This window comes from Candidatus Villigracilis proximus (assembly GCF_016717045.1).
In the GTDB taxonomy this organism is placed as follows: domain Bacteria; phylum Chloroflexota; class Anaerolineae; order Anaerolineales; family Villigracilaceae; genus Villigracilis; species Villigracilis proximus.
This window is the reverse complement of record NZ_JADJUO010000004.1, coordinates 286145-341457: the sequence shown is the minus strand read 5'-3', so window position 1 is coordinate 341457 and position 55313 is coordinate 286145. Positions and strand designations below refer to the sequence as shown.

Sequence of the window (55313 nt, the reverse complement as noted above, 5' to 3'; positions counted from 1 at the left end):
GCCCGAGAAGGGTGAATTTACGTGTCTATCTTCAGGTTTTTCACTCCACATCAATCGACTCCAGTGCAAACTCTTCGCCTTGGATAATCTTTGCGCCAACGCCGTGACACTTTGGACAAACCAGTTCCTTATCGGTGGGATGATATTTTTCAAAACAGGTCATGCATTGCAGCTCGGCAGGTACACGACGAAAATGCAGAGTTGCTTTTTCAGCGATTGTATCTTTGGCGATGATCTCCCAATAGAACTGGATCGAGTCATCCACCATGCTGGCGAGTTCGCCCATGACAATATGTAAATCAGTGATGCGTTTGGCATTTCCTTTTTTGGCATGATCGAGGGCGATCTTTAATAAAGACTCAGTGATGGGTAATTCATGCATGGCGATTACCCGATCAATCCCCATTCACGCAAAACCCGCTCAGCTCGTTCTAAAATTTGCGGGATGACAGCCTCGATTTCCGGACTCATACCGTAGCCGATGTTCATATCCACGGGCTGTGCGCCGACGAGGTGCAAGTGTTCAGGAAATTTGTTTCGGAATTTTGCCAGTCCCAGCACTTCTTGAAAGGTAATTTGATGATCTGACATTTTGATATTGCTATAGAGTGGAATTTCGTCTTTTTTCAGTTCCATTACCTGACCAGGCAGGGAAAAGCGCGAGACGACTGAGTCGAGCACCAGCAGATGCGAGGCTTCCTCGACCCACGGCAGCAGATTCAACCCCAGCGCGCCACCGTCAATAAATTCCACATCGGGAGCGAGAGCAGCAAGTTTTTTCTCCAGGATTTCAAGTGCATGAACCCCAAGCCCTTCATCTTTGTTGAGAGTATTGCCCAGTCCCATTACAATTTTTCGTCCTGTGGTTTCAAGTTCCATGTCTGTCTCCGTTAAATAATAAATACGTTTTAATTTAATTCAGAACTTAAATCATATCAGCGTTTTGCGGGTGCATGTGGCACAAAGATGCTTCCGCGCCAGACGCCGATCAAGGTATTTGCAGCAACGACCAACCAGAGGATTAAGAGAAAGGTCAGCGCGGATAGTCCGATCCACTGAAAAAATGCCAGTGGAATCGCCTGAAAAAGTACACCGGTTGAGACAACAAAAGCACCGACAGGAAACACAAATGCCCACCAGCTAAGGGCAAAAGGAATGGATGATTTTTGGTGAACGCCCAATGTGACAATCAACGCCAGCAAAAGCCAGAACAGTGCAAATCCCCACAACATAACGGCGAGAGGCTTTGAAAGAAAATTTAGTGTTTGTTCAATTTCAGGAGCAGCTTGAAAAAATAGCGCCAGCGGTTCGGCAAACTTTAGCACAACAATGGTCAAGATGGAGGTTGGCGCGATTCCAACCCACATGGTCGGCGCGAGATGCGCGGGTGGTATGGGATGAAAAATGTAGCGGATAAAAACCAGCGACATGACAAAGATAAATAGCAAACTGCCGAACCCCGTGAAGATAAGGCTGGTAATGAGATTTACTGCGCCCCAGGTTGTTCCTTGAAAATGTATCGAGAGGCTAATTCCCAAAACGGGAACCAGCAAAGTCGAAACAGGCGGAATTAGCCAGCCAAGCGTGGAAGTTTCCCACTGTACTTCTGACTTGTGAAAAAACGTATTGAGAATGGTCAGCGCAAAAATTAATATTCCAGCCGAGCCAATAACCCAGAGGATTTGCAGAATGGTCCAAAGCAGATCTTCCGGGAGGAAGCCAGCGCCGACCTTTTCAAGCGCAATCCCAACAATCAGCATGGAGATCGGCATGGTCGGAAAGAACGCCGCCGATACAGGATGATTCAGGTCATGGCGGACATCGGCTGGATACATGAACCAGCGCAATGTCCACGGAACAATGAGAACTAAAAATAGAAAAATGGAAGCAAACAGGAAGAATGTACCCAGCGCTTTTGCAAATGGGAATACGCTTTGAAATACAAAGAGTGCAACGACGATCACGGCGGTGCCCATAACAGAAGCGAACCAGCCTGGAGCAAATGTTTTTACAATTGAAGTTTTTGGAGGGATTGAAGTTGAGTTCATGATTATGTTACCAATAGAGTTGCCGATATGTTTTGACCAATAAAATTGAGAAGGTGACCTCCGATGTTTGAAATCGGAGGTCACTGTTTAAATTGTTTTTTAGCTTATGCAAACATTCATGCCGGTTGCAGTTTCGCCAAGGTCATTGCCGTCTGCATCCACCATGTGGATGGCACAAGCCATACATGGGTCAAACGAGTGGATGGTGCGCAAAATTTCCAGCGGCCATTCAGGCTTGGCAAGCGGTGTGCCAACGAGTGACATTTCGTATGGTCCAGCCTGTTCCTTGTGATCTCGCGGAGATGCGTTCCAGGTGGTCGGGACAACCATCTGGTAGTTCTCGATCTTGCCGTTGTCAATCACGACCCAATGACCGAGTGCGCCGCGTGGGGCTTCCATGAAACCAAAGCCTTCAGCGTGAGAGGGCCAGGTAGTGGGCTCCCATTTGTCGCCATTGAAGGTTCTGGTGTCACCTGCCTTGATCGTGTCAATCAGTTCGTTGTAATTCTTAAGCATTTCATCTGCAAAGACAACGGTTTCGATACCGCGTGCGGCGGTGCGTCCGAGTGTTGAGAAGACGGCTTCAAGCGGAGCATCTAACTGCTTGAGGACGAAATTGGTCAAGTCCTGAGTCTGCTTGTGACCACTGGCATACATGGCGAGCACACGCCCCAGCGGACCAACTTCCATGGGAGTATCTGCCCAACGCGGGGATTTGAGCCAGGAGTATTTCTGTTCGACTTCCAATTGCTCATAGGGCGGTTTGGGTCCTGTGAAGTTGAATTCAGTTTCGCCTTTGAAGGGATGCAAACCTTCCTTGTCGCCAACACTTTGTTTGTACCAAGAGTGAGCAACAAACTCTTTCATCATATCAAAGTCATTTGGATTCGGCTCTTCGATATGAGTCAGGTCACGGTTCATAATGACCGCGCGCGGCACAACAAATTTCGAAGTGTCTTTGATGTCTGTGCCGGGCAGTTCGCCCCAGGTCAGGAAATTGCCAACACCTTCGCCGAGTCCTGCATATTCCAAATAGTAGGGAGCGATCGCCAGCAGATCAGGAATGTAAACCTGGTTGACGAATTGGATCATGCGGTCAATGCTGTCTTTGATGATGGAAAGACGTTCGGCGTTGAGCGCGGTGTCACTATTGAGGTCAATCGGCATGGGTACGCCGCCAACCACAAAGTTCGGGTGCGGATTTTTGCCGCCGAAAATAGTATGAATCTTGGTGAAGGTCTTCTGTGCTTCAAGGGCTTCAAGGTAATGCGCCACTGCCAATAGATTAACTTCAGGCGGCAGTTTGTAGGCGGGATGTCCCCAATAGGCATTTGCAAAAATGGAGAGTTGTCCGCTTTCGACGATGCCCTTCACTTTGTTCTGCACATCTTTGAAGTACGCGGGGAAGAATTCGCCCACGGGGAGATGCTCTGCTGAATGGCAGAGGTCGCTGTCGGGTCGGCTTGAAGCGCATTTACAACATCCACCCAATCCAACGCGTGCAGGTGATAAAAATGCATCACATGATCGTGGACGTACTGCTGGGTAATCATCAAATTGCGGATGAGATTGGCAGCCTTTGGAATGGGGATGTTCAACGCATCTTCCACCGAGCGGATTGATGCAAAAGAGTGGACGGTGGTGCAGACGCCGCAAGTGCGCTGAGCAAATGCCCAGGCATCGCGCGGGTCGCGTCCCTTCAAAATGATTTCGATACCGCGCACCATCGTACCTGCGGAATACGCCTTGCTGATTTTGTTCTCGGCATCAAGTTCGGCTTCGATGCGAAGATGTCCTTCGATGCGGGTAATGGGGTCAACAACAATTCTTTGTGCCATGTTTTATCTCCTACTCTTCCAACGCGTCTGCGACCATCTGAGATAGTCCAGCGACTTTCCAGTCCAACTTGAAGTGGTCAACGCTGTCTGTGAACTGCAAGCGGCAGTTGGAACAAGTCATTGCGACTGTCTTGGCGCTGACTGTGTTCACCTGATCGATCTTCAACTCAAACGAAGCATAGCGGACAGGGTCAGCAGCTTTGACTGCAATCACACCGCCACCGCCGCCGCAACAAACAGACTCTTCGCGGTTGGGTGTCATTTCGATAAAGGCATCGGGAGCCAGCACTTTGAGAATATCACGCGGTTCCTGAATATGTCCGCCTTTGCGTTGAATCTTGCAGGCATCGTGGAAGGTGATCTTGCCGCCGTCATTAAAGAAACCAGGCTTGATCTTGATTCGTCCACTGCCGATCAATTCACCTAAAACGCCAGTGATATGAATGACTTCAAAGTTGCTTGCTTCGGGAATCCAGTTGGCGGCATGCCAACGCAGGGCATCATACGCATGTCCGCACTCGGTTACCACGATACGCTTGACATTCAAATCTTTTGCGCCATCGAGTACGCGGTTGAGGAATAATTTAGTGTGCTCTTCGCTGCCTTCATAGAAACCAAAGTTGACGATTTCACGCGCCTTGCTGCTGACTGTCCATTTTTCGCCAGCCTTGTTGAGAATTTTCGCAATCGCGGCAACGTTAGCTGGGAACTTCATTACTTCGATGGAGGAGAAAACGACCATCGTGGTCGCGTCTTTCACATCGCGTGGGATTTCAACTTCCCATTCGTCAGCAACCCATTCGAGGCGTTGATCCCAAACGGTGTCGGTCATGCCAAGCGGACTTCCTTCATTAACTTGCTTGGTCACTGCAGCTGCCAGATCAGCAGGGACATCTCCCGCCGCAGCGAGACCTGCGCGCATTCCGTGCAACAGTGTGCCGATGTCAATTCCCATTGGGCAGACCATCGAGCATTTGTTACAGACGGTGCAGGCTTCATAGTTAAGATCGCTCCAGTGAGCGAGTTCTTCATCGGTGATGGGCTTATCCAAACCTAAAGAAAGTTTGATTCCGCCGACCAGAGTGAAGCGTTGTTCGTACGCGCGGCGCAAGAGTTCCATTTTCCAAACAGGCGCGTATTCAGGGTTGCCAGTCGCCTGATAAAAATGACAGGCTTCAGCGCACATGCCGCAGCGGGTGCAGGCTTCCAGTTGAGCAGCCACCCAGCCGCCAGTTTCATGTACGAAGGCTTCCATTGCTTTTTCAGTTGTAGACATTATTCACCTCCTACACAGCCACACCGCGCTTGCCAAATTCCTGACCGTGAATGGCGCGCGAGAAGAAGTAAAACACGAAATGCGAAATGCGGCTCAATGGAATCCAGATCATCAGCACATCCACTGTAATCATGTGACGGGCATACAGCGCTTCGTACGAACCGCCGATATGATGGGTCATCATGTAGCCTGTGATCATCGGCAGGAAAACAAACAGCCACGCAAAAAATTCAGCAGGACCAGAGATCAGTTTGAGGACGGGATGGATCCGGCGATTAATCAGCAAAATTACCATCGCAATGATTCCCACTGCTGCCATCCAATCTACGACGGGCAGGGGCAGAGTGGGCCAACCCAAGCCGATCAAGCTCTTCCAAACCAGCATGTGCGGCGCGCCCAAAATAATCACCACGAACAGGCTGAGATGGAACAAACCACCGCCGATGTAGATCAACGGGTTGCGGTTGAAAGTATTTTTACCCAGGGGATGAAGGGCCAGATGAGGAACGCCTTCAAAAAGGTGATGACGACGCCTTTGGATTTGCTTCCCATCGGGACGACTCGGTCCTTACTCCACCCGAGGCTGATCACACTAAACAGGCGATACGCCAGCCCGAACAGCATGAACAACAGTGCGAAGTAGAAGAATGGACCACGCGCAAATTCGAGAACAGCTTGTGAGCTCATTATGATTCTCCTTTTTTGGCTTTCTTCTTGGATTGATTGACCAGCGCCGTACCAATTCCCAGCGCAGCGCCAGCGCCAATTGCCGCGCCAACCGCAGCAATGGTCGGGCGATCCAACGGAGCAGACTGCCCCTCGTAGAATCCGCCGCCATCCCAGAAGTTGGGTTCAGAGCAACCAAGGCACGGGTGACCCGATTGAATTGGGAAGGAAAGACCCTGATCCCATTTAATGGTCGCGCAGGCGTTATAAGTTGTTGGGCCTTTGCAACCGAGTTTGTATAGACAGTAACCTTCTCGCGCGCCTTCATCATCGAAGGAAAGCGCAAACTTGCCAGCTTCGTAGAACGGGCGGCGCAGGCAGCGATCATGAACGGTCTTGCCGTAGAAAGTTAAAGGACGATTGAGTTTGTCAAGTTTAGGGAGAGTTCCAAAGACAGCAAAGTGAGCAATTACACCAGTAGTGGCTTCGGGAATAGCAGGGCAGCCAGAGATATTTACAACTGCCTTGTCGGTGATGAGTTCCCAAACGCCTTTGGCGCCCGTTGGATTTGGTTTGGCTTTCGGAAGTCCGCCATATGCAGCGCAATTTCCAACAGCAATGATCGCCGCTGCGCCAGCTGCTGCTTCTTTCAAAATGTCCACAGCCGACCTGCCGCCAATGACGCAGTATGAGCCATCATTATCGGTTGGAATACTGCCTTCAACCACAAGAACATATTGCCCCGCATATTTTTCCATGGCGTCTTTCTTGGCTTGTTCTACTTGAAAGCCAGCCGCCGCAGAAAGTGTTTCGTGATATTCAATGGTGAGTGTGTTAAGAACCAAATTTCCCAGGCTGGGCGAAACACTGCGCGAGACAGCTTCGGTACATCCTGTGCAGTCCTGAAATTCAAGCCAGATGACAGGCAGGCGTTGTTTGGTTTCAATCGCATGTAGGATCGCCTGTTCCTGATAGCCGCTTGCTGGAGCGTTGAGAGAAACGGGCAGGCCACTCGCTTCCACGGGTGCGGCTTGCAACCCCATGGCTGCTGCCAGCAATCCGCTTAGTTTCAAGAAATCACGTCTTGAAACGCCCTGTTTCGCAAGACTTTGTTTAATCGTTTCGTCGGGCATGTTCTCCTCCAAATTTTTTAGGCTACGCTATAAACGTAACCTGCTATGATTATGAACAGGAAATATTATCGGCTTCCAATTTGGCTTGATAGGCGGCGATGCCGTCAGCGCCAGTGGCGAGGGAACCTTTATCGGCATCCCAATTGGCGGGCTTGATCTCTGCGATCCAGCCTTCGCCGTAGGGATCGCGTGTAACGAAATTCGGATCGGCGGCTAAGTTTTCATTGCCACGGAGTAAGACACATGTCACAAGGGCGGTGGCTGGTCCAACAAATTTGCTGCTTTCTACAGTGGCAACACTTTTGCCTTGTGCAATTTCCTGACCTATATTCTTGGCTTTGACGGTGACACCTGCCAGATTGGATCCTGCCAATTTAGCGGCAACAGCTGTCATTCCGACGCGAAGCGTTCCGTCTTCCATCGGTTTGGCCCAGACGTGTTTATCGATCAGGTAGTACAAATCTTCAGGGAGGTTGCAACCTCTTACTTCAGTCATGGTTAGCTCCTTAGAAAGTCATCGTGGTTTTGGCGTCTTCAGCCAATTGCCACATGAACGCACCGCCGACCATTTTTATGCCATCGATCAAGTCTTCGGGTTTGATATCATGCAATTCGGTGGAGGCGGTGCAAGCTGTGAATTTCACGCCCGCGTCCAGTGCATCCTGAATGAAGCCGCTGACAGGTTTGCCGCCGGCTTTGGGGAAGACAGTTTCAGCCATGCCTTTTTTGAGCAAAAGTGTGCCATCAATCGTGAAGAACATGGTCACTTCATATTCCATTGCCGCAGCCAGTGTGGCAAAAAAGAAAGGTGTGGCACAGCGGCGCGGAGTATCCGGTCCGCTGGTCATTACAATGAGAATTTTTTCGTCAGCCATTTTGAAGTTCTCCTATTTAATTTTTTAGAATGTCAGTGCAATTGCATCATCAGCGGCGAATTCAATGAAGGCTGCCGCGCCGGCAACTTCAACACCGTCAATCAATTCTTCTTTTTTGATGCCCATCACATCCATGCTCATCTGGCAGGCAATGATACGCACACCGCTTTCGACGGCTATTTCAAGCAATTCGCTAAGCTTGGCAACATTGGCTTTTTTCATCCAGCCATTCATCATGCCAGTGGCTACAGCAGTCATGCCGGGCAACATGCCGATAATATTGGGGACAGAAATGCCGGGGATCGGTTGAGGCATGGCGGGATTCGCAATCGGTGAGACTTGCAATTTATCAGCATTGCCTTTTTTGATGATTTCCAATCCGTAGAAAGTGAAGAAAATTGCCACTTCCATATCCATTGCCACTGCGGCGGTGGCAAGGATCAAGGGAGGGTAAGCGGCATCCAGGCTGCCGTGAGTTGAGATAATTGCCATTCGTTTTGCCATTTTGCTCTCCTAATAAACCAGTACGTTGGTCGCTTCAGCACATTCCTTTACAAATGTCGCTGCATTTACAATAACTGCACCCTTAATAAACTCTTTTTCCGGGTCAATCTGGCGGGATTTGACGCAAGGTCCGCATACCAGCAATTTGCCGCCGCTCTCAAGATAGATGTCTAGTAATTCTTTAAGTGGAGGAAAACCGGCCGCAAATACATGCTGGGCAATGCCTTCGCGGATTAACATCACGCCATTTGCCTGGAAACCAAGCACCACTTCCACATCAGAGGCCTGGGCGGCGGTTGCCATCACAAACGGGATCGTGGCGCGCTCTGGATCTTCCGGCCCATGTGTACACATCAAAATTAACTTTTCAGTTTTCTCTGTCATGTTTACTCCTTTTTGCGAAAAAGACAAATCACATCGAAATCAGGTGGATTACAGTGCAATAAAAAAAGCCCGCTGTTCAGCAGGCTTTTTTTATTTGGTTCGTTTGATGAAAAAGGTGAATTTTCCGGCGTCCTCTTCATGTCCAACCAGTTCATGGCCAGTTTTGGATGTCCATGCTTGAATATCGGGCAATGATCCTGGGTCAGTCGCGATCATTTTGAGTACCTGCCCAAGTTGAAGGGCGTCCACTGCTTTTTTGGTTTTCAAAATTGGCATTGGGCAGGCCAGGCCACTACAATCGAGTTCTTGATCAAAGTTGAAAGACATTATTTTTTTCTCCTTAAGATTATTTATTCAATGATGCTCATTTCGGCGATCTGCCGTAAACGGCCCATGAGATTAACACGTTCAGAGCTAATTTGTTCAAACGTACTTGCAACACGTTCCAACCACCCACTGATCTGCGGAATCTTACGATCTCCCAGCACGGATATTTGTTTTGAGGCTTGCATCAACAGATCCTGGCTGATGTGATACTTGCGAGCCAACGCTTCAATACGCAGATTCTCTTCTTCTGTTTCCGGTTTCTGTATGTAAAATTGCCCGGCGATCAAAATGGCGATTAATTCCGACCGAACTTCTATGCGAGCACGCGCATACTGCAAGCCCGCATGACATGTTGTAAATTCCGGAGCAGCATCTTCCTGAGCGACCAACCTGCCCCAAGACTCCAAGCAAGCCACACGGCCTTCATCACTGCCCATGATCAATTTGCAAAAATCACAGGAATTACTAATACGAGTCAGAGCATTTCCGTTTTTATCGGCAGTCACTGCACCAACCTGTGCAATCTCTGCAAAGACATCCTGCACGGGCTGCATACAATGCAGAGGCAGAATACCCCCAGACAAAGGGACTTCCGTTTCATTCAAACGGACAGTACCCTCAAGAACGTCATTTACATCACGCGCAGAAAAACGCCAATGTTGACCCACCTTTACACCAGTCAAGCGCCTGTCTTTGAGCATTCGATAGATTGTGGTGCGGTCTACATTTAGTAACTCTTGAACTTGCTTTGCAGTAAGAAGGTTTTCCATAATTTGCAATATATTGCTATTGTTTGCCACTGTCTGCTATAGTGTATTCCTGCAGTCCGACCTAGCCTAGTACATTTTGTCAAATTTCAATGTGATAAATGTAACAAACGCTCATCTCGAATCAGTAAACGAAAAGAGATCCCTCCATTTTTACTGCGTTTTCTATTTGCCCAGTCATTATTAATTTTTACTCAAGTCGCTACCTTCATTTTTTGAGTCGCTTTTAGTCGGGATTCTTAACGCAAAGTCGCAACACCTGCCCTCCACTCGTTTCAGTTCGGGGGCCGTAGTGGCGGGCGGTGCCAGGGAGACGCTAAGATTCTATTGTTTTTTCCTTTGCGACTCTGCGCCTTGGCGTTAAAACTTGTGCAAATTCTACAAGGCCGCAACTTGGATTAATTTTACTTTTTGTATGAACTATACATAATTTACACAAAAAAACAGTAAATATATAACATAAAAATTACATCTTGTACTATAATATTGGTATAAGCTTAATGTATCAAAAGGCTATTTCATGGCAGATAAAACCCATTATCTAAAAAACAACCAACCTGCACAAGCAAATAAAAGAGCGAGAGTGGAAGATCCAGGCAGCACGCCCAAACCAGATGATGCAATTAGTGTAGGTCAACGATTGCGGAAGATTCGCGGTCAACGTGGGCTGTCTATGCGCATCCTGGCCGAGATGAGTGGACTAAACATCAACACCTTGAGTTTGATCGAAAACGAGCGCACATCTCCCAGTGTAAGCACTTTGCAGCAATTGGCGCAAAGCCTGCATGTCTCCATCACTGAATTCTTCCAAACAAATCATGAGAGCAAGGAATTGGTTTACCAAAAACAGGGGCACCGTCCGCTTGTTTTGTTTGAACACAGCACAATGGAAGACCTAGCAGCCGGAATGCCGCATTTTGGGGCTGAACCCTTAATCGTTACATTAAACCCCGGCGCTGACAGCGGCAAGAGCCCCATCGTCCATACTGGACGAGAGTTTGTATACTGCATTGAAGGACATGTGAACTACACAGTAAACAATCAGGGGTATTTATTAGGGACGGGAGACAGCCTTGTATTTGAAGCCTACCTTCCCCACCAATGGAAAAACCCTGACCGTACTTCCTCGCGTATTTTGCTGATGCTCTGCCCGATGGACGTTCGCGATAATGCAACAGAGCGCCATTTCTTAATACAAGCGTATCCAACGCCATAATCAAGGAGATGTGACATGCAAACAAAGATTTTGTTGTCATGGTTGTTCGTTATTTCGCCAGCTTTATTAACTTTACTTGTGATCATTTCCAGCCGGCAAATGAGAGTAGACATCAAGTGGCTGCCATTTGTGGAATTTGTAACACCAGCACTTATACTCGGCTGGGCATTGACAATTTACTTTTTTCACAAAACACAAACTGCCTGATTAGCCGCACAACATTCAATACAACCAGCCATCCTCCATGCACGGGAAGCCCCGAGCAAAAAAAGATGGCTAGCAAAGAAAAGGAATTCAATAATGAATAGAGCAATCTTTAATAAGCGCATTTACACCCTGCCAAATTTCACATCTGACGTAAAAAGTATCTTTGACCACATGGACTCTTTGCGCAGCGCGGCACGCGGCGGACGGATCAGCCATGCCTTCGCAGAAAAAATTATGATGGTCGTTACCAGCGTTAACGGGTGCCGCTATTGTTCCTACGGACATGCACGAGCGGCGCTGGCAGCTGGAATTCCAGATAGTGAACTGCAAAAGATCATGGCGCTTGAACTGGGGAATTTTCCAGAAAGCGAAGCGGTAGCTCTGACCTTCGCCCAACATTATGCCGAGTCGTGCTGCAAGCCCGACCCTGCCGCCTGGCAACGTGTCACTTCATATTACGGTGAAGAAACCGCCAACGATATTATGACGTATTTGCGTATGATCACATTTGGAAATTTACTTGGCAATACTTTTGATGCCTTGCTCAGCCGCTTCACCGGCAAATCCACTTCAGGCAGCAGTTTATGGACTGAAATAGGCGTGCTCTTGGGCGCTCTATGGATGCCCCCAACCAGATTGTTTCTCCAGCTATTCAAATCAAAAACGTTTTAGCCGGATTGCAAAATAGATTCAAATCAAGGAGATTTTTCAATGAAAATTGCTGTAATTACCGATGATGGAAAAACCATCAGTCAACATTTTGGACGCGCACAACACTACCTGGTCGCAACCGTGGAAAATGGTCAGATCGTGAATCGTGAAATGCGCGACAAGCTGGGGCATAATCATTTTTCAAGCCAGCCGCATGAAGAGGAAAAGCCCGGTCAACCACATGGGACAGATGCTGCTTCTCATAACAAACATTTACAAATGTCTGAAGCCATCACCGATTGCGAAGCATTGTTATGCCGGGGGATGGGAACAGGCGCTTACGAAAGCATAAAAGCGCGTAATATTCGCCCAATGATTACAGATATTGCCGATGTTGACGAAGCCGTAATGGCATACGCAAACGGAAAGATCATTGACCACGTGGAAAAACTGCACTAACTTGACCGTATCTTTAAAGCAGGATGTCAATAAGCATGGATTTTTTTCGCAGAATTGACATCCTGTAAAAATTTCGCAGATAAAAAATGAAATATATCTTCCGCCCCGTCCCCTCTCGTCGTTTGGGTCAATCGCTGGGAATAGACACCATTCCGCTCAAAACCTGCAACTGGAATTGTGTCTATTGTCAGCTGGGGCGTTCCCTGCCGGTGACGAATCAGCGAAGCGAATATGTTCCAGCGAATGACCTGCTCCTCGAAGCCGAACAGGTTCTCGGTTCATATCGAAACGGTGAAATTGACTGGGTAACTTTCGTTGGCTCAGGCGAACCAACTTTACATAGCCGTCTCGGTGAAATCATCCGCTCTATAAAAAAGATCACACCACTTCCAGTGGCGGTCATCACCAATGGTTCCTTGTTATATCTACCTGAAGTCCGGCAGGAATTAAGCATTGCGGATGCAGTGCTGCCAACGCTCGATGCAGGCACAGCGGAACTATATCGCAAGATCAACCGCCCGCACCCTGAGATTACATTTCAACGGCTTGTAGATGGCTTGATTGCATTTCGCAAAGAGTATCAAGGCAAGCTCTGGGTGGAGGTCATGTTGGTGCGCGGGCTAAACGACTCAACGCAGGCGCTTGAAAAAATTTCTGAAATTTTACAAAAGGTAAAACCTGATGCTGTACACATCAACCTGCCAACGCGTCCGCCCGTTGAAACGTGGGTGCAGGCAGCAAACGAGGAAGGCTTAATGCGGGCAATATCCATTTTTGGAAATATTGCCGAGGTGGTACATCCAGCCGAAGGAAGTTTTGATTTGAGCGGATATAAAAATATAGCCGAAGCCATCATAGGAATTATCACACGCCATCCAATGCGACAGGACGAACTCGAAAGAACCCTCGCGCGTTGGCTGCCATATCAAGTAAAAGATGCATTGAGAAAATTAGAAACAAGCGGACTGGTACAGATTGTGGAACGAAACGGCTTTCAATTTTGGAGCACACCGCCCGCATACTACCCGAATGAAAAACAAAGCCAGCGAACCAATCCAAAAAATAACAATTAAGATCATCGCACACAATCCGGATAACACATCAGTCAACATGCAGCAAGGAGTAAAAAGTGAAACGGTATCACATCATAACTTCCATTATTTTTCTTATTAGTCTATTCATCGCTCCCATTACGCACGCACAAGCACAGCAAAACCTGCCGGTGGTGCGCGCCATACTTTTTTATTCCCCCACCTGCCCGCATTGCCAACAAGTCATTAACGAAACCCTGCTGCCCATGATGGAACAATACGGACAACAGCTTCAAATCATTGGACTTGATGTTACCCAGCAAAATGGTCAGACACTATTTTTATCTGCATTGCAAAAAATTTAACTTACAACAAGGCGGCGTTCCCTTCCTGGTCGTTGACAATACATATCTGATCGGATCATTGGACATCCCTGAAAAATTCCCCGGTCTGGTCGAATCTTATCTAACACAGGGCGGCGTAGACTGGCCTGATATTCCCGGACTAAGCGAAGCCATCGCGCAAACTACACAAGCGGATGCCGCAACTGCAGCCGCTTCTACGCAAACAGAAACGCTTCAAACGACCCCTGAGCCTGCCCCTGCTTCCTCAACAGTTACCGCCCCGATAGCCACTCCGGGACTCACCGCCCACGATGTCCAAACTTCCAATTGGCAGGAAAATTTTTCCCGCGACCCCATCGGCAATACAATCGCCGTTATTGTTCTCGTGCTCATGATTGCATCCATTGTATCGACTATTTTCCTTTTCCAAAAAACATATAACCTGTCTCTAAAAAGTAACTGGGCATGGATCATTCCCGGGTTATGCGTCATAGGCTTCGGCGTGGCTGGCTACCTTGCTTACGTGGAAACATCTCAAGTTACCGCCGTCTGTGGCCCCGTGGGAGACTGCAACACTGTACAACAAAGCGAATACGCGCGTCTCTTTGGCATTCTACCCATCGGCGTGCTGGGACTGCTGGGATATGTAGCGATCAGCATCAGTTGGATACTCGCCCGATACACCAGAGGCTGGCACGCAGATATGGCGTCCATATCTCTGTTTGCCATAATTGTTTTTGGCACGCTATTTTCAGCCTACCTGACCTTTCTTGAACCCTTTGTCATTGGCGCAACCTGCGCCTGGTGTCTAACGTCCGCCATATTAATGACCGTCCTGATGCTGCTCTCTGCCGGCCCCGCAAAAACATCCCTCTCCAAACTCACACATCCCAGATCTCTGCACCGTAAAGACGGGCGGACAGAAATAGACGATGATTAAAAATCACAGTCTCCACATTTTCTCCAGAGATGGGAGTCTGCCAATTGAGCTAAATATCATTCATCATCTTTTTAAGATGATTATTCAACGTCGATAATGGATAAGGTTTTTTACCACTGAGGCATTGAGACCGCTGGGCAACACCTTTCAAAAAACTCTATGAACTCGTGCCTCAGCGGTTAGAAATGGCCGTGGAAATTCCAGTGATCATTACACTTATTTCTCTTCAACCAACAAATGGAATTATTGCAAAATCTATGACATTTGTCATTGACAAGTGGATTTGCGGGAGTATATACTAAATTTACATAAACCAGACTTAAATTGCTCGTCAAAAGGGATGGCAACCCATATGGAGGCGATTAGCAAAATTTTTGCAAATCTCAACACACTCCTCGACAAATACCTGTTTTGGACGGTAGTAGTTGCGCTTTTAATTGCCAATGTATTCATGGCAATTAAATGGATACAGAAGAATACAACTCAACAAATAAAACAAAGAGGGGGAAACAGCACATCAATATGGGCACGTTCACTAGGCCACTCCCTGTATTTTTTCTTATTATCACTCTCGATCCAAGCCACTCTGCTTGCTGTTTTTTACTTTTCTCATTCTGTAATTCTTCGATGGGTTGAGTTTTTTGTTGTTACGTGCGGAATAACCTATCTGGCTACCAACAGAATCAGCGGAAGGCGCGGTTTATACATTTCTGCAGGGCATTTGGGGATACTACTAATTGGCTGGGTCTACGGTAGCTGGCTTGGATTATTCCTGATATCCACTCCATTATTCGCATTGCTTTACTACTGGGCGTATTGTCTTGCGCAGGTGGTCATCCCTGCTTCCAACCCTGACGATTCTAAAGAATCTTTGCAAAGATTCAAGATGCGGGTTTGGTATCTATGGGGAGTTCAATTTCCAATCTGGGTTATAAACAAAGAAACTGACCGCACTGCCGAAGAGCGAATTAACGGGGATTTTTTCAAAACGTTTGGCTCGCCGGGCATGATTTGGGCGCAATCACATCAAGCAGTTGGAATAACATCCGGAACCCGGTTTTCTCGTGTTGACGGTCCTGGCGTAATTTACACACAACCCTTTGAACGCCCCCATGAAATTATAGATCTTAGACCCCAGATCCGCACCTCACTGATCGAATCAATTTCCCAGGATGGAATTCCATATCAAGCCAGATTATTGGCGGTATTTTCTATAGACAATGCTGTTTGGACAAATGAGGAGTACAGCGCTTTACGCCTTAAGAACAGTCTCTTGCGAGGCGCTCAAAAACCAGATCGCAAGAGTGGGAATTATCAATACTCCCGCAGTCGTGTTACCGCAGCCCTAAGTATCGAAAGCGTGAAATATTCCATTCACGAAACAAAAAGTCATCCTATTATATATTGGGATCAATGGGCACTGGCAGTTGCAGAGGAAGCAGCTCGAAAAGAACTTTCCATATATCCGCTAAATGAATTATGGAGACCAATAAAGACAAGCAGGATTTAAACTCCTGGACATCATTGCACTAAATATAAAAAACAATACATCCCAACAATTAAAAATTCATGGAATTAGCCTGATCGCGGCCAGGATTATTAATTTCCAATTTGACAGCGATGAATCCAAAGTTATTTTACAGCAGCAAATTGACAACTGGCGATCTTACATAGAGCAGGATATTTCGCAAACAAAGTCTCATGCTGATGCGCAGTTGGTAAATATCAAAGAAAGCGCCGCCGCCTATGCGCGCTCAAACCTGCTGGCATCCATTGCAGATGGACTGGAAAAAATCAGCAATGCGCATCCGAATCTTCCCAAAAAATATGTTGTAGCCATGCAGCTTATTACCGCTCTCGAAAACTCACTGCATCAACAATTGCAAACGGAAGATAAAAGTGAAGAAACCAATAAACTAGAATCGCTTCGATCACTACTTGGCAACAAACCCCCGCCGCCACAGAGATAAAAACATGGACACAAACCCCGATAACTGGCAAAATTTTTACACGGCTGAGCAAGCCCAATGGAATGACGCACGCAGATCGTTCCTGATCATTTTTAATATTTTGGCGGGGATATCCTTGTCGATAGTATTTTTTATTTTATTCACCCCCGGCTTTATGCTCAACAGTTTAGCCTACGTACATTTAAACCCATTAATAATTATTTTTATTACATTAATAATTCCATTACTGATTGCGGGGGCGGGGATTTTATACATCTTTAATCTTGTTGTGATCTTTTTTGATACTTTATACAAGCCGCCTGAAGGCACGAATTCAAAAAAACTCATCCGCAGGCGTTTATTTGGAATTCCACCTACTCCCCCGCCGCTCAACTCGATTGTGCATTATATTATTTGTCAAATTGACGATCCGCATCAACATATTCCTTCCAAAGATCTGGTGCCCGTTTCAGTAAGAGACGATGGAACAATCGCAGGAGAGAACACACCCATGTATCCTTGTCCATCTCTAAGTGTGCGTAAAGCGGTTGAATGGACCAAGGTTAAGAGAGCAGTAAACACAAGCGATCAATCTGAAGAGTTATATCAATCCAAGTGGCTGGAGGGTGCCTGGGGAAAGGTACAAGGGAAGCTGGCTAATTACATATCAAAACGACACCTCGAAGACCTGTTTGTTTCCGCAAACCAGGGTATTGCCGGAAAAATTCTCTCCATGCAGGAGCGCGAAAAATTAAGAAGTGAACTGGACCAAGAGTTAATAATGAATGCTGGAGTTTCCTCATCGACATGCAAATAGAGAAATTTATGATCGAGTCTCCTGTGAACGAAAAACGAATTGAAAAATGGATGGCTGAATGGAAAGCAAAAGCCGATATCCGCGGAGGAACAGCCGGGGCAGAGGGGAAGAAGTCTATTGAGAGTGCGAAAGCGGAAGCACAGCACAGTTTATTGCTGCAAATTGCAGATGAACTAAGCAAGGCTAATCCAGATACCTTGCACGATTCTGCGCTACTGGCTTTATCGAGAATATTAGAACAAAACCAGGGAGATCCCTATGCATCGGCTTACTTAAATGATGCGATTGAAAACATCAAAGAAATTCTTAAAAACTAAACTGGTGAAAAAATGAATCTGTACTTTATGAATGCAATCGAAAGGCTTGAGTATAAAAGTGACGGAATTACCGGGCTTCAAATAAAAGCCTGTGCGCTAAGAACCATGTCAGATGCAGAATTGCTTCTCAAGGAATTAAATCAACACGTTGAGATTAGCTCAAAAAACCGCAGCAAAGATGAACTGCCTTTTTATTACCTGCTAAACGCTTATTGCCATCTGTTTATTGACGAGTTTGAAGAGGCAAATAAATATAGCGTTATGGCAATTGAAAATTTCAGAGTTTGCGGCATGACCTGGAACGAAGCGGTTGGACATTGGGTGCTGGGACTTATTTTTCGTACAGAAAAAAAAGGCTATTTGTATCTGGCTGAATTGGACAAAGCGCTGGCAATCGTCAGCCCGATTACTGCAGATTACCTTGCTCAAGGGGGACTACGAATCTGCTATGAGATGCGATCAGGTCAAAAAGGAGCTTGAGGAACAAAGAACTCTCGCCTTAAAATTAGGGACGGGCCCTCTTGGTTCAACAGGCGGGAAACGCGAAGAAAAACCGACGGATAAAAACAGAGACTATCTTATGCTCCCGTGGATTCCAGTATATCAATCAGTGCGGGGAGGAACCAAAGGAGTCGTATGGGCAGATCCTCCCGCTGAAAAAATGGTGGCAGTAAGCGAAGTTGAAATTGAAAACGTTCCTCACGTGCTACACACCATCAAGAAAACCGCCAGAATCGACCATCAGATCATGCTCAGATCCGGGATGAAATATGGATGGGCAAAAGTGGAAGGTCACAGCATGGGCGGCGCACATCCCGTTCCAATCTGTAACGGGGATTACGTGCTCTTTTATGAAAACCACCAACCTCAGGACAATGATATTGTTATCGCATCTCATCTGACATCTTCTGGTGACTTTGCCTATATGGTTAAGAGATATAACCTGTCTGAAAATCAACTGGTTTCAGAACCTAATTCTACAGACACAGGATACTATTTTTCAATCAACATAAGCCAGGACCACCAATTTCTCGGAGTGGTAATTGCCATTGCGAAAAATCAGATTTAAGCCCGCCGCTTCTGACCTTTTGCCTATCGTCCCCTTTCAACTTCAACATCTCCCCTAAGTGGCGGAGACAAACACTCCCCAGCTGATGGATGCAGCCGGGGAGTGTTTGTTATACGATGAGTTCACGGTTGATATTCTGCCCTGGATTAATTCGGCTACCAGAATCTAGGATTTCGCTGAAATTCCCTGCCCATTTTTAGATGAAATTAAGAATCCAGCCAGGCATAATTTTTCAATCCAAGGAGATTATATGAAATCACTGTTTCTAAAATTTTTTCCGTTAGTGCTGATTGCAAGTCTATTTCTTGCTTCCTGCTCTCCATCGCTTCCAGCAGCCCCGATTGTGGTGCTTGTGCCAAGTACCACGCCTGAACCGGACGCAGCAAGTATTGCGTCACAGAGTGACGATGTCTGGGATCGTATTGTGGCGAACAATAAAATCGTCGTAGGTACATCCTGGCATTATCCGCCTTTTAGTACCATTGATCCTAATTTTCAAGTGGTGGGTTTTGATATTGCTTTGATCGAAGAAATCGGACGCCGCCTGCAAATTCCAGTTGAAATCCAAAACTATGCTTTTGAAGGACTTCCCGGCGCATTACAGATCAATCAGATCGATCTGGCAGTTGCGGCCATCTCCGTTACACCTGAACGCGCCAGTCAAATGTCGTTCTCACCGATTTACTATGTCAACGAAACCGCGATTCTTGCAAGAAATGACGCACTCGTAACAACCATCACCGATTTCAATCAACTGGCTAAATTTCGCGTGGGTGTACAACGCGGCACTACGTATGAAAGCATGGCGCAAAATCTACTGGTTGATACCGGATTAATGAACGCAGATAAATTATTTCGTTACATGCAGACCGATGAAGCCGTGCGAGATCTGATCGAAAACCGGATTGATGTAGTAATCGTTGGACAGGCAACAGCCAGTTACTACGGCTCCCGTCAGGACCTGCGTGTGGCCGGCAAAGGATTTGAACAGCAAAATCTGGCGATTGCAATGCGCGCAGAGACGCCGCGCTTGAAGGCAGAGATCGACCGAGTCATGGATGAAATGCTCATTGACGGGACGATACTGGGATTTATTCAACAATATATTCAGAGTGACCTTACCGGGATTTTATCCACGCCGCTTGCGCCGAATCCATCTATTTCCACCCCCGTATCCCCTGTCCCGACGGTTGATCCGCCTGTTTGTGTGGATGGGATGAAATTTATTGCAGATGTCACCTACGGCGACAACAATATGAAAAATCCGCCCTACGTCTCACCTGAAGAAGGGTTTGTAAAAATCTGGCGTGTCCAAAACACCGGAACCTGCACCTGGACGCCCGATTATCAATTCTTATATGCTTATGGAAATGTGACTGCTGCACAAATGAGCGGACAGCCATTAAATATTCCCACAAACGTCGCTCCCGGACAAACCATTGCTTTAAGCGTAACCCTGATCGCGCCAAAAGATCCATTAACCTATCAGGGATTCTGGCAGATTGAAAATGCCGAAGGGCAGCGTTTTGGTCAGACGATTTGGGTGGCCGTCACCACACTCGCGGATCAAGATAATCCGGTTGCCACCGGACAACCCTCAGGCAATTATTGCACAGTGACGGTTGCCGCACCAAAAAATTCAGTTAAGGCTCTCAGCAATTTCAGCACAGTCTGGGAAGTCAGAAATCTCAGTGGATATGATTGGCGTACAGATTCAGTGGATTACCAATTTATCAGCGGCACAAAGATGCATAAACAAGCTGGTTATGATCTCACTCAAACCATCAAAGACGGGGAAAGTGGACAAATCATCGTGGAGATGGTTGCCCCCGGCGAACCCGGTTTATATGGCAGCACCTGGACAATCGTCTCCGGCAGCAGAACTCTTTGTGTTCTGTATGTAACGATAACTGTGACTGCAAAATAATTTTAGATACAAACTTAATCATCCGGTGCTCCTCAAAATATTCCTGGAGTACTGGATGATTGCAAAGCCTGTCTCAAAAATTAAATCCGTCTATTACAAATGACAATCTAAAAAATGACGAAGGGCCAAACAGTGAACAGAAAAAAAGATTAAAACGGTGTCGCATGGATTTTAAGGATTATTACGAAATATTGGGCGTAGCACCAACTGCCGACAAGAAAATAATTCAACAAACCTTTCGGAAGCTAGCGCGCAAGCATCACCCTGATGTAAACCCGGGCAATAAAGACGCGGAAGAAAAATTCAAAACGATCAATGAGGCGTACCAGGTTTTATCAGATGTAAAACAGCGCAAGAAATATGATGAGTTGCGCGCACAATATCAGCAATGGCAAAAGACGGGCGGACAACAGCAACAGGATTTCGACTGGCAAAACTGGTCAGCGCAGCCCAATAAAGGCGTACACACTCAACACACCAACGCCGAAGACCTTGAAGACCTTTTTGGAAACACATCGCCATATTCAGATTTCTTCTCCAGTATTTTTGGCAGCAAAGCCAGTAATGGACGAAGTGCCCCGCCTCGTCCGCGCCGTGGGCGGGATGCTGAATACGAAGTGGACCTGACGCTGGAAGAGGCTTTCCGTGGCGCACAGCGTTCACTGGAAATGGTCGACATCAAATTCAGGCGGTGATCCCACCTGGAGTCCGCACTGGAACGCGAGTCCGTCTGTCTGGTAGAGGCGAATCGGGAAAAAACAACGGTGCAGCTGGAGATTTGTACTTAATCATCAAAGTTTTACCCAATGAACTATTTGAGCGCGATGGTGACGATTTGCACCTCGACACAGCAGTGGATATCTTCACAGCAATTGCAGGCGGAGAAATCCGCATTCCAGCTCTGGAACGCCCGCTGACTCTGACGATTCCTCCGCGCACCAATGCCAACCAGACTTTCCGTATACGCGGCAAGGGCATGCCTAATTTACATGACCTGAATAAGCGCGGCGATATGTTTGCCCGTGTCAAACTGGTTCTACCTAATGCCTTAACCGATCAGGAAATAGACAGCATCACAGCATTGGCTTCAGCCCGCCAAAAACAAGCTGTACCAGGTGAGGTCAAATTATGACTCCCGAAAACACATCCTCAAAAAAATATTGGTACCGTCCATACGAAGACTATAGGTCGCGCAGTCAACGCCGACTTCAAGCAGACTTAGGTGTTGATCCAGCCGCCGTTGAAGTGATCTTGCACCTGCGCCGTCAGGTTGTTGAATTGCAGTTACATATCCGTCAACTGGAAATTGAACTAACAGCACACCACGACAGCCAACAGGTACGTCTGACCCGTTATCGAAAAGTCTATTACGAAGCTATATGGATCGAATTGGAATTTCAGAATAAAGGAGAACGATCAATGGAAAAAACTGCAAAAATAAACCGCATGGCAATAATTAGTTTTGTAAGCGGGTTTATCGTAATAGCCCTGCTTGATTTCGGCATGGTTCGGGAATCATTTCCAGCATCACTAACATACGCCAACACCATCCGCGCCATTATGCGTTTATCAGTTTCTGTGGAATATTTCTATGGAGCTGTGGCGCTATTAACCGGTATTCTTGCGCTAAAACAAATACAGAAAAAATGGGGAAGAGAAAGGCAAAACCTTTGCCTGGATTGGCATTGTTCTTGGCGCGGACTATATCCTCTTTGGATTGCTTGTCTTTATTATATTTTCGGCTCAACTCCTAACTTAAGTCTTTATCAGAAATGATAGAAAGAACACCCAGACACTCCCTGGCACTGCCCGCCAGGGCAAGTGTGCGCCGCGCACCAGTGCGGTGAGGTTTTGAATGACGGATATTTTTTTGATCAGGACAACCTTCGAAACGGTTACGCCTGAGATAGCACGGAGGATTTTACGAATCGTGAAAAACACAACAAAAATCGCAGAGGGCTTTACTCACCGATGACGCACGCCGCTCAAAAGGGCGATCCAGCGTGAGTTGCAGGATCCACTTGCAGTTAAGATTCTAAGCGGTGACTTCCACCAAGGTGAGACCATCCACATAGAAAGTAGAAATGGGAAGTTGGAGTTCACTTCACACGTGGCGACAAATTAGCGGTTCTGTAACAATGGACACACAATTCAGACTGACAGAAAAGGAAAATTGATTATGAATACCTCAACACAGACCTTACCAGCCGGATATATCCAATCCGGTCAGATTGACCTAAAAAAAGACAAACGCCTAGCCATCCTGTTGAATATTGGCGCGTTTATTGTCTTCATCCCTATGTTTTACTTGTTGTCTGGTTTCACAGCGTGGGTTCGCCCGGATATCACAAACTTTTCGGTGACCATAACAATCGTAAAGGTGTTCAGCGCGATTGGATTGGTAGTGCTTGTCTTAATCATTCATGAAATCATCCACGGACTATTCTTCTGGATTTTTTCTCGCGGCATGCCTGTGTTTGCTTTGCGTCCGCTATATGCGTATGCTGGCGCGCCCACCTGGTTTTTTCCCAGGCGCCAATACGCCATCACCGCGCTTGGCCCGCTGGTCATCATCGGCGCTGTGGGGCTGCTGCTCTTGCTGCTGGCACCGATAAGCTGGATTCAATGATCGCGCTTTTGGTGGCTTTGAATACGGGCGGGGCAATCGGAGATGTTTTCGTTTTCTTCCGCCTTTTAAAGTGTTCGCCAACAAGTTTTGCGAATGACACCGGGGAAGTCGTGACTTTCTTCGAACGCCCATGATCGGAAGGAGTGTTTACAATGAAATTACTTCAAAGACTTGGCTTCACCAAAGCCGACGAAACGGACATCCAGATCGCCTTATTTGCAGTTCGATCTAGCTGGCTTGTGACCATGATTGCTCTCTTGATCTGGTCTACTTACGATGTCATAACGAAACAGACAATTACAATGCCGTTGAACATCTTGCTATTCGGCGGAATTGTCTATTTCTTCACCTATCTGTATATGCGGAGGAATCTAAAAGGAGAAACCCATGTCCAATGAGCAGAAAGACCCTCAACCAAAGAAACCCCAAGATCAAATCGGCCTGTGGCTCGTCATCGGCGCCGGCATCGGAGTTACGTTTGGCATCATATTCGATAATCTCCCGATCGGCATCTCAATAGGAGCAGCCCTCGGTCTGATTTTTGGCGCTGCGCTTTCGCTAAAGAACAAAAAGTAAGGGGTTCTTTTTACGCCATCAAATTTACCTGATCCTACAAGATCGATTCGTATTCAAAATAAGTATAGAGGAAAAAACATGTCCAATGAACAGAAAGATCCCCAATCAAAGAAAACAACCAACCAACTCGGCTTATGGCTCTCCATTGGTGTCGCCATCGGCACGTCACTTGGCGTTGCCTTCGATAATATTCCCATTGGGGTCGCTCTCGGGATTATGCTCGGTACAGCTATTGGCACTTCGTTATCGCAAAAAACAAAAGGATTGAGCTATCAATGCAACAAACTTATTTGCACAGCACGAACGCAATACATCCTATCCCACTCAGCACATATTTACTGCTGACCTTTGGTAGTGCCTGGCTTGTCTGGTCACCGCTTTTGCTTGCTGAGTATCTGCATCTCACGCTGCCAGTACCATCTCTCGTTTTCATCACGCTGGGAACCTTTGCTCCATCCATCACTGCCCTATTCCTAACCTGGAGATACGCTGGCGGGACTGAACTACGTCGTCTGCTGGGACGGGCAGTAATCTGGCGCGTTTCCTCCGTTTGGTATCTGATCGCTATCGCTGGCCCGGCGCTGATCATGTTGCTTGCCATGGGCGTACATGTTCTACTGGGCGGCACAATACCCGATTACGTCCCATTCGGTGTTCGCTGGTTAATTGTGGTGGTCAATTTTATTTTAATTTTGCTGATCGGCGGACCGCTGGGCGAGGAATTCGGCTGGCGCGGACTTGCTCTTCCGTCACTTGAGGCACGTTTTAGCCCGTTATGGGCAAGCCTTATCCTGGGCGTTATATGGGCTGTATGGCATTTGCCGCTCTTCTTCATTTCAGGCTCGGCTCAAAGCAGCCTGCCTTTTGGGTTGTATGCCCTGCTGACAATCCCTCTGACCATCTTGATCACATGGGTCTATCATGGTTCAGGCAACAGCCTGTTGCTAGCCATGCTCTTCCATGCCGCAGTCAACACCTGGTCTGGCCCCTTGATGATCAGCCCTGAAGCGGCAGGCAGTACCAGACCGCTTGTTTTAGGTGTGATATTAACCTGGCTCACAGCACTTCTGGTCGTGGTAGGACGAAGAAGGGCTCGCTTCCAAAAAGAGAAACTTGAAAACGAGTAATCAACTGCCTATACGCAGTTGATTACCGATAAATCCAAATCTCTTCACGCCTTATCAACCAGCAGACTTCAGTAAATCTAAGATTTTTGCAAGAGGTCTACATTCATATTTGTATTGTCTACTCGGTTGCAAATCTCTGTTCTTCCTGTTGCCCGAGCGGAACAACACGCACAAATGTATTCTTCCAGTCTACTAAAAGATTAAGTATTTTCAAAGACTCTTCAGCTTGATGATGTTGTCTTAACTCTTCGGCATAGATTGTTAAAAGTTCACGCAGGTTTTTCAGGTCATCCTCACCCACTTCCTGCACAGATACTTTCGCACCCTTCCCCAAACGGCGCTGAATGGCGGCCTGATCAAAATTAAGATGCGGCTGCAAGCGGAGATATAACACGCCGCCGGTCATGCCTGCGCACATCCACGGGCCGGGATCACCCAAAACAAGCACACGGCCGGAGGTCATATATTCGCACAGGAAACCTTTGACATTGGAACGTGCACCAATAAAGCCGAGGCTGTCATTCAACGGCTTGAGGATTTCACCGCCAATAATCACATCCGCCCCAGAGAGACGGATACATGCGCGCGAATCTGCGTTGCCCTGCACGATCACAACGCCGCCCGTGCCGCCATAGGCGAGGCTCTTCCCAACCGAGCCGTCGATCAACTTGCCGTCGTGGTTGTAGCCTTTCATGATGACAACCCGTCCGCCAGAGATACCTTTTGCAACTCCATCCTGTGCGCGACCTTCGACGAGGATGTGAACGGGGTGGGCATTGTATGCGCCGAGTCCATTGCCAGGAACGGAACTGCTGACAAAATGGAGAGATGTGATCGGCACTGAGTTGCTGTCAATGCTTTCCACGGGCCGCATCCATGTTTCGCGATGACCACCAAGTCCGCCATGCCCGGGCGACCAATTCCAATTGTTGCGGAAGCGTGTGAGAGCGCCAGTCAGGTGCGTGCCAAGAGCACGATCCACCGGGGTTACTTTATCGTCTTCAAAAAGAATCGCAGATTGTCGATGTGTGGTGAAACTCTCCATCACCAAATTGGAGATGACCGTGGTCAGATGATTGCGTGGACGATGTAAAGGGCCGCGATCAATCGTGATCATTTCATTTACAGGCAATGAGATCGCGATCGGTTTCGTCATCAAATAATCACCGATCGGAATCAACATTTCTTCAAGGTCAATCTTTTCGTGATGTGAAATTTGCACGAGCAGATCAGAGCGCCCGACAATGTCCTGTGAATTTTCAAAACCAAGTTTGGATACGATCTCTTTCACACCTTCACCCAAACCCGTAAACACATTGACCAATGCCAGCGTGGACTGTTCCAAATCACGCGGGACAAAATGTTTGACGCCAAGACCCGCCGCTTCTTCCGCCGTTTCAAGCTGGGTGGTGATCCCTGTGTGACATGTGCCACTCTGACAGTCTCTACAGATCGTGCAACCAATGGCAACCATTGGCAAAGTGCCGAAGCCAATTCGATTCGCGCCAAGGCACATCAACTTGACCGCATCCGATGCGGAGCGGACTCCACCGTCAGCCCAGATCTCTACTTTGGAACGCAACCCTGATTCAGTTAAGGCGCGATGCGCTTCCACGATTCCAATTTCCGCAGGCAAACCCACATAGCGCAAAGAATGTTGACGCGCCGCCCCTGTTCCTCCATCAAATCCGGTGAGATAAATAATATCTGCTTCGGCTTTGGCAACACCAACTGCGATAATCCCAATGCCGGGCACTACAGGAATTTTGACAGCAACACGCGCTTTTGGATTAATGGTTTTGAGTTCTTCAATAAATTGCGCAAGGTCTTCGATGGAATAAATATCGTGATTGTTGGATGGCGAGATAAGGTCAACACCTTTTTGCGAATGACGCGCCGCCGCAACTTTTGCAGTGACTTTGCGCGCGGGCAAATGCCCGCCTTCGCCAGGCTTCGCACCCTGCCCTACTTTTATCTCCAAAAGATTCGTGGCATTGATCGTTTCTGCCGTGATCCCAAAACGTCCCGACGCAATTTGAATGCCGCGATTGAATGGATACTTGCCAAGCAGGTCTGGAATTTCTCCGCCCTCGCCATTAAGCGCAATCATGTTCAAACGGAACGCGGCTTCGGCGTACGCGCGATAGGCCGTTTCACCCTGCGAACCAAACGACATGGACGCGATCAAAAATGGGAAATTATGCGACGTGATTCCCAAATTAACATTGCCTGATTCAATATTGGAAGGTTGTTCTGGATAACGAAAATCAAGAATGTGACGAAGCGTAACAGGATTGGATTTTGCCGTGTTCTGTGTGTGCGCTTCATACTCGCTCCAGCCTGATTCAGCTTTCCCAAGCTTGCCAGCCGCCTTCCAGATTTTCGGATAAAAATGATTTACGCGTGAAAGTTCGCCGCGCCCTGCGCTGTGATACGCCTGTGCGCGCAAATGAACACTCGCATCAATATCATTCCACTTCAAACCGCCCAGATCCGAACCTGCATAATTTTTTACACCAAGCGCAAAGGCCACCGTGTTGCTCAATCCGATACTCGAAAACAATCGACCGTATCCGCGCGCTTCATGAATACCCATTGTGCTGATACATTTTTCAATTCCTGAGCGAAGCGCCTTGAATGTTTTCTTCAATCTATCTGCTTCATCGATTTCAGTTTTTTCCTTGAGCGCAGATTCAAAGATCAAATAAGGCGAGATCGCATCTGCACCCATGCCGACGCACATAATGACATCATGCAGATTGCGAATGGCGCCGCTGCGCAGGATCAAGCCCGCCTGGCGGCGCATGTTCAGCGATGTTTGAGAAGCCATGAGACCGAGGTCAATTTTTCCGCTATCATTTAATGGGATCGGCGTGGACAATGAATCTGAAAGAGAGGAATCAAAGAATGTTTTGCGGAGCGCCAGCTCCACGACACCGAGCGCAAGCACAGGATCAACCCATCCATTTTGATCCTGGAAAGCAGTTGAATCATCCAGAAGAATAATCCTTGCACCATTGCGAACAGAATCGAATGGCAGATTGTGCGAGGCGCTCCAATGCCTGAGCAGTGGTCTCTTCAAACAAAGTGACAATTTGCAAATGTCCGATCTGCTGATCTGGAAAAGCGCTGGTTAATTGTTCCAGAGTCGGATACCCCGTCTTTTCTCCATCTTTTAACGAATCCAAGAGGATCGGTGTTTCGAGGAGAAGGTAACAGCCTGTCCCATTTCATTTGGCATAAGCGGCGGACGCGAACCGACGATCGTTTGCGTGGAAAAATGTTCCACTTCACGCTCACGGTCAATGGCTGGGTTTGTAACAACCGCAACCGCCTCCTTGAAATAATCAGCAATATTCTGGCGTTCGGTGGAAAGCGAAGCAAGTGGACCGTCAAAGCCGAGCGAGCTGATCGGATCAATACCATTTTTGGCAAGTTCCTGCACCCACTCACGGTCTTCACGCCCCCAGCCAAAAGCAGAGAGACGATTGTCCAAGTCCACTTCGGGCTGGGCTGGATTCGTATCACTTCCTGAAACTTCCGCCGGCGATAATGGACGAGCCAGACGCGTATTCATCGTTTCGAGCGAACCAAATCTGCGCATGGTCAGGTTGAGCATACGCTGTTGAATAGCCGGATAATCAAAGACTTCCACATTGCGCTCACGGTGAATTCGCAAACGCATTTTTTCGCCAGGCGAAAGCGGAATCGGATCAACGCGCATATCATCCAGACGGTAGACGCCTTTTTCCGAAGAGAAGAAATATTCCTTTTCTGTGTCACCGAACCAGAGCGGACGAAGTCCGAGCGCATCCACGCTAAAGACACATTCATCGCCAAAGCGTGAGATGATGCCCACCGGGCCTTGAGAATACGGGCCAAAAGCCTGACGATAATACTTATAGATGGTTTGCAATTCAGGCGAGAGTTTTTCCACTTCGCTCAAGATGGGCGGAAAAGCCAACTCCATTGCTTCGGTCAACGAGAAACGATAATGATGGATCAGGGTGGACAAGAGACGATCCAAATCCTGAGAGTCGCTGCCGCTTTCCACCAAATTCACGCCCAGCATTTCAGCCTGTTCACGCAAACGGGCGATCGTATTGATCTCGCCATTATGTCCGATCAGGCTAAACGGTTGAACGCGCTCGAAGCTCGTGGCAGTATTGGTGGAATAACGCGCATGACCGATCGTGATAGCAGTGGTGAAATCAGGATTGCGCAATTCTGGAAAATATTGGTAAAGAGTTTCTATTGAGCCACGCACTTTATAAACAACCACGTTACTGGAAAGTGAAGCAATGGCAACATTCGTAAATTTTTCGATCTGAAGCGCGAGGTCAAAGAGCGTCCGCTCCACATTTTCCAGCGGACCGTTATGCACCATGCCTGAGATCTGCCACAAATGTGGAACCTGCTGACGCGCCATTTTCCCAAGTGCCTGCAAACGGGTCGGAGTTGGGCGCTCCAGCAAAAGGTCAATGCCACTTTCCTTAAGCATATTAATAATTTTGGATTTGACATTTTGAACATCGGTTTCGGTATTGGGAATCATCAAATGTCCAACAAAGAAGCGGCGATCTTCCGCGAGCCAACCCGGTTTGCCCGCCTGTTCAAGCGCCTGTGACCACAACACGCGCGGAATATCAGTCATCACGCCGATGCCATCCCCTTCTCCATTGACTTCACCAGAGCGATGCCCCATGATGCTCAATGCTGCCAGCGCGCGTTTTAAGTTTCCATGCGTCGCCTCGCCATTCTTACGCACAGAAGCAACCAACGCACACGCGTCGCGCTCGTCAAGCCAGGTCTTTGTATGCGCAGAGGTCAACCAGTTAAATGCGCTGGAAGAAGTACCGTCAACGTTTTGAGATTCAGATTTATTTTTCATGGCTTCACCTTATGTTTGCATGGATAAAAGATAATTCCATCCATCATAGGTCAATAAAAAAATAATACCATTCCCCATACGGGTACTCATCCAAAAGTAACAAGTACTCAAATGGGTCATATAAATTCATTGACACATGTTATGCATCAAGTAAAATGATTTCAATGTTTACATATTCTGCTTTCTGTTTCGAGACCAAATCCAAGCGCAAGCCCATGTCTACAACTTCGGTTGTCGGATCTGGGCAGGTTTCGGTTAAACAGGAAACAGGCAAACGCCTGCCGTAATTTATTTTATTTACCTGTTTATTCAAAACGCTCTCCGATAACGGAGGGCGTTTTTTTTGTTTTGAGAAAAGGAAACCCATGCTTGAAATTTTAGACACAACTTTAAGAGAAGGAGAACAAACTCCTTACGTCAACTTTACCGTTGATGAAAAAGTGAAGATCGCACACATGCTCGACTCTGTCGGCGTGGATATGATCGAAGCAGGCGATCCATCCGTCTCGCCCAATGTTGCCAGGGCGATTAAGAACATCGCTTCTCTCGGACTTCGAGCTGAAGTGGTCGCCCATTCAGTTGCTTCACGCCTCAGCATTGACCGTGCCAAAGCTTGCGGAGCAAACCGTGTTGCCATCTTTTACGCCACCTCGAAAATCCATCTTGATGCGAAACTGCACAAAACGCAGGCACAGGCAATTGAGATCATTCAGGAACATATAGCATACGCCCGCAGCCTGGGAATGAAAGTCCGCTATACACCTGAAGATGCCACCCGCACAAACTTTGAGTTTTTGATTCAAGTTTGCAATGCAGCCATCAAAGCAGGCGCGGACCGTATCAGCTTTGCAGACACACTCGGCATTATGCAGCCACATATCATGTTTGATAAAGTGCGCGCTTTGCGAAAACATTTACTACCCTGCAAAATAGACCTGCACTGCCATAATGATTACGGCCTTGCTCTGGCAAACGCCATGGCCGGGATTCGCGCAGGCGCAGACTGCATCCACACCACAGTGAATGGACTCGGCGAACGAACGGGCATTCCCGATCTGGCAGAGACAGTCGTGTCGTTTCGTAATTTGGAGGGAAGCGAAAAATACAACATTCAGCCGTTGATGGATGTTTCCGGCTACCTTGAAAAAGTTTCTGGATTTTTCCTCGCGCCGAATAAACCGATCACTGGACAAAATGCATTCAGCCACAAGAGCGGAGTGCATACCAACGGTATTCTCAAGGACCCGCGCACCTACGAACCGTTCGACCCGTCCATTTTAGGGAGAGAGCGCAAGATCATCATTGATAAATACACAGGCAAGAGCGCGGTTGCTTCCCGTTTGGATGAATACGGAATCGAAGTCAGCCCGGCAGAGTTGGAAGTGATCGTGACCAGAATCAAGAATATCGGCGATGAGCGGAAACAACTCTTCGACGCGGATATTCTTGAGATCGCCGAGCAGGTAACAGGGAGAGAGATCGATGTCATCCCGCACGACATCAGCGCGATGTTAATGATCGAAGTCGAGTCGCATGTATACACATCCGCAGTGGTGCGTCGTATGCGCGGATTTACGAACGTCTCCAGCGTGTACGAAGTCACCGGCGAGTATGACATCAGCGCCTTCGTGAATGTGGAAAACGTAATGGCATTAAATAATTTGATCGAGGAAATTCGCACCGTGCAAGGCATCAAACGAACGGAAACACGATTGGTGCTGAAAAAATATAACGGGAAAGAAAAGTAGCCAAGTAAACACGTAAGCGAACAGGTTAGTGTACCTGTTTCCCCTGTTTACCTATCTACCAACATAAAGGAGAATTCATGGGCACACTAATCGAAGAAATTTTTGCACGCAAGGCAGGCAGACCCGTTACGGCAGGCGAGATCCTGCTGCTGGATGTGGACTACATTATGAGTCACGACAACACGACCCCACTGGCGATAAAAGCATTCCGCGAGATCGGCAAGCCAATTCTGGATAAAAATAAAATCGTGCTTCACCTTGACCACGCCTATCCAGCGCCGAATATATTGGCGGCTGAAAATCACAAAAAAATTATTGAGTTTGTGAAAGAACAGGAATTACCTTATCTATTACATCAAGGTGTCTGTCATCAAGTAATGATCGAAGAAGGATTTATCACGCCTGGCGCAATCGTCATCGGCGCAGACTCGCACTCGAATACGTATGGCGCAATGGGCGCATTCGGCGCGGGGCTTGGCTCGACAGAAATTGGCGTGGCATGGGTCACAGGCAAATGCTGGTTCAAAGTTCCAGAAACAATTCGCATTGAACTGACAGGACAGGCGCAAACTGGCGTGTACGCAAAGGATGTAATGATCCACATCGCAGGTCTGCTCGGCATGGACGGCGGCACATACCGCTCCGTGGAGTTTGGCGGTGACTATATCCGCAGGCTGCCCATGCACGAGCGCATCATCTTCCCGAACATGTCGACCGAGATCGGTGCAAAATGCGGGCTGATCGCCGCAGATGAAGTGACGATTAATTATCTCGAAAATGACACGCCCGCCAAAAGCAGAGTCCGGAGCGCGTCGAAGGAGCCGTTTGAAATGTTTGGGCCAGTGAATCCACATTACGAGCGAGTCGTTGAAATTGATGTCTCCACATTATCACCGCAAGTGGCTTGTCATCCTGATGTGGATCATGTCAAACCGCTCGAGCAAGTTGAAGGACTGGAAATAAACGAAGTGTATATCGGCACCTGCACGAATGCGCGTTACGAAGATATCGAAATCGTAGCGAACATGCTCAAAGGAAAAAAAGTAAATCAGTTTACGCGCGTGATCGTCACACCAGCCAGCGAGCGTATTTATAAAAAAGCCATGCAAAATGGATTAATCGAAATTTTATTGGATGCAGGCTGCACGGTCACAGGCAGCGGCTGCGGCGCATGTATCGGGCGTCATGGCGGAATCCTCGCAGCGGGCGAACGTGCCTTGACCACCATGAACCGCAACTTTATCGGACGCATGGGAAGTCCACTTTCAGAAATCTATCTTGCCAGTCCCGCCACTGCGGCGGCTACTGCGCTGACTGGGCGAATTACAGACCCGCGTGGATATTTATAAGGAATTAGGGACTAGGGATCAGGCAACTAGGAAAAACTAATTCCTAATTCCTAATTTCTAGTCCCTAATCACTAATGCCTAATCACTTACAAAAGGAGACTCTCATGGCAAAAGCCTGGACATTTGGAGAAAACATGAATACGGACGAGATCATTCCCGGCCGTTACAACATTACGATTGACCCGCTTGAACTTGCAAAGAATGTTTTTTGCGAGGTCAAACCAGAGTATGCAAAAACTGTTCAACCCCGCGACATCATCGTTGGCGGGCAAAATTTCGGCTGTGGCTCGTCACGCGAGCATGCGCCCATCGCCATCAAAGGCTCACAAGCCAAGTGCATCATTGCCCCATCGTTTGCGCGAATCTTTTTTCGCAACTGCATCAACATCGGACTGCCGATTCTGGAATGTCCCGCCGCTGCTGCCGACATCACGGAAGGCGATGATATTGATGTTGACCTCGCGAGCGGCAAAATTTTCAACCGCACCAACGGGAATCAATATCAAGCCAACGCCCTGCCCGATTTTGTTTTGAAGATCGCAGACACGGGCGGCATTGTCAACTTTTTGAAAACACACGATATTCAAGAGCTAATGATGAATGCGGAAGGATGAATGATGAATTATAAAATCTGTCTTCTTCCCGGTGACGGCATTGGCCCCGAAGTGATCGCATCTGCAAAGGATGTATTGACCGCGCTGCCAATTCAATGGGACTTCATCGAATGCGGCATCGGATTCGGAGAATATCAACGTTCAGACTCCCCGCTGCCTGATTCAACCATCAGACAAATTCGCCACGCTGACGCCACGTTGTTCGGCGCAGTCACCACTCCCCCCAACATCCCGAATTACTTTTCTCCCGTCGTGCGAATGCGCCAATCGTTGGAGTTGTTTTCCAATCTACGTCCATGCCGCTCCATTCCACATCCCTCCTCCCGCTCAGGCATTGACCTGATCATCGTCCGCGAGAACACCGAAGGATTGTACTCCGGCATCGAACGTCTTGAAGATGACGGCAACCGCGCCATCACCGAACGTGTCATCACCCGCAAAGGCTCGGAGCGAATCATCCGCAAAGCATTCGATACCGCCCGCCAAACGGGACGCAAATCCGTTCACGTGGTTCACAAAGCCAATGTGTTGCGTCAAACCTGTGGATTATTTCGCGCAATAGCCTTTGAGATTGCGAAAGAATATCCAGAGATCACCACGCACGAAATGCTCGTAGATACCTGTGCAATGGAACTTGTCCGCGCGCCGGAGCAATTTGAAGTGATCGTCACCACCAATCTATTTGGCGACATTCTCAGTGATGAAGCCTGCATGTTCGTCGGCGGACTTGGCGTGGCAGCCTCCGCAAATATTGGTGCAGATGCAGCGGTCTTTGAACCTGTCCACGGCAGTGCGCCGCCCTTGGTGGGTACAAGCAAAGCCAATCCCATTGCCACCTACCTCGCCGCAGCCATGCTATTGGATTATATAAATGAAAAAGAATCCGCTGAACGCTTGCGAAACGCAGTGGAAGCCTGTATAGCAAATAAAGAGTCCACGCCTGATCTGGACGGAAACTTGACAACAAGTCAGGTGACCGAAAGAGTGATTGAAAAATTGTAGGCAAGTAAACAGGCAGGCACGATGATCAAAACACGATACTTGTTTACTTATCTACCTGTATACATGTTTACATTCAAAAGGAGAAATCATGACCAAAGTTGGATTCTTATACACCCGCTTACGTGTTGAAGAAAAACATTTACTAGATGAACTGGAAAAACGCAAAGACGTGGAAGTTATCCGCATTAATGATGGGGATTTATTCTTCGACATTAATCAGATCCCTGAACAAATAGATGTACTCTTCGAACGCTCCATCTCTTATTCACGCGGATTGTACATCTCGCGCATTTTTGAGGCGCACGGCATCCCAGTTGTCAATTCGTCTGTTGTAGCCGAACGCTGCGGCGACAAATACATCACGAGTCAAATTCTCGCGCAGAACGGAATCCCAACTCCCAGAGTGTATATGGCGTTCGACGAAGAATCAGCACTCAGTGCGATCGAAGCGATGGGCTACCCCTGCGTACTAAAACCCGTTGTCGGGTCATGGGGACGCCTGCTTGCCAAGGTGGAGAATCGTCACATGGCTGAGTCATTGATCGAGCACAAAGCTACCCTGGGAGTCAATCATCAGGTTTTTTATATTCAGGAATATATTAACAAACCAGGGCGCGACATCCGCGCTTTTGTGATCGGCGATGAATGCATCTGCGCCATTTACCGCTCCTCAGAAAATTGGATCACCAACACCGCGCGTGGAGGCGTCGCCACAAATTGCCCCATCACCGACGAGATCGCAGAATTATGTCAACGTGCGGCGCGGGCGGTCGGCGGCGGATTGCTGGCACTTGATCTTTTTGAAACTGAAAACGGTATGACGATCAACGAGATCAATCACACCATGGAATTCCGCAATAGCATCACCACCACAGGCGTAAATATCCCCAAAAAAATGGCGGACTATGCCCTGATGAATATTCCCGCTTAAATAAACGCACCGCCTTCGGGTAAGGCGGTGCAAAACAAAACTGTCGGGGTGAGAGGATTTGAACCTCCGACCTCACGGACCCGAACCGTGCGCTCTACCGGTCTGAGCCACACCCCGGACGGAGTGCATTATACCATTGCAAGTTTTTTTAGCAAGTCTTGCTATGGGTTTAGTAAAATATCGAGGGTGTAAACATATATATGTTTCAGTAGATCAGGGTCTGTTACGCTTAGTAATGGATTTTCTTGATGAATGGTTAGGCGTACTCTTGTCGGTTCTGTGATTTTATAAGGCAGGGTGGTTTCAAATGCTTCGGGGTCAATGCCTTTGAAATCCAGTACACGCGAGGAGAGCGGTTTCCCATTGGGGAGAAGCAGATCTACAAATACAGGCTGGTCATTGAATGGCCAGAAAAGTCCTTTGAGATTTACTACACCACCAGAGATTTCATCGCCGTCTTCCAATCCTTCGAGCATGGTTCGTTCATAAATTGTGTTGCCCGGCGGATTGATTTGATTTGAACCAACGGAATACAAGAGTACGGGCATGGTGTTGAGCGCTTGAATACGACCAAACTCATCTTTTGTACTAACGCGAATATATCCAGCTTCGGATACGGCGCGAATCTCAAAGGAAAGATCGAAGTTTCGATATTTCCCGCTCAGATTACGTTCCACCCGTTCCAGAACTCGCTGTAGAATACGCCCGTCTTCGCCCAACAAATCTACTTGTACGATGTCACTTTCCCCTGAAATCAGTAGAACTTGTAAATTGAAGGAGGAAATAAGGCTGGACATGGGGCCGGGTGAGATAAACCGGATCTGTGCAAAATCATTAAAGCCCGGTTCTATTGTGGGCGTTGCGGTCGGATAGATAATGGATGGAAGCGGTGTTTCTGTTGGCAGAGCTGTTTCCACTGGCGCGGCCTGGCCGGTTAATGCGACCACTGTCGGAAGGTAATCGGGCGGGAAAGGCGTGAGCGCTGACTCTGCCGATTGTGAGCAGGCAGATAACAGTCCAAGAAAAGATGCGAGGAGTATGATTTTATATTTCATGGTTGATGAGAATCAACATCCCGCAGTCTGAGACGAGTCTCATGTCTCAATCTGCGGGATGTTTTATTTGTTATAACAAAACTACAATCCGTAGATGTCGCTGTATTTTTTTGTCAGGTAGCGCACATAAGCAGCAGAGTCGATTTTTGATCCGGTAACTTTTTCAATAAGATCCTGCGGATCATATTTGTGACCAAAGATATGCACTTTCTCACGCAGCCAGCCAAGCAATGAGTCGAATTTGCCTTTGCGAATTTGATCGTCGAGGTCGGTAATGTCGGCGTTGATCTTCTCCCACAACTGGGCAGAGACGAGGTTGCCGAGCGCGTAGGTTGAAAAGTAACCCATTAATCCGCTTGACCAATGGACGTCCTGCAAAACACCTTGCGCATCATTTGGAGGTACGATGCCAAGATAATCCTGCATTTTGGCATTCCAAATTTCAGGCAGGTCTTTTATTGCAAATTTTCCTTCGACCATGCCAATTTCAAGTTCAAGGCGCAGCATGACATGCAGGTTGTAAGTGGATTCATCTGCATTGACACGAATCATGGATGGCTCAACTTTATTTATGGCTTTATAAAATGACTTTGCGCTGACACCATCCAGTTGAGACGGGAATGTCTTTTTTAATTCGGGGAAAAAATATTCCCAAAATGGAAGTGAGCGGCCAACCAGGTTTTCCCACATGCGGGATTGGGATTCATGTACTGCAAGGGATGTTCCACCTGCAAGCGGCGTGCGCTCATAAATGGGATTACTGCCCTGCTCATACATGGCGTGACCAGCTTCATGCATGGCGCTAAATAAAGTGGAAAGCGGATTTTCGGATTCAAAGCGGTTTGTAATACGGGTGTCGTTGACACTAAAGGTTGTCTGGAAAGGATGCGGCGCCTTATCCTGCCGGCCGCGATTAAAGTCATAACCAAATTTTGAAATGACTGCTTCGCTAAAATCCCATACTTTCTTTTCGTTATATTTTTTGTGCAGGAAATCATCCTTGACCTGTCTGGCTGACTTAATGGATTTAATAAGTTCCACTTGTTTTGGGCGCAGGTTGTTGAAGATTTCCTTTACTTCAGAAGTTTTCATCCCGGGTTCGTAGTCATCCAGCAGAATATCATAAGGATGATCGGCGGGCGGGAAAAATGAAATATATTCCTGTACAAGCTCTACAACTTTTTCAAGGTGCGGACGAAAAATGGAGAAATCAGATTTACCCTTGGCTTCCACCCAGGCTTCAAAGGCTTTGGTGGTCACAATGGCTTGTTTGGATACAAACTGGGAAGGCACGCGTGTGGCTTTATCATAATTCCGGGCAGATACGCGTACCAGGGCGGCATCATCTGATTCAGCGTCTGTAAATTCGTACTTGAGGTCTTGCAACAATTTACCGACTTCATCTGAAGTTGATTTTTCATGAGCAATCTTGCTCAGTGTGCCCAACTGCTGACCGCGTGCATCACTGCCGCCGGGCGGCATGTTTACCTGTTGATCCCATTCCAATACACTGGCCGCGTGATAGACATCCGAAACTTCACCGAGAATTTCCTTTAGTTGATCCAATTTTCCAGACATGACAACCTCCTGAATTATGTTGACACATACGAAATGGCCTGATCAACTTCATCGAGGCCATCTGTAGTGGTGTCCATTAATGTTTCATGGATTGATTTTATCGTAAGTAGGCATGATTTGACATCCCACTTGGGAAGGGGTTCACGGGCAGTGCCTATGGTCACCCAACCCATCTACTATAATTTCTTCATCAGACCCTTCACGGATATCCACTTGAAGAACTTCCATTGGATCACCCGGGACGTCAATATCGTAGACCGTATAGGTGCCGGGATAAAGCCAAATTTCATTTTCAGGATACCCGAGATATGAGTTTAGATATATTTCACCAGGCAAAACATACATACGGTGATATGTACAATTCCGCAGGTATGCAGGCACGGGCCATTCTGTGGTGGTAAATTCAGGAACAGAGGCTAAATCACCCTCCACTTGTGAGTATTTCGTTTGAATGGATGCCCAGCCGGTTTTGTCAGAGTTTGGAATTTTGATCTGCACCCACTTGGAGAGCAGATCGCGCGCAATGACTTCGGCGCTGGTATCTTTATAAAGCACACTAATGGGATTAAAAGCCATATCGGGTCCGCGACGAATAAACAGATTCCCATTCACGGCATTAATCTTAACTTTGGGTGAAGAGACAACCGTTGGGGGAAGTTCTGTTTCAGTTGAGACAGGGGTTTCAACGGTTAGAGTCTGCGTTGGGAGCGGAGTAACAGTTTCATCTTGTGTTGTAAACGGTTCAATATCACGCGCGGTAGGCAGCGCAGAAGGCGTATCCAATTTAACCAACGCGCATGATTGAATCAACAAAACAAATAACAGGGCAATGGAGAGCGTTCTATATTTCTTTAACTGCTTGATGATTACCATGTCTACTCGTATCGCAAAGCTTCCACTGGCTCAAGACTCGCTGCCCGGCTGGCAGGGTAAATACCAAAGAAAAGACCAATCACAGCCGAGAAACCTGTTGAAAGCAATATTGCATCTGTTCCCACAACAGGAACAAAATTATTGCCTGTTGCAGCAGCCACCTGCCCCACAACAAACGCAATCAGCCAGCCAAATAAAATGCCGATAATGCCGCCAAACAAACTAAGCAATGAAGACTCGGTTAAGAATTGAAGCAGGATATCCTTCTTGCGTGCGCCAAGTGCCTTACGCAAACCAATTTCACGGGTACGTTCTGTAACGGAAACCAGCATGATATTCATAATCCCGATTCCGCCTACCAACAGGGAGATTCCTGCAATGCCGCCAAGAAAAATCGTTAAGACACCTGTGATCGTTTCAAATGTTTGGAGAAAATCCTGTTGGGTAAAAACAGTAAAATCATCATCACCAATGGGCGTGCGGTGACGTTGACGTAAAATATTCGAGATATCATCAGCCGCCTGCGGTACCGATTCTGCTGTGGTGGCTTGCACAAAGATCACATCCACTTCATCACGCAAGTCGCGTTTGATCAGGCGCGCCTGTGCAGTTGTAAACGGAATATAGGCATTGTTATCTTCACTGCCAAATGCTCCGCCGCCTTTTGCAACCAAAACTCCGATCACACGGAATGGCTGACCTTCAATACGAATGGTCTCACCAACCACTCCATCGGGATGCCCAAAAATCGCAGTGGCGGTTTCAGGCCCAAGGATAACAACAGACATGCGCCCCAGCATGTGTTCTTCATTAATGAACTCACCTTCGGCCAATTCCAGATTACGGACTACCAAATAATCAGGAGTTACGCCAGAAATGGTCGTAGTGGATTTTTCACCACCAAAGGCCAGCGTTCCATTTCCTTGAATGGCGGGAGCAACCGAAGCCACGGAAGGCGCTGCAAAAGGATCTGCTATTGCCTCGGCGTCAGCCAGTGTGAGCGGACGGTCATTGTTACCGCTTCCACTGTTACCGCCAGTTCCGGGAGGACCACCGCCTGTATCACTGCCTCTGAACACAAATAATAAATTTGTGCCGATGCTGCTAATGGAACCTGTAATGGAAGCCTGCGCGCCATTTCCCACAGCAAGCATGGCGATCACCGCCGCCACACCGATCACAATACCAAGCACTGTGAGCCCTGAGCGCATTTTATTACCATTCAAACTTTCAATGGCTTCGAGAAGAGCTTGTGTGAATGTCATTTCTTCCTCGCTGCTGCTTCTTCTTCACCAGATGATTCAAGTTCGCCATCGCGTAAGCGAATCACCCGCTGGGTTTGTTCTGCGATTGCGGCATCGTGCGTAACAATAATCAAGGTTGTACCGCGATCCTTGTTCAAGTTAAGCAAAAGGGTCATGATCTCTTTACCCACTTTCGAGTCCAAATTTCCTGTGGGTTCATCAGCCATAATAATGGCGGGATTGTTTACCAAAGAACGGGCAACTGCCACGCGCTGTTGTTGTCCGCCAGAAAGTTCGTAGGGACGATGTGTCATACGATCCTTTAGGCCAACGGCTTCAAGAGCAGCCTGCGCACGCTCACGGCGTCCTTCTGCCATGCCTGCATAACGTAAAGGCAGCTCAACATTTCCCAGAGCGGTCAAACGGGAAAGCAGATTGAAACTTTGAAAGACGAATCCGACCTTGCGATTACGCACACTTGCAAGTTGATCGTCATCCATTTCGCCAACTGATTCACCGTCCAAAATATATTCACCAGAGGTCGGCCTGTCTAAACAGCCAAGCGTATTCATCATCGTAGACTTTCCCGAACCGGAGGGGCCCATAATGGAAACCACTTCGCCGCGTCTGATCTTAAATGAAACGCCGCGCAGCGCCTGCACATCAAACTCGCCCATCCTATATGTTTTTACCAGATCACGAGCTTCGATCACCCAATCCATATTAGCCTCCGAACGGCCCGCCGTTAGTAGAAGGTGGATTCAAAATGATCGGATCGCCTTCCTTAATATCACCTTGCACAAGCACGCTATCTGCACCGGATGTGGAACCGAGTAATACCTTGACCATAACTGGCTGCCCGTCAACAAGCAGATACACCACCCGTTCAGAATCCACCAAACGTACTGCCCGATTAGGAATCAATATCACATCATTTACTTCTTCGACGATGATATTCACTGCGGCGGTCATGCCAGGCTTGACCAGTTCGTCTGCGTCCGTCAGTTCAACTGTTACTGTAAAACTGACCACACCTTGTACAGTAACACCCGCCTGATTAACTTGCACCACAGTGCCTTTATACGGCTCAGCTCTGCCGAGAACTGCATCAAATGTTAAGGATGCGTTCTGCCCGACTGCAACTGTGTTGATATCCACTTCTGAAACCTGAACATCAACCAATAGATGTGAAAGATCATCCACGCGGAAAGCAACTGTGCCGGCGGTGATTTGATCGCCAATTGCGGGGTCAGCCTGTGTGACTGTGCCGTCAAACGGCGCAACAATATAAGTTGTGTTTAATGTCGCTTGTGCGGCGGCGACACGCGCTTCTGCGGCGGCGATCTCAACAGGATCTGTGCCGTTTTTTAGACGTTCATAGTTGCGGCGCGCATCATCTAATTGGGCTTCGGCCAGGGCGAGTTTTTCATCAGCATCGGCAATGGTTTCTGCATCGGCATACCCTTTGGTATAACGAACTTTGGGAACGCCAAATTCAAGATAGGTATCGGTAATGGTGATCTTTCCATTTAATCCCAAACGATAGTTATAGGCTTTTTTATAAGCCTCTTCAGCCGCATCCAATGTGCGCAAAGCCTGCGCACGGGCTGTATCTGAATTCGATAAATCTTCCAGTGCTTTTTTTGCGCTGGCAAGATCGGCTTCTGCCAGGATCACACTCTGATTAAGAGAAGCCTTATCGAGACTGGCCAGCACACCGTCACGAGAGACGCGGTCGCCCACTCCCGCATTGACAGCTTCCACAATTCCAGTCGTCTGCCAGATCAGGGTTGCGCTTTGTCTTGCGCGGACACTTCCGGTGGCACCGACTGTCGCGGTCAAATTTCCACGCTCGACGGCTGCGGTTTGAAACGTCACGACGTCGCTACCGCCGGCTGTGGAAATAATAATCACAAGCAAAACAACTGCGACCACTCCAATAATGATCCAGGTTCTGCGTGAAAATCTTTCAAAAAATTTTTTCATTGGTTTCCTCCAAGGCTTAGTCAACGCGCGGATAAAAGTTCTTACGCGATGCAAAATGATCCGTTTCAGTTATAGATATAAATGAAGGGTTTCACGAACTTATACTATTCTAATTCAGAGCGAATGAAAAACGAGACTTTTTACACCTTAATTAATAAAGGTCTAATGAAAAATTGTGACGATTGTCGTCTGCTTTGGTGACATTTACGCCTATATGTGCTCAGTTAGATTGAGTATCATCATTGGAAACTTTAGAAGTGAAAGTTCATTCTTGATTCGGAGGCAGTTATGCAGGCAGTCCCAAGCGAATTCTTAGCGATTGACCGCAAAGAACGCGCAAATCGTCCTTTTTTTGATCTTGACCTCCGCTCTCCCGAAGTGCGCACCTGTGACTTTGAGGATGTTGTAATTGAGTTTGACCCTGAACGCGCAATGGTGGAGGCAGCGCGATGTATCCACTGCCCCGATCCTGCCCCTTGTATGGTGGCCTGCCCTACTGCCAACGATATTCCATCTGCAATGTGGTTGATTGAGCAGGGACGTTTCGTGGAGGCTGCAGGAATTTATCATAAGACCAGTTCCCTGCCAGAAGTCTGCGGACGGGTTTGTCCGCACGAGGCTTTGTGTCAGGGTTCTTGTGTTTTAAATAAGCACCATCAGCCTGTTTTATGCGGCGAGCTTGAAGCCTTTACTGTTGATTATGAACGCCGCACGCAAGGTTATGTAATTCCTGTTGGAAACCCAATCGGGAAAAAAGTAGCTGTGATCGGTGCCGGCCCCGCCGGGTTGGGGTGTGCCGACATCCTCGCGCAAAAAGGATACGAGGTAACCATCTTTGAATCCAAACCTGCGCCGGGCGGACTGCTTGTTTATGGCATTCCAAACTTTAAATTATCCAAGGAAGTATGGCAGGAAAAGTGGGAAGAGTTTGAGCGGGCTGGTGTAAAGTTTGTTCCAAATACATATATTGGAAAAGACAAAACGATTGATGGTCTCTTTGAAGAAGGATTTGAGGCTGTGTTTATTGGTGTGGGTTCAGAGGTTGATGCAAAAATGGAAAATACTCCTGGTACAGATTTGCCCGGTGTTTTTGAAGCGACAGATTTTCTCATTCGCGGTAACGTGGAAGTTGAGCAATTGCCGCAAAGTATGCGCAAGCCGCTTGAGATTGGTAAACGCGTAGTGGTGATCGGCGGCGGTGATACAGCATCCGATTGTCTGCGGACCGCCATCCGCCTTGGCGCGGAAGATGTGACTTGTCTTTATCGCCGCACTGAAAATGAAATGCCCGGCGGAAAGAAAGACCGCAAGATGGCGCGTGAAGAAGGCGCAAAATACCGCTTCCTGACCCAGCCTGTAAAATTCATTGCCGGCGCGGACGGAAAACTCGCGGCTGTGGAATGTATCGAAATGAAACTCGGCGAACCCGATGCAAAAGGCCGCCGCAAACCGGTGCCGGTGGAAGGTTCAAATTTCAGCGTAGCGGCAGATACTGCAATTCTGGCGCTCGGTTATTGGCCTGATCCCATCCTCGGCAAGACCACGCCCGAACTTGAAATTCACGATTGGGGTTTGATCACCGTTAAAAATAAAGCCAAAGGCAACACATCACGCGCGGGAATCTTCTCAGGCGGTGACTGTGTGACCGGCCCCGATCTGGTGGTGACAGCCATGGTCGGCGGAAGAAAAGCCGGCATCGCCATTGACGAGTATTTACAAAATAAAAAATAACCTGTTGTAGAGGGCAGGGTAACTTTAGCAGGGCGAAGCCATCCGGTTTCGCCCTGCGCTTTTGTTATAATCTCATTCATGATGCAACGTATCCTGCGCGGGCTGGAAATCACGCTCGCGCTTACCATCCTCGTTTTACTTACCGGCTACAGCAACCCATCCCTGACAGACAAGATCGAAAAGGTACGCACCTACACGCGCCAGATCGAATTCAATTATGTTTCATGGATGACAGACGCCGCGCTGCTCAAGATGCGCGCCGCCTCGATTGGCGCGCCTTATACGCTCGATCATGCCGCACAAAAGCAGATCGTCACCGAATATTTACGGAACACCCAATCCATCCTCGAAAAAGAATACTTCCTTGAAAAACTCTACGCAGACGCATCCATCACAGACAAGGAACTCGCATCGCAAACGCTGCGCGCAGAACTTGCTGAACAATATGCAAGACAAAAAGAACTCGCCCCGCTCGCCGAATCCATCCTGCAGGATCAAGTCAGCCGGGTCATTGCAGAACTTGGGTTAACCGTTATCGGTCAGCCTGTGCCAAACGTCTGGTATCACTCCACACCGCTGCCGATGGCATTGATCGTCTCTCCGCGTGATCATATCGAACAAACCGCAAACATCTCAGTCACAACCGATCTTACGCTTGATGAACAAGCCGCGCTCGAAAGCAAAGTAGATCAAGGCCTCAACACGTCCTCACTGGTTGTGGGCATCGGCGGCGTGGGCGTTTACCCCACCATGGTCATGCGTACCACCAACCTAAACTGGACCCTCAGCACCGTGGCGCATGAATGGATTCACAACTACCTCACCCTTCGTCCGCTGGGAATTTTATACGGCGAAACGCCCGAACTGCGCACCATGAATGAGACCACAGCCTCCATCGCCGGAGATGAAATTGGAGCGCTCGTCATCAAACAGTTTTATCCTGAATTAATGACCGCATCAGACTCAACCATCAGCCTGATCTCTGCTCCGAATGACCATCGTGAACCCGGAGATTTTTTGCGCCCGCCCTTCGACTTCCGCGAAGCCATGCACGAAACCCGCATCACCGCCGACGCATTTCTCGCTGAAGGAAAAATAGAAGAAGCCGAAGCCTACATGGAAAGCCGCCGCGCCATCTTCCTCCAAAATGGATATTTATTACGCAAGATCAATCAGGCTTATTTTGCATTCCACGGAGCCTACGCTGATTCACCCGGCGGAGCCGCAGGGCAAGACCCCGTCGGCCCGGCAGTGCGCGCCCTGCGTGAGCAAAGTGATTCACTGGCTGATTTTGTCAACACCATCTCGTGGATGACAAATTTTGAGCAATTAAAAGAAGCAGTCAATCAATAAATGAAAAAAATATTTTTTATAATTCCACTTATCATGGTAAGCGCTTTCATTTTAAGCGCGTGTGCATCCGGCGCTGAATCATCCGCAACCCCAACTGTGATTATTTCACAACCCATTCTGCCCAATACTCCAACTTCTGCGATCAGCTGCTCCACGGTTTTCGCAGAACCCACCGCCGCCCCCGATACTGAAACCCTATTCCCCCCCGTCAGCCCCGCAGACTTTTCCTATGGCCCCGCAGATGCACCCGTGACCGTTGTTGAATATTGCGAGTTCGAGTCACAAGGCTGCTTGGGATTGGCGGTTGTGATGGGAGAGATCATGCGCAACAATGACAACGTGCGCTTTGTCTTTCGTCCGCTGCCATTGATCGGCGTGCTCGATAAATCTGATAAAGCCGTTCTGGCCGCATACGCCGCAGATCAGCAGGGACAATTTTGGGGCATGTACGATCTGTTGTTTAGTAAATATAACAACTGGGTCAACTTACAACCAGCCGAGTTCAATGCCTGGGTCGTAAAAGAAGCTGTCACAGCCGGTATGGATGGAGAAAAACTCCAGGCGGCGATCAATGCCGATGAAACAACGACCAGAATGATGTCGGCGTATGAAGCGGCGAAGAAGTTAACCATCCCTGCGGTTCCACTCATCCTGATCAACGGTGAGTTACAGCCGCCGTACGTCCTCGATTATAAAAATTTAAGCGACACCATTGGATTGATCGCGCTTGAAAAAAACAATTTAGCAGTTGCCCGCCATTTAATATCGATCCGATAAAACAATATATCGCCACCATCAAAACTGAAAAAGGCGACATCGTCATGCAGCTATTTCCTGATAAAGCGCCGCTGGCTGTGAATTCATTTGTGTTCCTTGCAAAACAAGGCTGGTATAACGGTGTGACATTCCATCGCGTGATTCCCGGCTTCGCGGCGCAAACCGGCGATCCAAGCAATACAGGCAAAGGCAACCCGGGATATTTTTTCAACAATGAGATCAACGATCTAAAGTTTGATAAACCCGGCATGGTAAGCATGGCAAACTCCGGGCCAAACACAAACGGCAGTCAATTCTTTATCACATTCGGGCCGGCGCCTCATCTTGATGGCGGCTACACCATTTTCGGCCAGGTCCTCAGCGGATTGGAAGTGGCCGAGCAATTAACTCCGCGTGATCCTGATCAAGGCATAATTCTTGCCCCGGGCGATAAAATCATAAGTGTGGACATAGAAGAAAAATAATGCAAACAAATAAAAATCACTGGCCTTCGATCCTGATCCTGCTGACTCTGGCCGTTAGCGCGCTTGGCTTAATGTTGATTATCCTTGCACTTGGCGCATCCTCCCTGATCAACCTTTTTTCAAATGAAGGCGATCCTGCCGGTGAAATGATCGGCGCCGTTGCCTTCGGGTTTGAACTGCTTGTTTTGTTTTTATGCCTGTGGATGGTTTTTCAAAAAACAAGAGGAAGTGAACAGGCTGACCAGCCGTTTAAATTTCCATATTCAGAATGGCAAATTTTTGCAGCACTCGGAATGGTTATCTTCGCTGCCGTGATCGGGGGCGTGATCGCCTTTACAGAAATCAAATGGCTGACATGGATATTCCTGCCGCTGCTGACTTTGTTCGTGATCGTACCGCCCATCTGGCTGTTGTTCGGCATCGGCACGAAAGGCATCGAGCTTGGTCCACGCTGGCGGATATTCAGCGCGCTGGGTTTGGGCATGACCGTCGGCCCGGTGATTATGATCGTACTGGAGATGATTATTTTATTGGGCGCCATTATTATTGGCTCAGTCATAATCGCCATACAACAACCTGAACTCTTTCAAGAAATTGCGGCGCTGGGCAGGATCATTCAGCAGGAAACCAATCAGGACGCAGTTCTTAAATTAATCGCGCCCTACATCACAAATCCGCTTGTGATCGCGTCACTGGTCGGGTATATCTCCGTGCTGGTGCCTTTGGTCGAGGAATTATTGAAGCCGCTGGCCGTGTGGATCTTTGCCTTAAAAATAGAAACACCCGCGCAGGGATTTGCAATGGGAATGTTAAGCGGCGCGGCATTCGCGCTGATCGAAAGCCTGAACGCCAGCGGGAACGGAAGCACAACCTGGCCGATCATTGTCAGCATCCGTGCAGGGACGAGTCTGCTGCACATGACAACTTCAGGACTGGTCGGCTGGGGCATCGTCTCAGCCTTTCGCGAAAAGAAGTTCTTGCGCATGGGCGCTGCATACTTAAGCGCGGTAACGCTGCACGGCATCTGGAATGCGTGTGCCATCGGAACTGGCATCTCTTCCATTGGAGAGCTCGTCGACAAACCTGAATGGGCCTTCAACATCATCCCGGCTGCTTTGTGCGGTATGTCTGTTTTGGGCATCGGAATGCTGGTCGTATTGATCGCATCGAATCGAAAATTAAGAAGCGCGCCTGTCCCTTTGCCCGCATCTTTATCAACTCCGCCGGCCATCATCCATGAGAACGAAGAGGAAGTAAAATAATCGCATGAATTATTCATCCACTGCACGCGCAGGTGATATCGCACAATTGGTTGGGCTGACTCACAAGCATTTCATCTTTTCCTTAAAAGAAGGCGGCGACCTTCAAACGCATCGCGGCGTGCTTAAGCATGATGATTTGATCGGCACACCGTGGGGCTCACAGGTTTTTAGTCACATGGGCGCGCCGTTCTTTTTATTACAGCCATCCATCGCCGATATTCTGAATGACCTGCCGCGCACCACGCAAATTTTGTATCCAAAAGATATTGGCTATATTCTGATCACGATGGGCATCGCGCCGGTCAACGTGTGATCGAAGCCGGCACCGGCCCCGGCTCAATAACCATTGACATGGCTACCGCAATCGGCGCAGAGGGACGGATTATTTCTTACGAACAAAAACAGGATACGCAGAATCTGGCGCGTAAAAATCTCGAACGGGTCGGGCTCGCTTCGCACGTAGACTTCAAACTGCGTGACATCAAAGAGGGATTCGACGAAACTGACGCAGACGCCTTCTTCCTCGATGTGCAAAACCCATTCGATTACATTCCGCAAGTCCGCGCCTCAATAAAGACCGGCGGATTCTTTGGCACCATTCTGCCCACTTTTAATCAAGTGGAAAAAACACTACATGCTTTGAAAAAAAATAATTTTGCATTTATAGAAGTCTGCGAGATCATCCTGCGCCACTATAAATCTGACCCGGCCCGCATCCGCCCGACCGACCGCATGGTTGCGCACACCGGATATTTAATGTTTGCCCGAAAGATCGAGCCAAGCACAGACCCGCGCGGCAAAGAGTTGACAAACGAAGTCAGCGGCGACGGTTAATTTTTTATGGAGTCTATCAGCAAGCTGATGGACTCCATGGGAGAATCAATTATGTTCCGACGCAGAATCCAAAGAGCAATACGACGCATGGGAACCCCCGCAATACCGCCCCAATTACTGCGTGCCAATCAATGGATGGCGAATGGGGAATATGAAAACGCGGCATCAGCATACAAAGAACTTGCCCGGCGCGCCGAAGAACTTTTTCCGCAACGCGCGCCGTTCCTATATATTGAAGCAGGCCGGGCCGCCATCTTAAACGGACAAACCAAACCCGAGTTGCCGATCTGCGGCGCGGACTCACCCTCTTCGCTTCACAAGGCCGAAACCATCGTATGCAGGCAATCGGTCAACATTTGATCAATGAATTGAAAACACATTCCTTAAATTCTGAAGCGGAGGAAATCTCGCTTTTGATATATGGTAATTTACCGAAAGAGATTCAAACCAAACAACCTGTACCCGGTCAGCGCCCGATTCTGCCCACGCATTGTCCATCCTGCGGCGCGGTAGTGAAAGCAGACGATGTTGAATGGCTGGATGAAGTCACCGCCGAATGTGATTATTGCGGAAGTCCCATCCGAAGTTAAAGACCTTCTTTACACGCCGATGAATCCATCAAAAGAATATATTACGCAAAAATTATTGGAAAAAGAACAGAACGCCGCAGACTCTGACGGCTACGCGGAAATCCCTGTCAAACCGGGTACTCCTCTGAGATGCGCAGCAGTGCTTGTTCCGTTGACATATTTTCAAGGCGAATGGAATCTACTTTTCACGCGCCGCACAGACAAGGTGGAATCGCATAAGGGACAAGTCTCCTTCCCCGGCGGCGCATGTGACGAAGGCGAGACCACACCCGAACAAACTGCCCTGCGTGAAGCCGAGGAAGAAATCGGCATACTGCCCGGGGACGTTCATGTCCTCGGTAGACTCAGCCAATTGATAACCATCAGCAGTTTTCGGGTGAGTCCGATCGTGGGTGTCATCCCCTGGCCATATACTTTTAAAGTGGCAGGCATCGAAGTGGCGCGCGTGTTCACCATTCCGCTCCCCTGGCTGGCAAACAAAAATAATTACTGGGAATTTTCCCTGCGCGAATCCGAACGTTCCCTGATCGCATATCATCCTTATGACGGCGAATTGCTATGGGGCGCCACAGCAAGAATGACTGTGAATTTTTTGAAAACTCTTGATCTCTTAAAATAAAAAACCCGCCATCGAAATGATGACGGGTTTTTGAATTGCAAAAATTTACTTCTTGGCGGGAGCGCCTTCTTCTTCCTTCTTACCACGTTCCACGCTGATCGCGGGAGCGGCAGCTTCAGCGCCGGGCAGGGCAGCATCAGCAGCTTCTTCCTTGACGGCTGTGGCAATGATGACAATATCATCAGCATCATTGAGGACTGTAATGTTTTCAGGAAGCGGGATGTCGCTAATGCGAATGCTGTTACCAATTTCCTTAAGGGAGGAAATATCAACGATCACACGTTCGGGCAGGTTGGAGGGCAAACATTCCACTTCAACCGCATCCATACGATGCACAAGCACTGCGCTGTAATCTTTCACAGCGGAGGAAACTCCTGTGAATGTCAGGCGGACCTTGGTGCGGATCGTTTCGGTCAGATCGAGGGCGAGGAAATCAATATGCGTGATGTTTCCCTTAATATAATTGCGCTGCTTTTCGCGCACAAGAGCCGCATACTCCTGGCCTTCCACATCAATCGTCACCAGTGTGGATGAGGTGACTTTGGCGATCACAAGTTCGGTGCTATGCGCATTCAACGAAATCGCAACAGGTTCCACATGGCGGCCATAGATCACTGCGGGCAGTTCACCCGCACGGCGCAAGGCTTTCACCTGCTTGCCAGTTACATCACGTTTGGTGGCTTTTAAAACAATCTTTTCCATCGTTACTCCTTGGGCGCCTCTCACAAGAAGCGGATTAATAAAATCCGCGCTCCTGTTACCTTCACCCTATAAAATGATATTCTGAAAAGCGACCGCGTCGCTGAACATTTAATTTATTTTCGGCCAAACAAAGCCCGGCCCAGCAGCAACATCGTGCCTGCAAACAAGCCGCCAACCAATCCGGCGATCAATGCGCCGCGTGTATCGATCACGGTGGTCACATTGCCTTCCACTTTGCGGGACAAAAGGATGATCGACTCAATCCTCTCAGCACGGACTTCACGACTCGCAACGATGCCTGCGTACGCATTCCCGAATTCAACGCTTCCTGCGACGACCACGCCTGCGCTGCCATTCATTGAGATTTTCTCAGCCCGAACCGCTCCGGCTGCGCTTTGCTGCATGGTCACCTCACCAGCCTGCACCACCCCAAACGCAGACTGACGGGAGTTTACATTCACTGCATGAGTTTGCAAAGACGCGCTCTGACTCAACTCCACATCTTCAGCATTAATAACCTGTGCCGAACTTTGATGCATCCGCACCAACTCAGCGTTGACCAATTCCACATCTACATGTGCAAGATTAGCAACTTGTGATTGTTCAGATTCAGAGATCTTTGTGTTTTCAGTCATTTCAGCCTCAAGGCAGAAAATACGCCCCCTTCTCGGAGGCGCAATGTGGACAACGGCTTGGATTTTATACGGGTGAGAGGGTTTCGTCAAGGAAAAACCATTTACATCCTGAGCGTCCTTCGGCTCCGCTCCTCGAAGAGCACTCGCCACTCCGCTCAGGATGTGTGGAAATCAGGATGCAGAACGCTTCTCTTTCATCGCCTGCGCCACGCCAGCGGACTGTTCATCTCCGCGCCCATCCAACTCGCGGACGATATTCTCGTGATCGTTGTCATTGCGATTCTGGCTGAGTTTGTAGCCTGCATCAATACGGGTCACATCCACGGCGAAACCGATCACGCCGTTCATTTCCTTTTGCACAAAATCCTGAGGGAGGGATTCAAGGCTATAGGCAGCAGGGTCTTCATGATTTTTTACAAGGCGGCTGAGCAAAGCATATAACTCATCCCCTTCCACCACACGAACTTTGCCATAAACATGCACCATCATGTAATTCCACGTCGGCACGTTGACATGGTCATACCAGCGCGGAGAGATATACGTATGCGCGCCCTGAAAGATCAGCAAGACGTCCTGTTCGCCAAAACTCTTCCACTGCGGATTGGCCCGTGACATGTGACTCAGAATGGTCAATCCGCCGTCTTCGGCTTCGAGCACTTCCACCGGCAAATGCGTGGCAACCGGCTTTTCACCGTCATAGCTGACCAGTGCGGGGAAATTGTTCTGTTTGAGAAATTCAATGATCTTTTCACGATCTTCTTCACGATAAAGTTTGGGAATATGCATAGGGAAAAACCTCATAAATGAATTTTGTATCAGTATAGCTTAAGATTAACCTGCTTCATGAAAGAATACGTCGGGTATACTAGGGGAAATTAATGGGGAGACCCATGCTAAAAACCAAATTTTTTCTTTATCGAAAAAATAGTCTGTTACTGTCCGTGCCGGACAGGGCGTTTAAGGGAGAGTTGCGAAACTATGACTAATATTAATGATGCCTTATTGAGCAAAATTGCGCACGCCATGGATGGTCCATGGAATAGAAGCAGGTTTATAGATTTGCTTATTGAATTAGGTCTTTATAAAATTTCAGACTTTCAAGCAGGCGGCATAATACGCAATTACAACTTTATTCTTGAAATACTTCAAATACATGCCAGCCTAAATTTTCTACGCGAGGTCAATGAAAGAAAGCAATTTCCAAAAGAAATTTTGAGGGAATTATTAGAGGCAGGCATTAATTTATCAAAAGTAGACGGTGTAGAAGAAACATCAGAGCCTCAAAAGCCAGTTATATCTAACGGAAAAATTAAAGAGCCCGAAAAGGCTGATCCAGCTATAACTGTTTCTATCAATGGGAATGTGACTGGGAATGTTGTGATTGGCGACAGAAATACAGCCAATCAGCAATCTGCACAAAACAACGCATCAAAAAGCAAAGAGGTGTTTTTTGATGCTGGTGGTCGCTTACGTCAAGTCCGTGAAGAGATTGGGGTGAAAAGCAGTGAAATGATAGAGTTATTAGGGCTTCAAAGTGAGAGGCAATACCTGACAATGGAGAGACAAGCCGAGGAAGTCCCATTCAGTCTCCTGGAATTGGTTCACAAACTCACAGGCGTCTCTTTAGAGTGGTTAAAACATGAAGAAAACCCAAGATATGAAATTGAAGCAATATATTTCAACCCAATCAACAGAGATTTGCAATATTGCGACAGTTTAAACCCAATTGAATATTTTCTGACACTTGAACCCAAAAGTTTGCATACAGGGTTGATTGTGCAAACCAATAAATATTGTTTCCAAACGATTGAGACAGGTGTAAATCTTAATTTATGGGACTGGCTTGAAGATCACTGGGCAATCCCAGCATTTTATAAATTCCTAAAAGCCCTAAGCGATCCATGGCATGATATTGATGGAATAATAATTAACGCAAGCGACGACAAAAGACTCTATGATGGAAGCATTCATTTTTCAGCAGTATCAAGGATGAAAAAAACAGATCTAATTTATGACATACTGGATATCAACGAAACGAGAGGGGTAGTCGCGCGGTATTCAAAAACGTATGGCGGTAATTGGATGCACAAAGTCCACGATACCTTTAAAAAATATCTGTAATTATATCTAGAAAGAAATAATTAGGAAATTGAGAGTGTTTATGAAAACAAGAATCCAAGTAATCGCGCTCGACGAACAGCGGCGAATCGTGGCGTATCTCGATAGCGTCCAAGCGCGGCTGGCGTCGCTGCGGGAGTTACAGTCCGCTACGGGGGAGGAATTGTCCGCGTTGTTACCGTCCGTGCTGGATAGGGCGTTTAAGGGAGAGTTGTGAAAAGCGCCTACCCCCGTCTCTTTCCCAAATGAGAAAGGTGCCTTCTAGCGGAAACAATGATTATGCTTTAATATAAAAGTTTGAAGATAAACAACTTTACAATGGAGATTTTAATATGCCAACATTTGAAGCTCTTTCCCCTTTACTCACAGCAATTATCAGTGCAATAATTGGTCCGCTCCTAGTGTTCTTTGTAAGTAAAACATACACTGACCGTACTATCAAGAGAAATAATAAGCAAATTATTGATCAGATTGAAGATGTGGTAATCGGCGACCACACTATTGCGCTGGAAACGTTAAACAAAACTTTAGTAGATTATTTAAAAAGAAGAGTGAAGTCTGGACCCCTCCATCTTGAATTAAAGTTGATAGCAGTTGCAATGACTTTTTCTTGGGATTTTATTGTGGATAAACTTCCGAAAATCCTTGAGCATAAAGACTTTGAATCAGTGTCTGTCAATCTAAGTGTATGTTTTGTTGATTGTGATTATCTATCAAACCTAAATATTTCTACAGAAGGTCGGAATTGGGGTGATATTAGCCGCCGTGCAGAAAAGAGTATTCCGGGTTTTAAAAAATTGATGAGGAAATTTGACAATCGATTTACGTGTGAATTTCATACCTATGAGAATTTACCACACTGGCATGGGTGGCTTGTCACAGAACGAGGTTTCAATAACAATCCTTCAAATAATGAAGATGTTGTTGAATATTTATTCTTAGGCAGAACAAGATGGGAGAACATTACAGGCGACAATCTAAAACGAAAGAACTTACCTAAACTCACCGTTGGGCAAAATGAATACAGGTTATATACAAATGAAACAAAACAAGGAAGAAGCAGAATTTCCCTTTTTGAGCAATGGCATGCATATTATTTTGAGCGTGTAATCAAGAAGAAGATTTAAAGTCTTTAGTGAAACATAATGGCGAAGATCAATGCGCTGTGGGAGTTACAGCCCGCTACGAGGGAGGAATTGCGCCGAAGTCGGACGGTGTTACCGTCCGTGCTAAATAGGAGAAACTCATGATACCCACCCTAACTTTTGGTCGTACTGGCCACGAAAGTACCCGCACCATCTTTGGCGCGGCAGCTTTTTGGGATACCCCTCAAAAAGATGTTGATGCAACCATGGATCTTATCCTGCAAAATGGAATTAACCACGTGGATGTGGCGGCCAGCTATGGCAAAGCTGAGCAGGGTTTGGGTGATTGGATTCGACGTCACGGCAAACCGTTTTTCCTCGCCACCAAAACAGGCGAACGCACGAAGCAAGCCGCGTATGACCAAATCCGCCGCTCGCTGACCTGTTACATGTTCCCCAGTTGGACATGATCCAGCTCCACGCCTTGCACGAAGAACCCGATTGGACAACAGCCTTCGGCCCGGGGGGTGTTGTTGAGGCTGTCATACAGGCACGTGATGAAGGGCTTGTCCGCTTTATTGGAGTTACGGGTCATGGTGTGCCTGTGCCGGAGTTTCATCTGCGCTCACTCGCCCAATTTGACTTTGATTCTGTATTGCTCCCATACAGCTATATCATGATGCAAAATCCACGCTATGCCGAAAACTTCAACAAAGTGCTTGCAGTGTGTAAGGAACGTAATATTGCCGTGCAAACGATCAAGGGCATCACCCGCTCACCGTGGAAGGATGTGCA

The 55313-nt window shown here is 47.8% G+C and carries 66 protein-coding genes, 1 tRNA gene and 2 pseudogenes (1 of these 69 cut by a window edge); 41 read left to right on the top strand and 28 right to left on the bottom strand.

Features of this window, described 5'->3' with window-relative positions:
• Positions 1–40 precede the first annotated feature (40 nt).
• The 14 genes and pseudogenes from hypA to IPL71_RS06005 all read right to left on the bottom strand — a co-directional run bounded on the left by hypA (position 41) and on the right by IPL71_RS06005 (position 9821).
• Positions 41–382, bottom strand: coding sequence for a hydrogenase maturation nickel metallochaperone HypA (gene hypA / locus IPL71_RS06070; RefSeq protein WP_345319827.1), 342 nt, complete (start codon positions 380–382; stop codon positions 41–43).
• Between the two features lie 5 nt (positions 383–387).
• Positions 388–879 carry a HyaD/HybD family hydrogenase maturation endopeptidase gene (locus tag IPL71_RS06065; protein ID WP_345319825.1) on the bottom strand — a complete coding sequence of 164 codons (492 nt, stop codon included), beginning with the start codon at positions 877–879 and terminating at the stop codon, positions 388–390.
• 56 nt (positions 880–935) lie between these two features.
• Positions 936–2048, bottom strand: a complete 1113-nt coding sequence (locus IPL71_RS06060; protein WP_345319823.1) for an SLAC1 family transporter — start codon at positions 2046–2048, stop codon at positions 936–938.
• Between the two features lie 99 nt (positions 2049–2147).
• Positions 2148–3886: pseudogene (locus IPL71_RS06055) on the bottom strand (nickel-dependent hydrogenase large subunit).
• A gap of 10 nt (positions 3887–3896) precedes the next feature.
• Positions 3897–5162 carry a (Fe-S)-binding protein gene (locus IPL71_RS06050; RefSeq protein ID WP_345319821.1) on the bottom strand — a complete coding sequence of 422 codons (1266 nt, stop codon included), beginning with the start codon at positions 5160–5162 and terminating at the stop codon, positions 3897–3899.
• A 10-nt stretch (positions 5163–5172) separates the two neighbouring features.
• On the bottom strand, positions 5173–5616 hold the full coding sequence (locus tag IPL71_RS06045) for a hypothetical protein (protein WP_345319819.1): 444 nt from the start codon (positions 5614–5616) through the stop codon (positions 5173–5175).
• A complete protein-coding gene (locus IPL71_RS06040; protein WP_345319817.1) occupies positions 5613–5849 on the bottom strand; it encodes a hypothetical protein in 237 nt (78 codons plus the stop codon). The genes IPL71_RS06045 and IPL71_RS06040 overlap by 4 nt, the downstream gene beginning before the upstream one ends.
• The gene (locus IPL71_RS06035; protein ID WP_345319815.1) at positions 5849–6961 is read right to left on the bottom strand and encodes a hydrogenase small subunit; all 1113 of its coding nucleotides are present in this window, start codon (positions 6959–6961) and stop codon (positions 5849–5851) included. The genes IPL71_RS06040 and IPL71_RS06035 overlap by 1 nt, the downstream gene beginning before the upstream one ends.
• Before the next feature lie 49 nt (positions 6962–7010).
• Entirely contained in the window at positions 7011–7457 is a 447-nt protein-coding gene (locus tag IPL71_RS06030) for a biotin/lipoyl attachment domain-containing protein (RefSeq protein WP_345319813.1), read from the bottom strand.
• A gap of 10 nt (positions 7458–7467) precedes the next feature.
• Positions 7468–7836, bottom strand: coding sequence for a DsrE family protein (locus IPL71_RS06025; protein WP_345319811.1), 369 nt, complete (start codon positions 7834–7836; stop codon positions 7468–7470).
• Between the two features lie 24 nt (positions 7837–7860).
• The gene (locus tag IPL71_RS06020; protein ID WP_345319809.1) at positions 7861–8340 is read right to left on the bottom strand and encodes a DsrE/DsrF/DrsH-like family protein; all 480 of its coding nucleotides are present in this window, start codon (positions 8338–8340) and stop codon (positions 7861–7863) included.
• A gap of 9 nt (positions 8341–8349) precedes the next feature.
• A complete protein-coding gene (locus tag IPL71_RS06015) occupies positions 8350–8724 on the bottom strand; it encodes a DsrE family protein (RefSeq protein ID WP_345319807.1) in 375 nt (124 codons plus the stop codon).
• Positions 8725–8814: 90 nt separating this feature from the next.
• Entirely contained in the window at positions 8815–9051 is a 237-nt protein-coding gene (locus tag IPL71_RS06010; protein WP_345319805.1) for a sulfurtransferase TusA family protein, read from the bottom strand.
• A 23-nt stretch (positions 9052–9074) separates the two neighbouring features.
• Positions 9075–9821: a PocR ligand-binding domain-containing protein gene (locus IPL71_RS06005; RefSeq protein WP_345319803.1), complete on the bottom strand. Its 747-nt coding sequence runs from the start codon at positions 9819–9821 to the stop codon at positions 9075–9077.
• A 517-nt stretch (positions 9822–10338) separates the two neighbouring features.
• Here IPL71_RS06005 and IPL71_RS06000 point away from each other — a divergent pair.
• The 22 genes and pseudogenes from IPL71_RS06000 to IPL71_RS05900 all read left to right on the top strand — a co-directional run bounded on the left by IPL71_RS06000 (position 10339) and on the right by IPL71_RS05900 (position 25077).
• Positions 10339–11034, top strand: a complete 696-nt coding sequence (locus tag IPL71_RS06000) for a cupin domain-containing protein (protein ID WP_345319801.1) — start codon at positions 10339–10341, stop codon at positions 11032–11034.
• A gap of 15 nt (positions 11035–11049) precedes the next feature.
• Positions 11050–11241 carry a hypothetical protein gene (locus IPL71_RS05995; RefSeq protein ID WP_345319800.1) on the top strand — a complete coding sequence of 64 codons (192 nt, stop codon included), beginning with the start codon at positions 11050–11052 and terminating at the stop codon, positions 11239–11241.
• 93 nt (positions 11242–11334) lie between these two features.
• Complete coding sequence (locus IPL71_RS05990; protein WP_345319798.1) at positions 11335–11913, top strand: carboxymuconolactone decarboxylase family protein; 579 nt, start codon at positions 11335–11337, stop codon at positions 11911–11913.
• Between the two features lie 39 nt (positions 11914–11952).
• A complete protein-coding gene (locus tag IPL71_RS05985; protein WP_345319797.1) occupies positions 11953–12351 on the top strand; it encodes a NifB/NifX family molybdenum-iron cluster-binding protein in 399 nt (132 codons plus the stop codon).
• Positions 12352–12437: 86 nt separating this feature from the next.
• Complete coding sequence (locus tag IPL71_RS05980; RefSeq protein WP_345319796.1) at positions 12438–13424, top strand: radical SAM protein; 987 nt, start codon at positions 12438–12440, stop codon at positions 13422–13424.
• A 56-nt stretch (positions 13425–13480) separates the two neighbouring features.
• The gene (locus IPL71_RS05975) at positions 13481–13747 is read left to right on the top strand and encodes a YbbN family protein (RefSeq protein ID WP_345319794.1); all 267 of its coding nucleotides are present in this window, start codon (positions 13481–13483) and stop codon (positions 13745–13747) included.
• Entirely contained in the window at positions 13707–14666 is a 960-nt protein-coding gene (locus IPL71_RS05970) for a vitamin K epoxide reductase family protein (protein ID WP_345319792.1), read from the top strand. The genes IPL71_RS05975 and IPL71_RS05970 overlap by 41 nt, the downstream gene beginning before the upstream one ends.
• 352 nt (positions 14667–15018) lie before the next feature.
• Complete coding sequence (locus tag IPL71_RS05965; RefSeq protein WP_345319790.1) at positions 15019–16176, top strand: SPFH domain-containing protein; 1158 nt, start codon at positions 15019–15021, stop codon at positions 16174–16176.
• A 205-nt stretch (positions 16177–16381) separates the two neighbouring features.
• Positions 16382–16636 carry a hypothetical protein gene (locus tag IPL71_RS05960; protein ID WP_345319789.1) on the top strand — a complete coding sequence of 85 codons (255 nt, stop codon included), beginning with the start codon at positions 16382–16384 and terminating at the stop codon, positions 16634–16636.
• A 115-nt stretch (positions 16637–16751) separates the two neighbouring features.
• On the top strand, positions 16752–17432 hold the full coding sequence (locus IPL71_RS05955) for a hypothetical protein (RefSeq protein ID WP_345319787.1): 681 nt from the start codon (positions 16752–16754) through the stop codon (positions 17430–17432).
• On the top strand, positions 17423–17749 hold the full coding sequence (locus IPL71_RS05950) for a hypothetical protein (protein ID WP_345319785.1): 327 nt from the start codon (positions 17423–17425) through the stop codon (positions 17747–17749). The genes IPL71_RS05955 and IPL71_RS05950 overlap by 10 nt, the downstream gene beginning before the upstream one ends.
• A 12-nt stretch (positions 17750–17761) precedes the next feature.
• Positions 17762–18229 (top strand): hypothetical protein, encoded by a 468-nt coding sequence (locus IPL71_RS05945; RefSeq protein WP_345319784.1) that lies wholly within the window; start codon positions 17762–17764, stop codon positions 18227–18229.
• Positions 18198–18818, top strand: a complete 621-nt coding sequence (locus tag IPL71_RS05940) for a S24 family peptidase (RefSeq protein WP_345319782.1) — start codon at positions 18198–18200, stop codon at positions 18816–18818. Before IPL71_RS05945 ends, IPL71_RS05940 begins: the two co-directional genes overlap by 32 nt.
• A gap of 250 nt (positions 18819–19068) precedes the next feature.
• Positions 19069–20745: an NBR1-Ig-like domain-containing protein gene (locus IPL71_RS05935; protein WP_345319780.1), complete on the top strand. Its 1677-nt coding sequence runs from the start codon at positions 19069–19071 to the stop codon at positions 20743–20745.
• Positions 20746–20909: 164 nt separating this feature from the next.
• Complete coding sequence (locus IPL71_RS05930; protein WP_345319778.1) at positions 20910–21440, top strand: DnaJ domain-containing protein; 531 nt, start codon at positions 20910–20912, stop codon at positions 21438–21440.
• Positions 21437–21877 (top strand): J domain-containing protein, encoded by a 441-nt coding sequence (locus IPL71_RS05925; protein ID WP_345319776.1) that lies wholly within the window; start codon positions 21437–21439, stop codon positions 21875–21877. The genes IPL71_RS05930 and IPL71_RS05925 overlap by 4 nt, the downstream gene beginning before the upstream one ends.
• Positions 21874–22521, top strand: coding sequence for a chaperone modulator CbpM (locus tag IPL71_RS05920; protein ID WP_345319774.1), 648 nt, complete (start codon positions 21874–21876; stop codon positions 22519–22521). The genes IPL71_RS05925 and IPL71_RS05920 overlap by 4 nt, the downstream gene beginning before the upstream one ends.
• Positions 22522–22738: 217 nt before the next feature.
• A pseudogene (locus IPL71_RS25785) lies at positions 22739–22870 on the top strand (ClpB D2-like domain containing protein); the annotation flags it as partial.
• Between the two features lie 54 nt (positions 22871–22924).
• Positions 22925–23374 carry a DUF3267 domain-containing protein gene (locus IPL71_RS05915; protein ID WP_345319772.1) on the top strand — a complete coding sequence of 150 codons (450 nt, stop codon included), beginning with the start codon at positions 22925–22927 and terminating at the stop codon, positions 23372–23374.
• A 387-nt stretch (positions 23375–23761) separates the two neighbouring features.
• Positions 23762–23950, top strand: a complete 189-nt coding sequence (locus IPL71_RS05910) for a glycine zipper domain-containing protein (RefSeq protein ID WP_345319770.1) — start codon at positions 23762–23764, stop codon at positions 23948–23950.
• 78 nt (positions 23951–24028) lie between these two features.
• The gene (locus tag IPL71_RS05905) at positions 24029–24295 is read left to right on the top strand and encodes a glycine zipper domain-containing protein (RefSeq protein ID WP_345319768.1); all 267 of its coding nucleotides are present in this window, start codon (positions 24029–24031) and stop codon (positions 24293–24295) included.
• Complete coding sequence (locus IPL71_RS05900) at positions 24226–25077, top strand: CPBP family intramembrane glutamic endopeptidase (protein ID WP_345319766.1); 852 nt, start codon at positions 24226–24228, stop codon at positions 25075–25077. The genes IPL71_RS05905 and IPL71_RS05900 overlap by 70 nt, the downstream gene beginning before the upstream one ends.
• A gap of 118 nt (positions 25078–25195) precedes the next feature.
• Here IPL71_RS05900 and IPL71_RS05895 read toward each other — a convergent pair whose 3' ends face one another.
• The 4 genes from IPL71_RS05895 to IPL71_RS05880 form a co-directional block, all read right to left on the bottom strand.
• A complete protein-coding gene (locus IPL71_RS05895; protein WP_345319764.1) occupies positions 25196–28159 on the bottom strand; it encodes a glutamate synthase-related protein in 2964 nt (987 codons plus the stop codon).
• The gene (locus tag IPL71_RS05890; protein WP_345319943.1) at positions 28068–28265 is read right to left on the bottom strand and encodes a hypothetical protein; all 198 of its coding nucleotides are present in this window, start codon (positions 28263–28265) and stop codon (positions 28068–28070) included. The genes IPL71_RS05895 and IPL71_RS05890 overlap by 92 nt, the downstream gene beginning before the upstream one ends.
• Entirely contained in the window at positions 28253–29968 is a 1716-nt protein-coding gene (locus tag IPL71_RS05885; protein ID WP_345319762.1) for a glutamate synthase central domain-containing protein, read from the bottom strand. Before IPL71_RS05885 ends, IPL71_RS05890 begins: the two co-directional genes overlap by 13 nt.
• Before the next feature lie 139 nt (positions 29969–30107).
• Complete coding sequence (locus tag IPL71_RS05880) at positions 30108–30281, bottom strand: hypothetical protein (protein WP_345319760.1); 174 nt, start codon at positions 30279–30281, stop codon at positions 30108–30110.
• A 52-nt stretch (positions 30282–30333) separates the two neighbouring features.
• Between IPL71_RS05880 and IPL71_RS05875 the strand changes: the two genes are divergently transcribed.
• The 5 genes from IPL71_RS05875 to lysX all read left to right on the top strand — a co-directional run bounded on the left by IPL71_RS05875 (position 30334) and on the right by lysX (position 35612).
• Positions 30334–31716, top strand: a complete 1383-nt coding sequence (locus tag IPL71_RS05875) for a LeuA family protein (protein ID WP_345319758.1) — start codon at positions 30334–30336, stop codon at positions 31714–31716.
• A 77-nt stretch (positions 31717–31793) separates the two neighbouring features.
• Positions 31794–33065, top strand: a complete 1272-nt coding sequence (locus IPL71_RS05870) for a 3-isopropylmalate dehydratase large subunit (RefSeq protein WP_345319756.1) — start codon at positions 31794–31796, stop codon at positions 33063–33065.
• 104 nt (positions 33066–33169) lie between these two features.
• Positions 33170–33679 (top strand): 3-isopropylmalate dehydratase small subunit, encoded by a 510-nt coding sequence (locus IPL71_RS05865; RefSeq protein ID WP_345319754.1) that lies wholly within the window; start codon positions 33170–33172, stop codon positions 33677–33679.
• Positions 33680–34681, top strand: a complete 1002-nt coding sequence (locus tag IPL71_RS05860; RefSeq protein WP_345319752.1) for an isocitrate/isopropylmalate dehydrogenase family protein — start codon at positions 33680–33682, stop codon at positions 34679–34681.
• 88 nt (positions 34682–34769) lie between these two features.
• Positions 34770–35612: a lysine biosynthesis protein LysX gene (gene lysX / locus IPL71_RS05855; protein WP_345319750.1), complete on the top strand. Its 843-nt coding sequence runs from the start codon at positions 34770–34772 to the stop codon at positions 35610–35612.
• Positions 35613–35655: 43 nt separating this feature from the next.
• Here lysX and IPL71_RS05850 read toward each other — a convergent pair.
• From IPL71_RS05850 to IPL71_RS05820, 7 genes are all read right to left on the bottom strand, one after another.
• Positions 35656–35729 (bottom strand) — tRNA-Pro (locus tag IPL71_RS05850).
• A 44-nt stretch (positions 35730–35773) separates the two neighbouring features.
• The gene (locus tag IPL71_RS05845; protein WP_345319748.1) at positions 35774–36667 is read right to left on the bottom strand and encodes a hypothetical protein; all 894 of its coding nucleotides are present in this window, start codon (positions 36665–36667) and stop codon (positions 35774–35776) included.
• 81 nt (positions 36668–36748) lie between these two features.
• On the bottom strand, positions 36749–38245 hold the full coding sequence (locus IPL71_RS05840) for a carboxypeptidase M32 (protein WP_345319746.1): 1497 nt from the start codon (positions 38243–38245) through the stop codon (positions 36749–36751).
• Positions 38246–38386: 141 nt separating this feature from the next.
• Positions 38387–39118, bottom strand: coding sequence for an SH3 domain-containing protein (locus IPL71_RS05835; RefSeq protein ID WP_345319743.1), 732 nt, complete (start codon positions 39116–39118; stop codon positions 38387–38389).
• A gap of 2 nt (positions 39119–39120) precedes the next feature.
• Positions 39121–40383 carry an ABC transporter permease gene (locus IPL71_RS05830; RefSeq protein WP_345319741.1) on the bottom strand — a complete coding sequence of 421 codons (1263 nt, stop codon included), beginning with the start codon at positions 40381–40383 and terminating at the stop codon, positions 39121–39123.
• Positions 40380–41084: an ABC transporter ATP-binding protein gene (locus IPL71_RS05825; RefSeq protein WP_345319739.1), complete on the bottom strand. Its 705-nt coding sequence runs from the start codon at positions 41082–41084 to the stop codon at positions 40380–40382. The genes IPL71_RS05830 and IPL71_RS05825 overlap by 4 nt, the downstream gene beginning before the upstream one ends.
• A 1-nt stretch (position 41085) precedes the next feature.
• Positions 41086–42348, bottom strand: coding sequence for an efflux RND transporter periplasmic adaptor subunit (locus IPL71_RS05820; protein ID WP_345319737.1), 1263 nt, complete (start codon positions 42346–42348; stop codon positions 41086–41088).
• A gap of 288 nt (positions 42349–42636) precedes the next feature.
• Between IPL71_RS05820 and IPL71_RS05815 the strand changes: the two genes are divergently transcribed.
• The 10 genes from IPL71_RS05815 to IPL71_RS05770 all read left to right on the top strand — a co-directional run bounded on the left by IPL71_RS05815 (position 42637) and on the right by IPL71_RS05770 (position 49978).
• Positions 42637–44079, top strand: coding sequence for an NAD(P)-dependent oxidoreductase (locus IPL71_RS05815; protein WP_345319734.1), 1443 nt, complete (start codon positions 42637–42639; stop codon positions 44077–44079).
• Between the two features lie 78 nt (positions 44080–44157).
• A complete protein-coding gene (locus IPL71_RS05810) occupies positions 44158–45432 on the top strand; it encodes a hypothetical protein (protein ID WP_345319732.1) in 1275 nt (424 codons plus the stop codon).
• On the top strand, positions 45433–46209 hold the full coding sequence (locus IPL71_RS05805; protein WP_345319730.1) for a DsbA family protein: 777 nt from the start codon (positions 45433–45435) through the stop codon (positions 46207–46209).
• Positions 46197–46673 (top strand): peptidylprolyl isomerase, encoded by a 477-nt coding sequence (locus IPL71_RS05800; RefSeq protein WP_345319932.1) that lies wholly within the window; start codon positions 46197–46199, stop codon positions 46671–46673. Before IPL71_RS05805 ends, IPL71_RS05800 begins: the two co-directional genes overlap by 13 nt.
• Complete coding sequence (locus tag IPL71_RS05795) at positions 46673–47935, top strand: PrsW family glutamic-type intramembrane protease (protein ID WP_345319727.1); 1263 nt, start codon at positions 46673–46675, stop codon at positions 47933–47935. The genes IPL71_RS05800 and IPL71_RS05795 overlap by 1 nt, the downstream gene beginning before the upstream one ends.
• A gap of 4 nt (positions 47936–47939) precedes the next feature.
• On the top strand, positions 47940–48248 hold the full coding sequence (locus IPL71_RS05790; RefSeq protein WP_345319725.1) for a hypothetical protein: 309 nt from the start codon (positions 47940–47942) through the stop codon (positions 48246–48248).
• Positions 48245–48769 carry a tRNA (adenine-N1)-methyltransferase gene (locus IPL71_RS05785; RefSeq protein ID WP_345319723.1) on the top strand — a complete coding sequence of 175 codons (525 nt, stop codon included), beginning with the start codon at positions 48245–48247 and terminating at the stop codon, positions 48767–48769. Before IPL71_RS05790 ends, IPL71_RS05785 begins: the two co-directional genes overlap by 4 nt.
• Before the next feature lie 87 nt (positions 48770–48856).
• Positions 48857–49129: a hypothetical protein gene (locus IPL71_RS05780; protein WP_345319721.1), complete on the top strand. Its 273-nt coding sequence runs from the start codon at positions 48857–48859 to the stop codon at positions 49127–49129.
• Positions 49105–49359, top strand: coding sequence for a TFIIB-type zinc ribbon-containing protein (locus tag IPL71_RS05775; RefSeq protein WP_345319719.1), 255 nt, complete (start codon positions 49105–49107; stop codon positions 49357–49359). The genes IPL71_RS05780 and IPL71_RS05775 overlap by 25 nt, the downstream gene beginning before the upstream one ends.
• Positions 49310–49978 (top strand): NUDIX hydrolase, encoded by a 669-nt coding sequence (locus tag IPL71_RS05770; protein ID WP_345319717.1) that lies wholly within the window; start codon positions 49310–49312, stop codon positions 49976–49978. The genes IPL71_RS05775 and IPL71_RS05770 overlap by 50 nt, the downstream gene beginning before the upstream one ends.
• Positions 49979–50023: 45 nt before the next feature.
• On the opposite strand, the gene IPL71_RS05765 is transcribed toward IPL71_RS05770, so the two are convergent.
• From IPL71_RS05765 to IPL71_RS05755, 3 genes are all read right to left on the bottom strand, one after another.
• Complete coding sequence (locus tag IPL71_RS05765) at positions 50024–50680, bottom strand: 50S ribosomal protein L25 (RefSeq protein WP_345319715.1); 657 nt, start codon at positions 50678–50680, stop codon at positions 50024–50026.
• Between the two features lie 113 nt (positions 50681–50793).
• Positions 50794–51315, bottom strand: coding sequence for a hypothetical protein (locus IPL71_RS05760; protein WP_345319713.1), 522 nt, complete (start codon positions 51313–51315; stop codon positions 50794–50796).
• A 171-nt stretch (positions 51316–51486) separates the two neighbouring features.
• On the bottom strand, positions 51487–52101 hold the full coding sequence (locus IPL71_RS05755) for an FMN-binding negative transcriptional regulator (protein ID WP_345319711.1): 615 nt from the start codon (positions 52099–52101) through the stop codon (positions 51487–51489).
• 192 nt (positions 52102–52293) lie between these two features.
• On the opposite strand from IPL71_RS05755, the gene IPL71_RS05750 reads away from it, so the two are divergent.
• From IPL71_RS05750 to IPL71_RS05735, 4 genes are all read left to right on the top strand, one after another.
• Positions 52294–53436: a hypothetical protein gene (locus IPL71_RS05750; RefSeq protein WP_345319709.1), complete on the top strand. Its 1143-nt coding sequence runs from the start codon at positions 52294–52296 to the stop codon at positions 53434–53436.
• A gap of 329 nt (positions 53437–53765) precedes the next feature.
• Positions 53766–54560 carry a hypothetical protein gene (locus IPL71_RS05745; RefSeq protein ID WP_345319707.1) on the top strand — a complete coding sequence of 265 codons (795 nt, stop codon included), beginning with the start codon at positions 53766–53768 and terminating at the stop codon, positions 54558–54560.
• Between the two features lie 119 nt (positions 54561–54679).
• Entirely contained in the window at positions 54680–54988 is a 309-nt protein-coding gene (locus tag IPL71_RS05740) for an aldo/keto reductase (RefSeq protein ID WP_345319705.1), read from the top strand.
• On the top strand, positions 54985–55313 hold the 5' portion of the coding sequence (locus tag IPL71_RS05735; protein WP_345319703.1) for an aldo-keto reductase family protein. The gene runs 232 nt beyond the window's last position; 329 of the gene's 561 nt are visible here — the first part of the coding sequence; its start codon is at positions 54985–54987; the stop codon falls past the right edge of the window. The genes IPL71_RS05740 and IPL71_RS05735 overlap by 4 nt, the downstream gene beginning before the upstream one ends.

What these genes read in the sequence shown, in the direction of transcription:
- IPL71_RS05825 (WP_345319739.1), bottom strand. Translation starts at nt 41,084, where the DNA reads ATGGATTGGGTGATCGAAGCTCGTGATCTGGTAAAAACATATAGGATG.
- IPL71_RS06065 (WP_345319825.1), bottom strand. Translation starts at nt 879, where the DNA reads ATGGAACTTGAAACCACAGGACGAAAAATTGTAATGGGACTGGGCAAT.
- IPL71_RS05915 (WP_345319772.1), top strand. Translation starts at nt 22,925, where the DNA reads ATGAATACCTCAACACAGACCTTACCAGCCGGATATATCCAATCCGGT.
- IPL71_RS05945 (WP_345319784.1), top strand. Translation starts at nt 17,762, where the DNA reads ATGAATCTGTACTTTATGAATGCAATCGAAAGGCTTGAGTATAAAAGT.
- IPL71_RS05920 (WP_345319774.1), top strand. Translation starts at nt 21,874, where the DNA reads ATGACTCCCGAAAACACATCCTCAAAAAAATATTGGTACCGTCCATAC.
- IPL71_RS05870 (WP_345319756.1), top strand. Translation starts at nt 31,794, where the DNA reads ATGGGCACACTAATCGAAGAAATTTTTGCACGCAAGGCAGGCAGACCC.
- IPL71_RS05820 (WP_345319737.1), bottom strand. Translation starts at nt 42,348, where the DNA reads ATGAAAAAATTTTTTGAAAGATTTTCACGCAGAACCTGGATCATTATT.
- IPL71_RS05910 (WP_345319770.1), top strand. Translation starts at nt 23,762, where the DNA reads ATGTCCAATGAGCAGAAAGACCCTCAACCAAAGAAACCCCAAGATCAA.
- IPL71_RS05980 (WP_345319796.1), top strand. Translation starts at nt 12,438, where the DNA reads ATGAAATATATCTTCCGCCCCGTCCCCTCTCGTCGTTTGGGTCAATCG.
- IPL71_RS05745 (WP_345319707.1), top strand. Translation starts at nt 53,766, where the DNA reads ATGCCAACATTTGAAGCTCTTTCCCCTTTACTCACAGCAATTATCAGT.
- IPL71_RS06050 (WP_345319821.1), bottom strand. Translation starts at nt 5,162, where the DNA reads ATGTCTACAACTGAAAAAGCAATGGAAGCCTTCGTACATGAAACTGGC.
- IPL71_RS06030 (WP_345319813.1), bottom strand. Translation starts at nt 7,457, where the DNA reads ATGACTGAAGTAAGAGGTTGCAACCTCCCTGAAGATTTGTACTACCTG.
- IPL71_RS06025 (WP_345319811.1), bottom strand. Translation starts at nt 7,836, where the DNA reads ATGGCTGACGAAAAAATTCTCATTGTAATGACCAGCGGACCGGATACT.
- IPL71_RS06010 (WP_345319805.1), bottom strand. Translation starts at nt 9,051, where the DNA reads ATGTCTTTCAACTTTGATCAAGAACTCGATTGTAGTGGCCTGGCCTGC.
- lysX (WP_345319750.1), top strand. Translation starts at nt 34,770, where the DNA reads ATGACCAAAGTTGGATTCTTATACACCCGCTTACGTGTTGAAGAAAAA.
- IPL71_RS05835 (WP_345319743.1), bottom strand. Translation starts at nt 39,118, where the DNA reads ATGGTAATCATCAAGCAGTTAAAGAAATATAGAACGCTCTCCATTGCC.
- IPL71_RS05770 (WP_345319717.1), top strand. Translation starts at nt 49,310, where the DNA reads ATGAAGTCACCGCCGAATGTGATTATTGCGGAAGTCCCATCCGAAGTT.
- IPL71_RS05900 (WP_345319766.1), top strand. Translation starts at nt 24,226, where the DNA reads ATGCAACAAACTTATTTGCACAGCACGAACGCAATACATCCTATCCCA.
- IPL71_RS06000 (WP_345319801.1), top strand. Translation starts at nt 10,339, where the DNA reads ATGGCAGATAAAACCCATTATCTAAAAAACAACCAACCTGCACAAGCA.
- IPL71_RS05815 (WP_345319734.1), top strand. Translation starts at nt 42,637, where the DNA reads ATGCAGGCAGTCCCAAGCGAATTCTTAGCGATTGACCGCAAAGAACGC.
- IPL71_RS05805 (WP_345319730.1), top strand. Translation starts at nt 45,433, where the DNA reads ATGAAAAAAATATTTTTTATAATTCCACTTATCATGGTAAGCGCTTTC.
- IPL71_RS05885 (WP_345319762.1), bottom strand. Translation starts at nt 29,968, where the DNA reads ATGAAAAATAAATCTGAATCTCAAAACGTTGACGGTACTTCTTCCAGC.
- IPL71_RS05940 (WP_345319782.1), top strand. Translation starts at nt 18,198, where the DNA reads ATGAGATGCGATCAGGTCAAAAAGGAGCTTGAGGAACAAAGAACTCTC.
- IPL71_RS05750 (WP_345319709.1), top strand. Translation starts at nt 52,294, where the DNA reads ATGACTAATATTAATGATGCCTTATTGAGCAAAATTGCGCACGCCATG.
- IPL71_RS05875 (WP_345319758.1), top strand. Translation starts at nt 30,334, where the DNA reads ATGCTTGAAATTTTAGACACAACTTTAAGAGAAGGAGAACAAACTCCT.
- hypA (WP_345319827.1), bottom strand. Translation starts at nt 382, where the DNA reads ATGCATGAATTACCCATCACTGAGTCTTTATTAAAGATCGCCCTCGAT.
- IPL71_RS05965 (WP_345319790.1), top strand. Translation starts at nt 15,019, where the DNA reads ATGGAGGCGATTAGCAAAATTTTTGCAAATCTCAACACACTCCTCGAC.
- IPL71_RS05845 (WP_345319748.1), bottom strand. Translation starts at nt 36,667, where the DNA reads ATGAAATATAAAATCATACTCCTCGCATCTTTTCTTGGACTGTTATCT.
- IPL71_RS05830 (WP_345319741.1), bottom strand. Translation starts at nt 40,383, where the DNA reads ATGACATTCACACAAGCTCTTCTCGAAGCCATTGAAAGTTTGAATGGT.
- IPL71_RS05840 (WP_345319746.1), bottom strand. Translation starts at nt 38,245, where the DNA reads ATGTCTGGAAAATTGGATCAACTAAAGGAAATTCTCGGTGAAGTTTCG.
- IPL71_RS06020 (WP_345319809.1), bottom strand. Translation starts at nt 8,340, where the DNA reads ATGGCAAAACGAATGGCAATTATCTCAACTCACGGCAGCCTGGATGCC.
- IPL71_RS05995 (WP_345319800.1), top strand. Translation starts at nt 11,050, where the DNA reads ATGCAAACAAAGATTTTGTTGTCATGGTTGTTCGTTATTTCGCCAGCT.
- IPL71_RS05905 (WP_345319768.1), top strand. Translation starts at nt 24,029, where the DNA reads ATGTCCAATGAACAGAAAGATCCCCAATCAAAGAAAACAACCAACCAA.
- IPL71_RS05795 (WP_345319727.1), top strand. Translation starts at nt 46,673, where the DNA reads ATGCAAACAAATAAAAATCACTGGCCTTCGATCCTGATCCTGCTGACT.
- IPL71_RS05760 (WP_345319713.1), bottom strand. Translation starts at nt 51,315, where the DNA reads ATGACTGAAAACACAAAGATCTCTGAATCTGAACAATCACAAGTTGCT.
- IPL71_RS06060 (WP_345319823.1), bottom strand. Translation starts at nt 2,048, where the DNA reads ATGAACTCAACTTCAATCCCTCCAAAAACTTCAATTGTAAAAACATTT.
- IPL71_RS05755 (WP_345319711.1), bottom strand. Translation starts at nt 52,101, where the DNA reads ATGCATATTCCCAAACTTTATCGTGAAGAAGATCGTGAAAAGATCATT.
- IPL71_RS05865 (WP_345319754.1), top strand. Translation starts at nt 33,170, where the DNA reads ATGGCAAAAGCCTGGACATTTGGAGAAAACATGAATACGGACGAGATC.
- IPL71_RS06040 (WP_345319817.1), bottom strand. Translation starts at nt 5,849, where the DNA reads ATGAGCTCACAAGCTGTTCTCGAATTTGCGCGTGGTCCATTCTTCTAC.
- IPL71_RS05810 (WP_345319732.1), top strand. Translation starts at nt 44,158, where the DNA reads ATGATGCAACGTATCCTGCGCGGGCTGGAAATCACGCTCGCGCTTACC.
- IPL71_RS06015 (WP_345319807.1), bottom strand. Translation starts at nt 8,724, where the DNA reads ATGACAGAGAAAACTGAAAAGTTAATTTTGATGTGTACACATGGGCCG.
- IPL71_RS05930 (WP_345319778.1), top strand. Translation starts at nt 20,910, where the DNA reads ATGGATTTTAAGGATTATTACGAAATATTGGGCGTAGCACCAACTGCC.
- IPL71_RS05775 (WP_345319719.1), top strand. Translation starts at nt 49,105, where the DNA reads ATGCAGGCAATCGGTCAACATTTGATCAATGAATTGAAAACACATTCC.
- IPL71_RS05990 (WP_345319798.1), top strand. Translation starts at nt 11,335, where the DNA reads ATGAATAGAGCAATCTTTAATAAGCGCATTTACACCCTGCCAAATTTC.
- IPL71_RS05765 (WP_345319715.1), bottom strand. Translation starts at nt 50,680, where the DNA reads ATGGAAAAGATTGTTTTAAAAGCCACCAAACGTGATGTAACTGGCAAG.
- IPL71_RS05790 (WP_345319725.1), top strand. Translation starts at nt 47,940, where the DNA reads ATGAATTATTCATCCACTGCACGCGCAGGTGATATCGCACAATTGGTT.
- IPL71_RS05860 (WP_345319752.1), top strand. Translation starts at nt 33,680, where the DNA reads ATGATGAATTATAAAATCTGTCTTCTTCCCGGTGACGGCATTGGCCCC.
- IPL71_RS05740 (WP_345319705.1), top strand. Translation starts at nt 54,680, where the DNA reads ATGATACCCACCCTAACTTTTGGTCGTACTGGCCACGAAAGTACCCGC.
- IPL71_RS06035 (WP_345319815.1), bottom strand. Translation starts at nt 6,961, where the DNA reads ATGCCCGACGAAACGATTAAACAAAGTCTTGCGAAACAGGGCGTTTCA.
- IPL71_RS05950 (WP_345319785.1), top strand. Translation starts at nt 17,423, where the DNA reads ATGCAAATAGAGAAATTTATGATCGAGTCTCCTGTGAACGAAAAACGA.
- IPL71_RS05985 (WP_345319797.1), top strand. Translation starts at nt 11,953, where the DNA reads ATGAAAATTGCTGTAATTACCGATGATGGAAAAACCATCAGTCAACAT.
- IPL71_RS06005 (WP_345319803.1), bottom strand. Translation starts at nt 9,821, where the DNA reads ATGGAAAACCTTCTTACTGCAAAGCAAGTTCAAGAGTTACTAAATGTA.
- IPL71_RS05970 (WP_345319792.1), top strand. Translation starts at nt 13,707, where the DNA reads ATGGTCAGACACTATTTTTATCTGCATTGCAAAAAATTTAACTTACAA.
- IPL71_RS05935 (WP_345319780.1), top strand. Translation starts at nt 19,069, where the DNA reads ATGAAATCACTGTTTCTAAAATTTTTTCCGTTAGTGCTGATTGCAAGT.
- IPL71_RS05780 (WP_345319721.1), top strand. Translation starts at nt 48,857, where the DNA reads ATGGGAACCCCCGCAATACCGCCCCAATTACTGCGTGCCAATCAATGG.